Here is a 57,671-nt window from a genome sequence, read left to right as displayed (position 1 = left end):
GGAAGTTCGCCTGTGCCAGTCACAAATTTGGTGATTACGTCACGGTCGATAGCGTAAGACAAGGCTTTGCGCACTCGAACATCGTTGTATGGAGCCTTGGTTGTATTGTATTGATAATAATACGTACCCAGTTTTGGTGTCACCACAACCTCATCAGGAATGTCACGCATTAGCTGTTTGTAGTGGTCATTGGGTAGCTCATAGCTCAAATCCATTTGACCCGCTTGGAAGCGTTTTAGTTCGGCATTAGGGGATTCAATAGGCAAGTAGGTTACCTTGTTGATAATGGTTTTGGCGTCATTCCAATAATGGCTATTACGGGAAAAAACCATCTTTTCATTAACAATCCACTCGTCCATTTTGTACGCGCCGTTGGATACCATGTGTTCTGGTTTAGTCCAATCATCACCCCATTTCTCGACCACTTTTTTAGGCACAGGGAACATAGTTTGGTGAGAGGTCATTTTTACAAAGTAAGGGACAGGACGCTCAAGCGTGACTTGGAATGTGTGGGCATCTAGAGCTTTTACGCCCAAAGTAGAAGGATCTGCTTCGCCAGCAATGATTTTAGTCGCGTTTGTGATGGCTGGAATTTCCATGAACCATGCGTATGGAGAGGCCAATTTAGGGTCTACAGCACGTGTGAAAGCGTAAACAAAATCTTCAGCGGTAACTGGGTCGCCATTAGACCATTTAGCGTCTTTGCGTAGGTGAAAAGTATATTGTGTATTATCGTCATTAACATCATAGCTTGTCGCGACGCCTGGGACCTGGTTGCCGTCGCCGTCTTGATTGTACAGGCCTTCAAATAAATCTTTGGCCCGAATAGACGCAGGCGTTCCTTCCATTTTTTGAGGGTCCATGGTCGCAGGTTCTGAACCACCACCACGAACGAGTTCTTGTTTGGCTGCTAATTCTACGCCAGCCGGCACGTCTGCAGCCTGAGCTTGCAGAGCGAAGAAAGAAGTAGCCATGATGGCACTGGCGAGTAATGTCTTTTTCATTTTGATAATGTCCCTTGTTAGTTAGTTTTTATGTATGTGCTGTTTTTATAGTCAGACGCGATACCTGCACTGGCTCGTATTCGTCTTACACTTTCATAGTTCACCAATTTACAAAAGGTCACAATCGAAATTGCGTATCAGGTTATGCGTCTAATAAATGTCAGCTTTATTAAAGAGTGATGGAAATGTTAAAGGAGGCTTGAAGGCATTGAAGAATCTATTTAAGAATCATCAATTTGAAAGGCTTTGTGGAGCCATGAAAGTCCTCATGGTATTCTGTGTCTCTATTGGATACATTTAAAAAAGGTCTAACTTTAGGAGTGACTTGGCATCGTGATTACACACCCGTTTAAAGCTGCGGGGGCTTTTTTAAGAGCATTTCCCTTAGTTTTGTCGAAAGATTTAAGGTTGTTTATTTTAGCCCCTTTATTGGCCAATTTTTTCTTAATGGCGCTGATTTATATGGTGGCATTTGGTTATTTTCAAGACCTATTAAGTTACGCTATGGGATACGTGCCTGAGTGGGTGTCATTTTTAAATTGGCTGTTTTATATTATTTTTGGCGCCATTATTACCGTGCTGTTGTTTTACAGTTTTTCGGTAGGGGTCAATATTCTAGCGGCACCATTTATGGCGTTTTTGGCTGAAAAGGTTGAAGAAAAAGAAACCGGAAGAGTCTTTGACGAAACGTTGACAGCGGGCGTTATCATGGCAATTATTGGTCGCAGTTTGCAGCGAGAATGTCAGAAAATTCTGTATTTTCTGCCGCGCTTTATTTTGTTGCTATTATTATCTTTTATTCCTCTAGTTAATGTTATTTCCCCTGTATTGTTGTTGCTTTTTTCCGCTTGGATGTTATCGCTGCAGTATATGGATTACGCGTTTGATAATAATAAAGTGAAATTTCATGACATGAGAATGGCGTTACGTTCCAAACCTTTGTTATGTTGGACATTTGGCGGGATAGTGATGGTCAGTTTGACGATTCCTTTCTTTAATCTATTCGTTATGCCGATTGCTGTTGTTGCAGCTACACTATTGTGGATTTCGGTTTTTAGATCAGAGCATGGGGATTTTTCTGCCTTGTTAGATCGTACTAATGGAACTTTGTGATGTCGTTAAAAATTTTGGTAGTAGATGATGCTTCTTTTACACGTGACTTGATCCGACGAACCTTGCGTAAGCAGTTTCCGGCGGTGGAAATTGAAGAGGCGGTAAATGGTCGCAAGGCACAACAATTATTGTCTAAGGTTCAGTTCGATATGGTGTTGTGTGACTGGGAAATGCCCGAAATGACTGGAGTGGAGCTGCTTAAATGGTGTCGAGAGCAACCCAAGTACAAAAAAGAAGATGTGCCTTTTGTGATGATTACCAGCCGAGGCGATAAAAGCCATGTGGTGGAAGCCGTTCAATCTGGTGTGACGGATTATCTTGGCAAGCCGTTTTCCAGTGAGCAATTGATTAATAAGGTTATTTCGGCCGCGAAAAAACACGGAATTGAGCGCAAATTATCGTCACAAAAGCCTCGTGAATCTTCACCGGGCGGTGTCAGTTCTGCTTCGTTGGATGTATTAATGGGGGCTGGAAAAACCGCAGCTCCTGTTCAAGCGACTAAGTTTACTCATCCCGACGCGCCAGCGGTATCGGTTAAAGATGTTAAAATCCCAACCTTGGTCCGCTTTGAAGGCAAACAGTTTCGCTGCATGATTGTGCATTTTAGCAAAACAGAAGCCACTATGTTCATTAAGAGCGATGATGTTGTGCCGCAAGTGCTGGGACAAGCCGTTTTGGATTTGGAATTCAATGGCAAGGTAAATCGTCTAAACTACTATGTTCAATCGGTCGCCACGACGGAGAAGAAACATGATTCGACGTTTTTAACTGTGGTGTTGAGTTTGATCGATCAAGACAGCGACAAAGAGGCTTTTATTGCTCAGCTGTTTGATAGCTTATGATTTGTCGTTTGTTTGTATAAAATCACGACCTACAAATAACTAATCCCCTGTAGGTCGGCCTTTATGCTGACAACGTTTTTATTTTTCAATGCCCAATGTATTGGATGTATTTGTGCTTTCATCCGTAGGAAGAGGCAGCGCAGGAATCGTATCGTTTCGGGTACGATTCGCTGGGAAGTGACAAGAAAACGTGCTGCCGAAGCCTGGCTGACTGTGAATCTGCAGTTTGGCGTCGTGGTGTAATAACACGTGTTTTACGATGGCTAAGCCAAGACCTGTTCCACCAGTTTTTGACCCTCTCCCTTTGTCTACCCGGAAAAAGCGCTCCGTGAGTCTTGGAATGTATCTTGGTTCTATACCTAGGCCACTGTCTTTGACGGAAAAAACGCCGTTAAACTCACTGGATTCCCATTTTATGGCAATCTCACCACCGTCTGGCGAATACTTAATGGCGTTAACAATGAGGTTCGAAAAAGCACTGTAGAGTTCTTTATAAGAACCATATAAGCGGGCATCTTCTGGGATTGTCAGAGACACTGTGTGTTTATCGGTCAAAATAGGCGTAACCGTCTTTTGAATAGCCTTAACTAAATCACACACCTTATGCCACTGATTTTCCTCGCGTTTGTCGTTACTTTCTAAACGAGATAGCAATAGCAAATCTTCAATCAGTTGTTCCATGCGCTCAGATTGTTCAGACATGTTAACAATGCCTTTTTGCATACTTTTCGGCAGACTGTCTTTGAACATTTCTAACGTTTCTAAATACCCTTTTATCACGGTGAGCGGTGTTTTTAACTCATGGGAGGCGTTGGCGACAAAGTCTTTGCGCATTTGTTCTAGTAAGTGCAGTCGAGTGACATCGCGGACAAAAATGAGGTGATCGTTTTTGTCGTACAATGTAGTCTGGATTTCTAGGTACATGCCTTCTTTGGCGGGAGACTTTATGACTAGCGGTTCACCAAAGCGTTTTTGACTAAAGTAACGAAAAAAATCTGGATTACGTACAATATTGGTGATTGCTTGACCGCGATCTGTTGGGCGCTGTAAACCAAAAAAATGCGCCGCAGAGTTATTCCACCACTCTAAGTTACCTTGGTTATCTGCCATGATAACGCCTTCTTTTAAAGCGGTCGTGGAGCTTTCGATTCGTGTTAGGGCTTGGCGCATCCGGCGTTTGGATTTACGCTGTTTTTTTTGCAGACGATAGACAGCGTCAAAGACTTCGCCCCAGATACCACTGGCTTCGGGTGGTGCTGCTCGGCCAGAATGGCGCAACCAATCATGGAACTGATACAGCTGATACAGCTGCCAGTATAAAGAGCCTAATACATACAAAAGCAAAACACCCAACAAGTGCCCAAGAATTAGGCCAATGATAATGCTGGCGGTTAAACCAGCAAGCCACGCGATAATGGTGTTTCGCCAAATTGTTTTCATAAAGACCTTTTTGCTGAGAAGCGGTAGCCAGTTCCCCGGACTGTTTGTATCAAGAAATCATGAGTGCTACCAATGGCTTTGCGTAAGCGACGGATATGAACATCAACGGTACGTTCTTCAACGTAGACATTTCCACCCCATACCTGATCCAACAGCTGAGGCTCTTGAATACGCTCGTTCTTGATGAGTCATGAGAAATTTGAGTAGACGATATTCTGTTGGTCCCATATCCAAAGGACGAGTGCCTATGGTAACGCGTTGGCTAATAGGATCAAGCATTAAGCCTTCTATCTCGATTGGCTCATCAACGCCTTGAGGGGTAGCGCGGCGCAGTACGGCTTTTAGTCGTGCGACCAATTCTCTAGGAGAGAAGGGTTTGGTGATGTAGTCATCAGCCCCCACTTCTAAACCTTGAATTTTGTTATCTTCTTCGCTTTTGGCAGTCAGCATAATGACCGGTATTTCAGCCGTTGTGGTGTCTTTTTTTAGTCGGCGGGTTAGCTCTATACCACTTCCGCCAGGCATCATCCAATCGACCAAAATGAGGTCTGGACGGTGATCCACAATGATCTCATGCGCTTGTTGAATATTTTCGGCTTCCAGATACTCATAGCCTGCCATTTCAAGGGCAATGGCAATCATTTCACGTATGGAAGATTCGTCGTCAATTATTAATACTTTTTTACCGGTCACAGGATTTATCCTCATCTCAGGAACGGTTTCATTAAAGCGAGCAAATGTGACAATTCAATGACACTGTCACAACTTTGCCATATATTACAGAAAATAGCTTGTCACAAGACCGATAAAGAGGCAGTAACCAACACGGTTATTGTCTAAAAAGGAGCGAAAACACGCTTGGCGATCACGGTCTTTTGCTTGCCTCCATTGTTGATAAAATAGGCCGATACTGATGACGAGCGATACAAAGTATGGCCACTGTAATTTTGCTAATAAGCCAATCCATGTCAGTAAGGACAAAGTTAGTCCTTGCAGGCAAATAATGACAAATAAATCGTATTGACCAAATAAAATGGCCGTTGATTTTACGCCAATTTTTACGTCATCGGGACGATCCGTCATTGCATAATAGGTATCGTAAGCAATAGTCCAAAAGCAATTCGCCACAAACAGCATCCATAATTGCGGATCGGTGAGGTCGCCGCCCTGTGCACTGTAAGCCATAGGAATGGCCCAAGAAAAGGCCAGTCCTAAAAAAAGCTGAGGCAGATGAGTATATCGTTTCATAAAGGGATACAGTGCAGCAAGCCCCAGCCCCACAAATGACAGCAGAATCGTTCGCATGTCAGTAAACAGTACTAAAACAAAGCTTAAAACACAGAGAGCAGTAAATAAGGTAAGTGCCTCTTTTTCTGATACTCGACCCGATGGTAATGGGCGATGTTTGGTGCGCTCCACATGACCGTCAACTTTTCTATCTGCGTAGTCATTAATGACACATCCCGCAGAGCGCATGCTAAAAACGCCCAGCACGAAAATGAGGATTAAATGCCATTGTGGTAAGCCATCGGCCGCCAGCCATAACGCCCACAGTGTTGGCCAAAGCAGCAGCAAAGAGCCTATAGGGCGGTTAAATCGAGTTAAGTCTGCGTAGTCTTTAAGTTTGCTCATAACAATCCAAACGGTGGTGTTAGCTGGTTAATTTCATCAAAAAAAGCTTCATTGACTAATATTCCAGGGCCATATTGATGGAATACGGAACGTCTTGCCCACAAGGCATTCTGCTGATCGGGAAACATACGTTTTGGCAGCTGAGTGATTTCTATGTTACTGCGAATGAGCGATCTGTGTTGAAACAAATAACCACCTAAGGGTTTATTTTTTAACTGTTTTACCTGTCGCCAGTGGCCTTGTAAAGACCGAGCCGGAATAATAGAGCGAGCATAGATCACGGCTTTGTTATCTACTTTCAATAAAACCGTACGGATTCGAGCGGCTTCTCTGGGACGTAACTTTAAGCGCTTTTTTTCTCGAGCGGTAGGTGTGCCCCAAACTTCTTCAATAACCTCGACATCCAGCTTGCCAAGGCATTGTAGGGCCGCGGTTAACGACGCTTTAGTCATTAACCATGGCCAGATCGCTTTGGGAACCTTAGTTTTATTTACCCGATGAATCGGACACCAACGATAGTTAAATTGTTGGGCGGCTAATGGGTTCATGATAGTCATAACAAGCTAAGCGTTCATTTTATTGATCAGGGCGACCATTTTATGTAATTCGGTAGAAGATTGATAAATCTTGTCTCGACATGTCAGTGCCTCTTCCAGTGTTAGTCCCACCTCGACTAACACAGAAGGCTCGACGTCTTCTTCATTACGTAACTGATAGGCAATATAAAGTAATTTGGCCAACAATGCGTGCTCGCCATAATAATGTGGCTTTTTACTGTAACGAATCGCTGTCCAAATGTTGTCCGGTAGACTCCAGTAGCGTAGCAACCAAGATCCAAGTTGCTCTTTGGTAAAGTGCAGTATTTGCATTTCAATGAGTTCTGAAGGAAGGTGTGCATTCGCTTCTTGATAGCGTGATAAAATAGAGAAATGTGGTGGTAAAATCGTGCTGATGGCTAAATAACCAAAGTTATGGAGCAAACCAGCAAGGTAGGCATGGCCTAGTTTAGGGCGATTCTGCGCAGGCATGGCCTTTACCAACGATTCCATTAAAACCGCATTAGACACCGAGCCTAGCCAAAAATCTTCATAGTGACGCGGGCCATCCTCTGGTAGGTGGAAACCATTTCCCATAGACAGTCCCAGAGCTAGGTTCATTACCATATCAAAGCCTAAGACACGAATAACCGCGTCTTCGACCGATTCAATGTTACCAGGAGCGCCATAGTAGGGCGATGAGGCCCAACTAATCACTTGAGCTGCCAAACTTGGGTCTAATGCAATGACCTCACATAATTCATCGGTTCCAGCTGTTTTGTCCGTTGAAAGACGAATAATTCGGTGAGAGGACGCCGGTAATGGAGGAATTTCGAGGGTTTCTTCTAAACGTTGTTTGAGCCGAATAGATTGAAAACGTCCAAGTGCTTGAAGTATTTGTTCTTCGTCGTTTTCGTGATTTTCTACGGGTCGCTTGATGAGTTCATTGTGAATGGATATGTTCTCAAAACGATTCAATGGCCCAGAAAACATGTTTGTTAATTCTGATGTGTTGATGTCTCTATACTGCTCATCTGCTTTGGTTCGAATCGAAACGCTGGCTTCTTTTAATAGGCTGGCATCTAAAATGGTTGCTACTGTATTTGGCTTAATTAAAGGATCACCTGATTTATGGGCACTGGTGACTGGCTCAAAGCGGCGTTTCGTAAGTCGAGATATGGCAGAGATATCCAACATATGACTTTCAGGGAAAATGACTTGCAGACGGCCAGTATGATCCGCTAAATGTACAACACGTAGCTTTTGGCTTGTCTGACGATCTGGTGATGATTCCATACATTTTCTCTGTTAGATGACTGGCATAAAAAAGCCCCTTATGGGGCTTTTGTCAATATAACAGATTTTAACGCTTTCGTTCTGTCTAGTGGTTCAAAATTTGACTTAAGAACATTTGCGTACGATCGTGTTGAGGGTTATCAAAGAACTCTTGAGGCTTGTTCGCTTCGACAATTTCTCCGGCATCCATAAAGACCACTCGGTCAGCAACGGTTTTAGCAAAGCCCATTTCGTGTGTTACACACACCATGGTCATGCCTTCTTCGGCTAACTGAATCATAACGTCTAATACTTCCTTGATCATTTCAGGGTCAAGGGCAGACGTTGGCTCATCAAACAACATAATGCGAGGTTGCATACAAAGACCGCGAGCAATCGCGACACGCTGCTGTTGTCCACCAGATAGTTGGCCTGGATATTTCAATGCTTGGTTGGCGATTTTCACTCGCTCCAAGTAATGCATTGCCATTTCTTCCGCTTCCTTTTTGGGGGTTTTACGAACCCAAATCGGCGCTAGGGTCAGGTTTTCCAAAATGGATAAGTGTGGAAACAAGTTAAAGTGTTGGAAAACCATACCCACATCTTTGCGAATGGCTTCGATGTTTTTTAGGTTGTCGTTCATTTCAACGCCATCGACAGAGATAATCCCTTTTTGGTGTTCTTCTAGACGGTTGATGCAACGTGTCATGGTCGACTTGCCCGAACCAGAAGGACCACACACAACGATGCGTTCCCCTTTCTTAATACTAAAGTTGATGTTTTTTAGTACGTGGAAATCACCGTACCATTTATTCACATCGATAAACTCGATGATTGCTTCTTCGCCCGGCTCAAGTTGGGCGAGTGCCATGTTTCTATCTGTCATTGTAAAGGCCTCAAATTCTTAACTAATTCCGCTTGTGTCCGGTTTCTAACTTGCGTTCGATTGCCATACTGTAACGTGACATTCCAAAGCAGATAATCCAATAAACAAAACCAGCGAAGGCGTAGCCTTCAACCGTGGTTCCTAACCAGTTGGCATCATGGTTGGCGGCTTGGATACGTCCTAATAAATCAAACATACCGACGATATACACTAGGGTCGTATCTTTAAATAAACCGATAAAGGTATTGACGATACCTGGAATGACGAGTTTTAGTGCCTGTGGCAATATCACCAGAATCATTGATTGCCAATAGGTTAATCCCATCGCATCGGCTGCTTCGTATTGCCCTTTCGGAATAGCTTGTAAGCCACCACGAATAACTTCCGCCATGTAAGCGGCAGAAAATAGAGTAATACCGATTAAAACACGCATTAACTTATTGAAATTCATACCGTCTGGTAAGAACAGCGGAATCATGACCGAGGCCATGAAAAGAATCGTAATGAGCGGTACCGCACGAATGGTTTCAATAAAAACCACACAGACAGACTTTGCCACTGGCATGTCTGAACGACGACCAAGGGCAAGTAATACACCAAGAGGGAAGGAGGCAACAATGCCCACTACACCCAGTAATGTCGTTAAAAACAATCCACCCCAAAGAGACGTTTCTACCACGGTTAAACCGAATACACCGCCAGCGAACAGAAAGTAAGCCACGACAGGGTAAACCAGAATAATCGCCAGAGAAAGGTACAGCTTATTGATGGTTTTGATGGCAAAGGCCCCCACCAATAAAACAAGAAGGATCAAGGATAAATTGATGCGCCATGTTTCTTCTGATGGGTATAAACCATACATAAACTGTTCAAAATACACACCGATGAAAGCCCAGCAGGCTCCACCACCCGTACACGCGGCTTTAGAGTCACCTGAAAAAGTCGCATTAATCACGCCCCACTCGATAATTGGTGGCACGAGTAAATACAACACATAGAGACTGAATAACGTCAGCAAAACGTTAAGCGGCGACGACAATAGGTTCTGACGTAGCCATGCCAAGGCTCCCACCGAGTTAACTGGTGGTGGCAGGCTGGGTGATGGTTTAAATTCAATAGCCATGATCTGCCTCCTAGCGCTCAATTAATGACATTTTTTTGTTATACCAGTTCATGAACATTGAAATCGTTAAACTCAATGAACCGTAAACCAACATACACAAACCAATGGTTTCAATCGCCTGACCTGTTTGGTTTAGCGTTGTACCCATAACCACGGACACCAATTCAGGATAAGCGATAGCTGCCCCTAGGGAAGAGTTCTTCGCTAAGTTTAGATATTGGCTGGTGAGTGGTGGAATAATAACTCGTAGCGCTTGTGGTAATACAATCAAACGTTGAGTAAGGCTATCGCGAAGACCAAGTGAACGCGCGGCCTCTGTCTGTCCCCAGTTAACCGACAAGATACCTGCACGAACGATTTCAGCGATAAACGCACCTGTGTAGGTGGATAAAGCGATAAGCACTGCCACAAACTCAGGTGGAAGTACCATGCCGCCTGTGATGTTGAAACGGCTCTTTTCTGGAACATCGAACTCAATCGGGAAACCGGAAATGGCCAAAGCCAAGAAAGTAATACCGACAATCAAGCCTAATGATGACCAGTAGGCTGGAAACCACAAGCCTGTTTTGGTTTGGCGTTTTTTTGCCCAGATAACCAAAGCGATTGCCGCCACAATAGACAGGATAAAGCCAGCAATAACCACACCAAAACCGTCTTGGAAAATGGGGTTGGGTGAGTAAATACCACGCTTATTAAGTAGAAAGTCCGCGAACTCATAGCTGTTTGCTGGTGCGGGTAAAGCCGCTAAAACGGCAAAATACCAGAAGAACATTTGTAGTAGCAATGGCAGGTTACGTAATGTTTCTACATAAACAGTCGCCAATCTTGCCACTAACCAGTTATTGGAGAGACGAGCAAGGCCAATCACAACACCAATGACGGTTGCTAGTGCGATACCAAGTAAAGAAATAACAAACGTGTTGATTAATGCGACGGCAAAAGCTCGTCCGTAAGTACCAGAGTCTGTGTACTCAATTAGGTGAATGAGAATTGGAAAGCCAGCTGGTTCATTAAAAAAGGCGAAACCAGTGGAAATTCCTCGATTATCTAGGTTGTTTTGCAGGTTAGTAAAAAGAAAATAACCAACAAAAACCACAACGCTCAAAAGCAATAGTTGAAAAATGAGGGCACGAGTGCCGGCATCATTCAATAAGCTGTTATTAGGTTTTGTTTTATTGCTCATCTTAATTCAGGCAAATGAAATGCTCGTCAGATGTGTAAGAAAGGGGGAGAAACCCAGCGACAGCCTAGTCGCTGGGTAAATACCCGAAGCGGATTGCTTTTAGGTATTAACGTACTGGTGGCGCGTACATAACACCGCCTTCAGTCCATAGATTATTGATACCACGAGGAAGACCTACAGGTGTAGATGGACCTACGTTACGCTCAAAGACTTCACCATAGTTACCAACTTTAGCAATAATGTCATATGCCCAGCTAGCAGGTAGACCAAGTTGCGCACCCATGTCACCTTCTGCACCTAGCAAACGCTTGATTTCAGGGTCAATCGTCTCAGCTTTAATTTTTGCAACATTTTTAGATGTAATGCCCATCTCTTCAGCGTTTACCTGAACAAACATTGCCCAAGTGACAATGTCTTTCCACTGGTTGTCACCGTGACGAACCACAGGACCTAGAGGCTCTTTAGAAATCGTTTCTGGAAGAATAACGTGAGCGGATGGATCAGATAGTTTAGAGCGGTGAGCTGCTAGACCAGATTTGTCTGTTGTGAAAACATCACAACGGCCAGATGAGTAAGCAGATAGCGCTTCATCGGCTTTTTGCACAACAACAGGAACGTAAGACAATTTGTTTTTACGGAAGAAATCCGCCATGTTCAATTCTGTGGTAGTACCTTGCTCTGTACAAACCGTTGCACCATCAAGATCTTTTGCTGATTCAACACCAAGATCTTTACGTACCATGAAGCCTTGGCCGTCGTAGAAGTTAACCGCGGTGAAGTCTAGACCCAAAGAGGTATCGCGAGTGTAGGTCCAAGTTGTGTTACGAGCAAGGATGTCGATTTCACCAGATTGCAAAGCCGTGAAACGCTCTTTAGCAGACAGTGGGGTGAATTTTACTTTTTGCGCATCGCCAAAAATAGCGGCCGCTGTTGCACGACAAGCGTCTACGTCGATACCAGACCACTCACCGTTTGAATCCGCATTGGAAAAACCAGGAACACCTTGGCTAACACCACATTGAATAAAACCTTTCGCTTTGACATCGTCAAGCGTTGCTGCGGCTGCGCCAGTACTAATTGTAGCGGCGATTGCTGCTGTAGACAGTAGTTTACCAACATTCGATTTCATTATATTGAGCCTCCCAGGCGGTTGTTTTATATATGTTGTTATCTTGATCTTACTAAATTCTTAATTTCAGATTCCACGATCTGCGAATGACTATATTATTAGCGATTCCGTTTAAGTATTAAGCAAGCTTAGTGCCAACATTTGATTATTCTTGTTGTTAGGTATATGTAGACGATTCTTCTAAAAGGTCATCACATTCCCCTATAGAATTACTCTTTTAAGGAGTAGTCAAGGATAAAATGTCAGAAAAGAGGTGTGTGATACTTGTTTTTTGCACTTTTTGGGAGTTTAAGACGCTGTCTACTTACTTAATTAGTTGACTCACAGTCTTCATTAAAGTCAGTAAAAACAAGGCTCTGCAGACAAATGTAGGTTGTCTTTGCGCACAAATATAGGGCGATTTGTAGAAGCGGTGGATCTTTTTTGTGCTAGATGAATTTTTTGCATCATTTTGGTGCTGTTTTGAGATTTACTGTGCTTAATTTGAATACCCATACACAATATATTGAATAAAGCACTTTCCATAATCTGTAATCTGCGTGGTAGACTTAGAAAACATATTTTCTACCTTCCTTTGATATCAATTAAAGTCATGTAAAGGAGATCCACATCAGATGGATAACTCAGCAAAACCGCTTGACCGTTTAGATAAAAAAATTCTTCGAGAATTACAGATTAATGGTCGTTTATCTAATGTGGAGTTAGCGAGTCGAGTCGGGCTTCAGTGCGACGCCTTGTTTGGAGCGGGTGCGTCGTTTGGAACGTAATGGTTACATTACGGGCTACTGTGCTTTGGTGAACCCCAAAAAAGTGGATGCTGGATTGCTTGTCTTTGTGGAGATTCGTTTGAAAACAACCTCTCCAGAAGGATTTAATGAATTTAAAGCCGCTGTCACCGAGATTCCTGAAATTTTGGAATGTCATCTGATTGCCGGCGACTTTGAGTACCTTTTGAAAGCGCGTGTATCTAATATGGATACTTATCGTCTTTTGTTGGGAGAGACCCTGTTAACGCTACCCCATGTTCGAGAGTCGCGTACTTACGTTGCCATGGAAGAAGTTAAAAATACCACAGTGGTTAATATTCCCTAAACAGGGATGGCGGCAAGCACTTTTTTTAACATGCTTGGACCCATTCCTTTGACATTGAGAACGGCTTTTTCGGATTGAAACGGCCGTTCTTTCACTAATTTCTCCAGTACTTTCTTTGGCACTCCTTTCACGCTTAATAGCTTGTCTACTTTTGCTTTATTAATGGCGAGATAACCATCTGAATAGCCAGTGTTTTTTTTTATATTTTCGACTTTTTCTGGTGTTTTGGGTGTGGGTGCCTGGGCATCTTCTTGTTGGTTATTGGCAAGATGTATCGGATCGGAAGAGGGAATGACGCTTTTATAGTGGTTTTCAAAATAGACGGAATCGCACAAGGTATAATCGACGCCATTCCATTCGCTTAGTTGCAGGGCCAAGGACCAAGAGCCAGCGGGAGGTTGCTGAAAAATCAGATCGTAATAGCAATCACCAAGGAAGTGCTGGCCTTTTATTTCGCCAATTGTCGTCGAGGCAAGAATCGTCTTTGTTGTTCTATGATCGGAAGTTGTCGGGAATGCACATAACTGTAACTGTAGGGTGCCGCTGAGGTTTTCTTCCGCTCTATTGTTTTCAATACGATGAACAAAAATAAGAATACGGTCATTTTCGATTCGATAGCCACATCCCTGCAAATTTAAATGCGTATCCTGAAAAGCTTTATGTAAAGAGCCCATGTTCTTTCCTTATTGGCGAATCGATTAAGTGATAAAGCACTTAGAGCCCTTTTCTTAAGGGCTTTTTGCATTGCGTAATTTTTGATTAAATTTTACTCAGGTGCAAGCAAATACCGTTTGCTGGTCGATTTAAATTGAGGTTACGATGCTTCGAGTCAAGAATAGAAGACGCTCAAGTAGCATTTAGACGTTCAAGTACTGATCATGATTGGGTAGCCATCGTGATAGTAGGGGGAAATGGCGGCTGGGTAGCGGCTATGCAATATTACCGCGGCTTTTTGTACATCATCCAACAATCCTTTGTCTCTTTGTAAGTCTGCGACCTTAAACTCCCAGAGCCCCAGTTTGTCTGGTGCCGAGTAATTCACCAGGGCCGCGTAATTCCAGGTCTTTTTCAGCGATTTTAAAACCATCGCTGGTCTCACGCATGGTGGAAAGCCGCTCTTTGCCTTGTTGCCCTAATGGGGATTTATAAAGCAGCACACAATGGCTGGCGGTTTGCCCTCGACCCACACGACCACGTAATTGGTGCAGCTGAGCAAGGCCAAGTCTCTCTGGGTTTTCGATCACCATGAGACTGGAGTTTGGTACATCGACACCGACTTCGATCACCGTAGTCGCCACCAGTAGTTGAATCTCGCCCGCTTTAAATTTTGCCATAATGTCCGCTTTTTCTTGGGCTTTTAAACGCCCATGGACTAAGCCAATACGAAGCTTGCCAAGCTGTTCTTGTAGCAAAATGGCGGTGTCTTCAGCTGCTTGGCATTGTAAGGCTTCAGATTCTTCAATCAAGGTACAGACCCAATAGGCTTGTTTGCCTTCTTCGCAGGCGCTTTTCACACGATCAATGACTTCTTGTCGGCGTTGATCGGATACCACTATGGTGTTCACTGGTGTTCGGCCAGGTGGCAGCTCGTCAATGATGGAGCAGTCCAGATCCGCATAGGCTGACATGGCTAAGGTTCGTGGAATCGGCGTGGCTGTCATGATTAATTGATGAGGCTGGAAGCCATGTTTCATGCCTTTTTCGCGCAACGCCATGCGCTGATGTACGCCAAAGCGATGTTGTTCGTCGATAATCGCTAAGGCTAGGCGGTCGAACTCTACGGTATCCTGAAACAAAGCGTGTGTTCCAACAATAATTTGAGCCTGTCCAGATGCGATATCAGTGAGTTCTTTTTCTCTGGCTTTGCCTTTGAGCTTACCGATCATCCACGCCACCTTGAGTCCAAGCGGCTCAAACCATTGAGTGAAATTGATATAGTGTTGTTCGGCTAGAATTTCGGTGGGCGCCATAATGGCAACCTGGTAGCCAGCCTGTACAACAGACGCCGCCGCCAACGCCGCCACTAAGGTTTTCCCTGAGCCTACATCGCCCTGAACCAAACGCAGCATAGGATGACCTGAGCCGAGGTCGTTAAGGATCTCTTGAAAAACCCGTTGCTGCGCATTAGTTGGTGAAAAGGGAAGCTGTTGCAAGAGCCGTTGGCTTAATTCACCTGCGGCTTGTACTTTGATGGCAGCATCTTGTTTGGCTTTTATGCGTTTGCCAATTAGAGAAAGCTGGTGCGCCATGAGTTCTTCAAACGATAGTCGGTATTGTGCTGGATGACAGCCAGATTTGAGTAACTCTAGATTGGCCTCTCTTGATGGATGATGAAGAAACTGAATGGCATCAACCAGAGGAGGAAGGCTGAATTGAGTGCGTATCTCGTCAGGCAGCCACTCTTGTAAATTGTAGGGTGTTAAACGTTCTAAGGCTTGTGCGCAAAGTTGACGAATTTTCGTTTGTGTCAAACCATCCGTCAGTGGGTAAATCGGTGTCAGTTGTGCGGTTTCTTCTTGTGTTTCGTCTTCCCCAATGATCTTGTATTCAGGATGATAGATTTCAAATCCTGTGCTGCCACGGCGAATCTCACCAAAGCAGCGTACTCGTTTACCGGCTTCCAGTTGCTTTTTTTGCGCAGCGGAAAAGTGAAAGAAGCGCAGACACAAGGTGCCAGTGTGATCTTTGATACGACACAGTAAACTACGACGTTTGCCCATTTTGATTTCAGCGCCTGTGACTTGGCCCTCGATAACGGCTTCATCGCCAAAGCGCAGTTGCCCTATAGGAACCACACGTGTTCTGTCTTGATAGCGGATGGGCAGATGAAACAGCAGATCTTGTACTGTGTTCAAGTGCAGCTTTGCCAGTTTTTCCGCCATCGCATCGCCAACACCCTTTAGCTCACGAACGTCTTGAGTGTCTAATCCATCGGTCATGCCTACTCTCTACAAATCCAATTGTTCTACAGGTCTAGCTGCTTACAAGCATCACGGATAGACTGGCTAACGGCTTCAATCGCTTTAGGACGTGGGAAGCTCGCTCGCCAAGCTAATGCCACGGTACGTTTGGGGGCCGGTGCGGTAAAAGGTCTGACTTCTAGCATGTCATGATTAATGTTCATCACCGCCGATTTAGGCAACACAGTGACGCCTAAGCCTGATGCGACCATGTAGCGAATGGTTTCTAATGAGCTACCGTTAACGATAGTGCGGCCGTCGCCAAACTCGTTTTCGTTAACCAAAGGACAAGCTTCCAGTACCTGCTCACTAAAACAGTGGCCTTTACCGAGTAACAACAAGTTGTCAGTTGATAACTGATCTGTATCTATGCTGGCCAATTTGGTCCATGGATGCGATTTCGGCATCAGCACCATGAATTCTTCTTCGTAAATGGGTTGTGTTACCACATCCGGTTCACGAAAAGGCAGCGCCACGATGATGGCATCTAATTCTCCATTACGTAGTTTAGGGCGTAAGTTTTCCGTGAGGTCTTCTTCAATGATCAACGGCATGCCTGAGGTGATTTTATGCAAAGACGGAATCATAAAAGGAAACAAGTAAGGTGCAATGGTAAAAATAGCACCGACTTTGAGAGGGCCTTTTAATTGGTTCTTTCCCGACGAAGCGAGTTCTTTGATGGTATTGGCTTGATGCAGTACACGCTTTGCTTGGGTAATAATTTGTTCCCCCAGCGGTGTGACATAAACTGAACTTTTGCTGCGCTCAAAAATCGCCACGCCTAGCTCGTCTTCCAGTTTTTTGACGGCGACGCTAAGAGTCGGTTGTGACACATGGCAATCCAGTGCTGCTTGTCCAAAATGTTTTTTTTCTGCCAGCATTACAATGTATTTCAATTCCGTTAATGTCATAACACACCTTTTGCTTAAGCTTTTTCATTGTTAATAACTATGATAATACATATTTTGATAAAGTATACTCGTTCCTTTTTTATTGCTGAGTATTTCTTCCTTAGAATATCTGTCAGTATTCCACACAGTAGTGCGGCAAAAGTTTTATAGCGTTCGCGTTTAACGTAGTTTGGAGAAGGTTAATGGCAAAGGTTCTGATCGCAGGTTGCGGTGATTTAGGTTCTGGTGTAGCCGCTGAATTGGTGAAAAACGGTCATGAGGTGACGGGAATTCGTCGTACAAAAGCCCATTTCCCAGAAGGCGTGGTGGGGATCACTGGTGACCTACTGAGCATGACAGATGGCAACTTACCTGATGTGGATGTGGTTTTCTTGATTATGACCCCCAATGGTCGTGACGAAGACGCGTATCGAGCCGCATATTTTGACACCGCGCAAGTGTTGATTCGTCGATATAAAACCCTGGTGAAACCGCCCCAAGTGTTTTTTGTGTCCAGCACCAGTGTATACGGACAAAATCAAGGTGAGTGGGTTGATGAAACAACGCCCGCTATCCCTTCATCAGCAACGGCGACAGTATTGCTTGAAACCGAGCAGGCGCTTGCTGCCGTATTGCCCAGTGTGACGGTGCGTTGTTCCGGTATTTATGGTCCAGGGCGATTTCGATTATTAGAGACGGTACTAAGTGAAAAGGATTGGGAAGCCAACAGTTGGACCAATCGTATTCATCGGGACGATGTGGTATCAGCACTGGTAACCTTAGCCAACATAGCGTTTGAGGGGAAAGACTTACCCAAACAGGTGATTGTGACCGATCAAACACCGGTTTCTATGTGGGAAGTGAAACTTTGGTTAGCAACCTGTCTAGGTGCAAGGGTGGCCGTAAAAGAGAGTAATCAATTTGTTCCAGTATCCGGAAAGCGTATACAGGGCCAATACCTTTTATCACAAGGTTGGGTGCCGCGTTATCCGAGTTACGTGGTGGGCTATCATGAGTTGTTGCGTGAATTTAACAGGACGCGATAAATCAGCAGTGCGCTAGTGATTAGGTACAAGGTCGCCATAATAAAAAAAGAGGCCGCGGCCTCTTTTTTTACGTGACAAGCATGGGTTTGAAGAGATTAGTCTTCCAACACCATGATGCCTTCGATTTCTACCTGAACGCCTTTTGGCAAAGCGCGAACGCCCATTGCTGCGCGTGCTGGGTAAGGCTGCTTAACGAACTGCATCATTACCTCGTTTACGGTGGCGAAGTTGCTTAGATCGGTCATGAAAATATTAAATTTCACTACGTTCTCTAGAGAACCACCCGCTGCTTGGCAAACGGCTTGTAAGTTTTTGAAGACTTGTGTTGTTTGCTCAACGATATCTTCACTGATGACTTCCATGGTTTCAGGAACCAAAGGAATTTGACCAGACAAATACACAGTATTGCCAGCACGAACGGCTTGTGAGTATGGGCCGATAGCAGCCGGTGCGTTTTCAGTGTGAATGACTTGTTTTGACATAAATGAGCATCCTATTTTAGAAGGTCAGTAAACAGTAAATAAAGGCCAATTAACGCCCTACAATGGTTTCCCTTGTGACTTTCTCGACACAACGAACAGCTTTTATGCGACGCATTACATCGGCTAAGCCAACGCGACTGGAGATAGTAATGCTTAACCGTAAACGACTGACTCGGCCACGCTCAATAATATCGAGATTTGACACTTGGAAGTCTGTGTCGCTGATTGAGCTGGCGATTTTCGCCACCGCACCACGTTCGTTGATATAAGTGACGATGAGGCTAATGTGTAGCTCTTCTTCGATTTCTTTGCCCCATGCCATATGAATAAAACGTTCAGGTACTCGACAAATGGTCCTGAACATTCGGGCAATTAAGGTGGTGGATAATAATGCCTTTATCAACTTGGACATAGCCAACAATCGGATCACCGGGAATCGGGGAGCAACATTTCGCATAGGAAATCAGCATCCCTTCAGAACCGTTCACCTTAAAGGACTTCGGGGTCACCAAGGTATCTTCATCAATGTTGGGGAACAGCTCTCGGGCAACCAGATAGCCCACATGGCGGCCTTTACCGATGGATTCTAGTAAGTCATCCATGGTGGCGAGCTGGTGGTTGGTCAGCACCTGCGCGATTTGCTCAACGGTCAATTCATCGATATTGGTTTTAAAGGCATTAAGAGAGCGAGTGAGTAGCCTATGACCAATGGAAATGGCGTTTTCTCGCTGTTTGTCTTTCAAATAATGACGAATGTTGGTGCGTGCTTTACCCGTAATCGCAAAGCTTAACCAAGCCACATTTGGCTGGGCGTTTTTGGCTGTGATAATTTCGACGGTCTGCCCACTTTCAAGCTGTGTGCTTAATGGCGCGAGACGACGATTGATACGACAAGAGATACAAGTATTGCCGATTTCAGTATGGACGCCATAGGCAAAATCAACGGGTGTTGCCCCTGAAGGTAACTCGATGATTTGGCCATTTGGAGTAAAAACATACACCTCGTCAGGGAACAGATCGCTTTTCACGTTATCAACAAATTCGACGGGGTTACGTGCTTTTTGTTGAATTTCTAATAAACTTTTCACCCATTTTGTCGCGCGATCGTGATTGCTTGGCATATTTGAGGAGCCGCTGACTTTATAAGCCCAATGCGCAGCAATACCATTATTGGCGACCAAATCCATTTCTTCTGTACGAATTTGGATTTCCATAGGTATACCATTAGCACCCAACACCGTGGTGTGTAGAGACTGATAACCATTGGATTTGGGAACCGCTATGTAGTCTTTAAAGCGGCCTTCGATGGGTTTAAAGAGGGCGTGAATCACGCCTAAAATTCGATAACAGCTGTCATGGCGATCGGTCACGATGCGCACACCCATGACGTCCATGATTTCATCCAGAGAACGGCGCTTCTTGTCCATCTTCTGATAAATGCTGTAAATATGCTTTTCGCGAACACTGATGCTGGCTTCGATATAGTCTGCGGCCAATTCGGAGCGAATCGTATCTTCAAGTTTCTGAGTGTCTTTAATGCGCTGCTGGCCATACTTTTTATGGATGGCTCTTTGTAACATGCGCGCGCGCATTGGGTAATAGGCTTGAAAAGCGAGGGATTCTAGATCAACCCTAACATTGTACATACCCAAGCGATTGGCAATGGGCGCGTAAATATCCAAGGTTTCGCGAGCGATACGACGCTTTTTATTTGCTGGCATGGCATCCAATGTGCGCATGTTATGCAAACGGTCCGCTAATTTCACCAAGATAACGCGAATGTCATCGGCCATGGCCATGGCCATTTTTTGGAAGTTATGGGCTTGTTTTTCGACTTGGCTGTTGAATTCCAAATGGGTAAGTTTACTTACGCCATCCACCAGACCGGCGACACCTTCACCGAACTGCTCAGTGAGCGCTTCTCGGCTAATACCAGTATCTTCAATTACGTCGTGCAGTAAGGCCGCTGTCAAACCATCACAATCCATTCGAAGTTCAGAGAGAATTTCGGCGACGGCGAGAGGATGGGTGACATAAGGCTCGCCACTTTTGCGCCGCTGCCCATCATGGGCTTGCTCGGCATAATAGTAAGCTCGCTTTACCTTAGAGACTTGCTCGTAAGGTAAGTACTGACTCAATGTCAGTGCTAAATCTTCAATGGTATACATCGCTCACCTCACATTGGCAAAAAAGAAGCGCGACAATTTGCAATGAGCGACACCATAGAGATTAAAACTCGTGCAATGGGCGTTTTTGCTGATCAACATTTTTTGCGTTGATTAGGTTTTCCGCTATTTCACGTAGTGCAACTACAGTCACTTTGTCGCCTTCTAAAGGCACTTTTGCGTCTTCGCCGCCAGTCGCAAGTTGACGAGCGCGTTTTGATGCGACCATCACTAGTTCAAAGCGGTTATCAACGTTTTCTAAACAATCTTCTACGGTAACTCGAGCCATTTTGACCTCTGTGTTCGGTTATCTATTTTTCCAAGGGTAATTCTACTGAACGGCTTCTTATAATGACAAGAGATCATTTATAAGATTGCCATATTTTTGCTGCATAACAGGGGTTTTGGAGCGCATGGCCATAAAAATGGACGACATTTCTGCAAGCGCCGTATCAAAATCGTCATTCACAATCACAAAATCGTATTCATGGTAATGAGACATTTCATTGACGGCCTTTGCCATACGTCGGTGAATAACTTCATCGGAATCGGTCGCGCGTTTGCGAAGACGTTCTTCGAGAGAGGCCAAAGAGGGCGGTAAAATAAATACGCCGATGGCATCAGGGTAAAGTTGGCGGACTTGTCGAGCACCTTGCCAATCGATTTCTAAAATCACATCAAGGCCTTGCTCTAACATGCCAAAAATCGATTCTTTTGAGGTGCCATAGTAATTATCAAACACTTGAGCGTGTTCAAAAAAAGCGTCTTCCGCAATCATATCCAAAAAGGATTCATCATCGATAAAGTAATACTCTCGACCATGTTCTTCACCAGCTCGCGGTGCACGTGTGGTATGAGAAATGGAAATACGTACTTGTGAATCTTGGCTAAGAAGTGCTTTGTATAAGGTCGATTTACCAGCCCCAGAAGGAGCCGATAAGATGAATAAATTGCCTTTATGTTTGTCCATGAGGTTCTTTTAATCCGCCTTTTTTGACTTTGTTGCGTTTTACTATATCACAAACAAAATGCCTGCTAGTGAGTTGAGTATTATTGACGATATTGGCGCTTTTTGACAGGGATGTTGTCGAGTGTTCAAGCCGAGTTTTGATTTTAGCTGACAACATTCTATTAATTCAGTGGTCATTAATAATTCGTTACAAAGTTTTTTTGTTCCAGATGCATTTTTTATAAACATGACTAAGCTTGAATGATATGAATCCAACAGATAAATGCTAAAACAAGGAAGGGAAATACAATGGATTTACCCTACGAAAAGAATTCACTGAAAGCAACCTCTACACGAAGAAACTATTGCAAAGTCTTATCCGTTGAAGATGACCCTGATTACCAAGAAGCGCTGATGAATGGTCTTAGTGCGCTTAATTATGACGATAAACAGGTGGAGTTTCTGACCGCATCATCTGCGAGTGAAGCCGCGACAGTTATCGCTGCCAATCCTGATATATCGGTTATGTTTCTTGATGTTGTCATGGAAACTGATGTCGCTGGCTTACGCTTAATCCGGACGATTCGTGACGTTATTGGCAATGATTTGGTACGCATTGTTTTATTAACTGGTCAACCAGGTATGGCCCCAGTTAACGATCTTATTGGTCAATACGATATCGATGACTATTGGTGCAAATCTGACCTCACTCAGGCGCATTTACAAACTATCGTACTAAGTAACTTGCGTACTTGGGAGCACCTTTCTGATATGAAAGAGGCTCGTCATGGTATGCAATTGTTATTGGCTTCCAGTCAACGAATCGCATCAAAGAACGACATTACCGACTATACACGCTCTATTTTGGAAGAAATTGGCTTACTGTTAAAAATGAGCAGCGGCGGCATAGTGTGCTTTTTCCACCCAGAAGAAGAACATTTAGAGAAGGCCTTAATTGTTGCTGCTTGTGGGGAGTTTTCGTCTCATATTCATCAATATTTTCTATCAGTAATCCAAGAGAGCTTTTTAAGAGACGCTGTGGCGTTAGCCAATACACAAAAAAGTCATGTGTTTCAGGATGGCTTTTCTGTGCTGTATTTCTCTAATAAGGAGTTAGAAGATCGCGAATACATGGTGGTGGTAAAGCTAGATCGAAATATTGCCGTCAATGAAATTAATTTACTTCAGGTCTTTTGTGAGAATATCAGTGCAGGTTTCCGCAATGTTGCCTTGCATAATAAACTAACCAATCTGGCTTATGTTGAGCCTACTTTAGGGATCCATAATAAAAACTGGCTGGTTCGTGAAATACACAATATGTTTTCGTGGGAGCGTCAAAAAGCGACTTTATTGATGCTCTACGTGGAAGATTTAGCTTATACAGAGTCTGTTTTAGGGTCTAAATATTGTGATCAATTAACGCTTTCTCTGTACGATTATTTGAACCACTTCTTTGATAAAGCGGTCGATATTGCCTTGCTTGAGCGAGATACGTTGGTACTGATTGTGTATGACGATCAGGATTACAATGAAACGTCACTCGAGAATATTATCCATACCAGCATTGAAGTTGAAAACTCCTTACATTCTCTTGATTTGACCGTAAGCTCGGTGAAATTTTCAGACTTTCCTAATTATGAGCCAGAACAATTAGTCAGTGTCGGAAAAAGTACCTTAGAAAGAGCAAAATACGAGAGAGTGTCATACTTGGCTTTTTCTGAAACCCTTGCGTCGGAAATGTTTGGGCGTTATGAGTTATTAAAAGATCTACGAGAAGCCATTTCGGATAATCAGATCCACGCTTATTTTCAGCCTAAATTTAGCTTAAAAAATAACACGCTGATTGGATTTGAAGCCTTGGCGCGATGGGTGCATAAAAATGGGCAGTTTATTCCGCCAGATCAATTTATTGCGCTAGCTGAGAGCAGTGGTCTGATTGATAAATTGGATCAGCAGATGTTGCGGCAATCTTGTGAAGCGATTAATACACTTAAAAATTTAGGTATTAACGTACCTATTTCTGTGAACGTTGCAGGCAATGAAATCATTCGTCCTAATTACTTCGAAAACTTTAAACGACTGCTTGCAGAAGAAGGTGTGTCGAATGAAATGATCGAGTTAGAAATTACTGAGTCCCAAATCATTGAAGAAAAAACTAATATTAACAAGCATTTATCGAACCTCAAAGCATTAGGTATACGAGTCAATATCGACGATTTTGGGACGGGCTATTCTTCTTTAGCGTATTTATCTACTTTATCGGTTTCAACTATCAAAATTGATCACAGCTTTGTGTGGCGCATGGAAGAATCCGAGAAAGATTGGGAAATACTGAAGATGATCATCGAACTAGGAAACTTTTTGGGGTTAAGTGTTATTGCTGAAGGTATTGAGACTGAGCAACAAAAAACGCATTTGCTGGCTTTGGGCTGTGAGGATGGCCAAGGTTACTTATTTGCTAAACCTATGTCATTAGACGATACAATTAGTTGGATTAAAGCGGGCTTGTAACAATATGGCTTTTGGTAAACGGATGTCACAAAAATCATTACTTTGCATGTATCTGTCGGGTATTTTTGTTTTTATAGTTTTGCTTAGTTGGGGCAGTTATCGTTTTTTTTAGACAATAAAATTAGCCAGTTAGCATGGAATGAATCAGAAGTATTGTCTCGTAGTGCCAGTGTTTTTAGCCGTGAAATGGGGCATATTAAGCGAGTTACGTTGCTGTTACACAACAGCATTAATGCTCGCCTATCTTCTCAGAATGCCGCTTCTCAAAACTCAGCCCTTGTTCAAGGCTTGTCATTATCACAGAACGAAACAACAATCCCCGCTGATTGGGAGGCTCAGGTGGTGGATGAATTCAATCAATTTGCTCGAACATCTAGTCTTATTTCCCAAGTTCGCTGGATTATGCCAGATGGCCAAGAGCACATTCGAATCAACTCTCAAGCGGGTGTTATCTATCGTGTGCCAGAAGGCCAGCTACAAAACAAATCAGATCGGCATTATGTGCAACATGCGCCAGATAGCAGCAACGAGGTCTATATTTCTTCTTTGGATTTGAACATTGAAAATAAAGAAATCGTCCGTCCTTTTCAGCCAACGGTTCGTGGTGTCATCAGAGTGAATGGCGAAATACCAGGGATTCTGGTGGTGAATTATGATTTGAGCAAACTGTTTGAGCTTATTCGGACTTTTAGCCGTGACGGTGTGTATTTAGAAATACTAGATTCCAATGGCGATTGGGTTTTAGCAGCCGACAAAAACCTCGAATGGGGCGGCATACTTCATCCTGATAACTTGAGCTTTAATATCAAAACGCGTTTTCCGGTTATTTGGCAAGAAATGGATGTAGTGGATGGATTAGAGCGAGTTTTTGATGATGGCCGTTTGTGGAGTCTATTGAAGCTGCATATAGACGAAGAGGCAGATGTTCAGAACTCACAAACGCCATCTTTGTATTTTATTGCACGCTCTAACTATGAAGAGTTTTCTGCCTGGCGAGCGAGGTTAATCTTTAGCATTATTGGTATAGCAGGCGTTTTCTTTGTTTTGATAGCATGGTTGGTTTGGCGGCAAACTACAGCTCAATTTGAGACCTATCGATTACTTAAACTGGTTCAGCAAGAAAAAGCACAAGCGGAGCAGGTTAACCGTAAACTGAATCTAACGAATAAGCGCTTAGTGGATCTTCAGGACGAGCTAGTAGAAAGTAGCAAATTATCTTCTTTAGGACTGATGGTGGCGGGTTTAGCTCATGAAATGCATACACCGCTTGGAGGCGTCAGAATGGCGTTATCTTCATGTAAAGTCTGGTTAGATAAGGAAGCTAAACAGCATCCTTCTGATGGTCTTGAAAAAATGGATGGGTCATTGTTAATAGCGGAAAAAAACCTTGTTCGTGCTTTGGATGTGGTTTCTAGTTTTAAGCGCATTGTGTCCGACAGGACCGCTCAGGATGTGCAAGCCTTTTCCTTTCATAATGTCGTTGATGACATCTTGTTTACTTATAAACCGATTCTAAAAAAACGTCCTGATATGCGTATTGATGCTGACTGTCCAGAAGGCATCGAGATGCTAGGTTACCCTGGGGCCATGTCTCAAATTATTCAAAACCTTATCGATAATGCGTTAGACCATGCTTTCCAGCGATTGGATAAAGGCGTTATTACCCTTACGGCTAAAAAAGAACAAGATAGCCTCATTCTTGTTATTAGCGACAATGGCATAGGCATTTCGTCAGAAATCAAAGAGCATATTTTTGATCCTTTCACCACGACGGGTCGAACCAATCAACATACAGGACTAGGGTTACACCTAGTGAGTCAGTGGGTAAATGCACTGATGAAAGGGCGAGTCGATGTGGTATCTGAGTTAGGTGTTGGAACGACATTTACCCTAACAATTCCCCTAAAACAGCATGAAGATGAGGAGTCAGCGAGCTGACGAATTTTAGCAACTTCTGTCATGCCTCCTTTGTTGTAAACAGGTTATTCTGTCGTTACTCAATGAATTGACAGACGGAACGAGCGATCAATAAAGCATTATGAAAGCGCATACTGGCGGTATGTGATTACATATATAAGCATTTAGACGATGATCTTATCGTCGAAGCGTTATGTGATGTAGCCTGTTTCTCTAAATACCATTTTCACCGACAGTTTACGCATTTTATGGGTGTTTGTGCGTCTAGCAGCTACGCTTAAAAAGAGCATCCTATGAGCTAGTGTTTATGGAAAAAAAGTGCATCATTGATATTGTCATGAGCGCGAAATTCGATCACCCAGAATCCTTTTCTAGAGCTTTCAATGAGAACGGCGTCATTAACAGTACCTTAGCTGGTGGTCGCTACGCCGTCGTTCGCCATTTTGGGCCTTATGACAGTATCCGTCGTTGTTTGTACTTCCTTAGTGGTACGTTTGATTCGTTACTGTTTTGGAGTGTTTGCCACACGCTGTGTGATGCTATGGTGCTTTAGCCGTCCGACTCAAGCTTATACTTCGCCTTGGGCTATGAACGGTTTGGTTTTGGACTCGCCATCCAGCCCAATGCCATCCAGATTAAACCAATGCTTAACATGACATAGAGCGATGCTGTCCATGATTGCTGCCAATCGTACAGGGCACCAATCAATACAGGGCCAATGGCTGCGAGCGTGTAACCGATCAACTGCGCCATACCAGACAGCGCTGCCGCCTGTTTTGGGCTGTTGGTTCGTAAGCTGACAAAAGACAAGCCCAAGATAAACCCCATACTGACGCCAAACCCAAAAGACACAGACCAAACCCCAGACCAACTTGGAATGAACAAAAAGCCAGCCAAGCTTAATGTCGTTAATCCAGTGGCTATCAAGCAGAGGCGTCTATGACTGCCTAAGCGATTGATAAACGGCGCTAAAATCAGTGAAGGAACCGCTCCTGCCAATTGCAAATAACCTTGATACAACCCCGCCGTTGAATCGGTGTAACCGTTGCTCATTAAAATAGCGGGCACCCACGCCACCACTACATAATTCACCAGAGAATTGACCGCTAAAAAACCAGCCACTTGCCATGCAGTGACAGAGCGCCAAACGGACGTGGCCACTTCGACATTCCCGGTTTGCGGCGCTTGGTGTTGGGTAATTTTGCAGCTAAACCACACTACCAAAGGTAACAGAATCAACAAGCTTTGACAGGCCAGAGCAAACGACCAACCACTCATTGGCAGGTCAAAGCTTGGCTGTTCCGCATACAAACTCAACGGCACCGCAAGGCTCGACATCAAAAAGCCGCCGATGCTCATCATCAGTACATAAATCGCCGTGAGCTGAACCACGTATTGAGGAAATTCGCGTTTCAGCAAACTCGGTAACAACACATTACCGATGGCAATCCCCGCGCCAATAAATATCGCCCCGATATACAAGGTGCTGATTGAGCCAAACGTGCGAATGATCATGCCAAGGGCAATCAGACCCACACCCGAAGCGAGAATGCGCTCAATGGTAAAATGCCGAGTCAGCCAAGACGCTACCGGTGCAAAAAAAGCAAACGCTAACAAGGGTAGGCTAGTCAGTAGACCAGATTGCGAATTACTGAGGTTGAGATCCGTACTGATTCTGTCTAATAACGGCGGCAATCCCGTGACTGGGCCGCGCAAACTCAATGCCACCAAGAAAATAAATAAGAGTAAAAAAGCCGCATCGTGCTGTGCTAATCGTTGTAATCGTTTCATGCTGTCCATTCATATTAAAAGCGGTTGCTAGGAAATATTGCCGATTCGCTATTATATGCGTTACGCTGCTTACTGAATTAAGAGACTTGGACAATAAATTGCGAAATACAGACAAAAGCATTTTTGAATCGCTCACCGATCTTTGCTTTGCCGATCACTATCCCCATCGTGTTTTGGTATTGCGTTCTCAATCGGTACCGCACAGTGAAGAGACCCCATGGCATCATCATAAAAAAGCGCAACTTGTGCTGCCATTAACCGGCGTGGTGACCAGCTTCATTGATGACAAAATGTGGCTTGTGCCGCCTCGTTGTGCGGTGTGGATTCCGAGTGATGTCATGCATCGTAACCAAATTTCACCCAATGCGGATGTGTGCATGTTATTTGTCGACAGCACGGATTTATCTTTGCCAGATGTTGCCTGTACCTTGACGATCACGCCTTTTGTGCGTGAGTTAATTTTGCATCTGCATACACAACAGGAGTATGAAAAGACCGACCCCGTGACGGATCGGTTGGTAGATGTACTGATTGATCAATTGCTTCAATTGGAGCGAGAAGAGTTTGATTTTCCTATTCCCGATGAGCCTATCTTGAATCGCCTTGCGCTCGAACTCATTGCCAGACCGAATGAGAAGCGTACTTTAAGCGAGTGGGCCAGTGACTTCGCCATGAGTGAACGTACCTTAGCGCGTATGATCAAACGCCATGTGCAGCTCACCTTTGGGCAATGGCGCAGCCAATTGCATATCGTTCTAGCCTTGCAAAAGCTTGCCATTAATCTGCCTATCCAAACCATCTCCGAAGAGCTTGGATATGATTCCGTCAGCGCCTTTATCACGTTTTTTAAAAAAGCCTTAGGCAAATCCCCCAGGCAATATCGGATTGAGCGATGGGGGAAGGAATGACAGAGCGCTACGTCATGGTTCGTTTAAACCGTCGTGAGAATATACAGCGCCAAGAAAATTAACGCCAAGCCAGATAGGCGATCAATCCACATGGCTTTGCTGCGCAACTTCTCTAAGAAACGCGCATTCGATAACAGACACGCAATCAAGGTGTACCAAAGGCCATCCACCAGCCAAGGTGTCGCCACCATGAGCATTTTTCCACTGATCTGATGGACTTCGGCCACAAAAGGGCTGAATAACGCCGCAAAGAATAGGGCGATTTTGGGGCTTAAAATCGAGACCAGAAAACCTTCTTTAGCAGACTGAAACAGGCTAACGCGAGTGCCTGATTCTAACTTAGCTGCAATGCCGCCGTTGGAGCGCAGGGCATTAAAGCCAAGGTAGGCCAAATACGCTGCCCCCGCGTAACTGATGATCAGAAACAGTAAAGGCAGTTGATGGAAAATCACCGCCAAGCCAAGCATGGAGATCAGCGCGTATAAGCCAATGCCTGTCGCGTGGACTCAAGACGTGGCCAAACCGTTTGCTCGGCCGCCGGCTAGACTGTGCTTGATGACTATTGCGAGGCTCGGGCCTGGCGACATAGCACCAAGCAAACAAATGGTAAACAGGGAAAACCAAATAGACAGTGACATACGCGTGCTCCTTTATGATGGGAGCAGACTAGCAAGCTCTTGGTATTATATGAAATCATCTTTTCTCATGGTGCTTATGATTTTGAATCATAGCCAATAGAATAAGCGGCTTTCGACATCACCTGCAAAACGAGACTTCTCATCCACAGGTGAGAAGGGTCGTTATCATACTTTGCATGCCAAATCAGCCAGTACTTATGACGTGGTGTCGTGATGGGAAGCGGTTTATAGATCAGAGAAAAGTGGTTTTTTAAATTTCGAGCAATGTGTTCAGGAATCACCAAAAGATGCTGACTTTGACACAGTGATTGCGCTGCCGCATAGAAAAATGGCACTTTCAGCGCAAAGCGGCGAGGCTTTTCTAGCTTGGCTAATGCCTCATCTACGTAACTGTCCTTGTCGCCACCACCGATCACTTTAATATGAGCATAGGCGAGTAGATCGGTAATGCTCAGAGTGTCCTGCGTTGCCAAAGGGTGAGCCTCACTCATCACACAAACGGGAGCGTCTTCGCCTATTTGAACAGAAGACACGCCTTCTGGTTGTGTTGGCGACATGCTCGACGCCAACTGAATATCGGAGGTGGCAAGCAAAGGCAATAAATCTGGTTGCCATAAGCGATATTGCAGCGAGAGGTTAGGGGCTTGTATCGCCAATGCCTCGACAATATCAGGCAAAATATACTGCGCCACATAGTCGCTGGACGAGAGCACAAACTCGCCATGCCACTTTGCTGGCTCGAACGCCTCTTCCACTAGCAAATCATCCAACTCCAGAAACCAAAGGGCCAGCTTCGTTTGCAGCTGCAACGCCTTGGGTGTAGGAATCAGCGTATTGCCTTCGCGAATGAGCAAGGGATCAGCAAACAGGCTTCTGAGTTGGCTGAGTTGGCGGCTCACCGCCGATTGTGTCAGATTCAGTTTATCGGCCGCGTGGCTAACGTGGCGCTCTTCCAGTAGCACCTTTAACGAACGCAACAAATTTAGGTTAATACGATGAATCATGTCGTTATGCTCACAGGCTGGCAAAGTGTTTGGCGTATTTTTCGGCTTTACCCATCATAACGCAAGGCGCATCGTCCCGCTTAATGGGCAAACTTCAACACCACCACACCGAGAATAATCAACAATACTCCCATATAACGCAGTAAAGACGTGGCATCGCCATAAAACCAAATGCCCACCAAAAAAGTGCCTGATGCGCCGATTCCTGTCCACACGGCATAGGCGGTCCCCATGGGGATGTCTTTTTGCGCCAACCAAAGCAAAGTACCACTCACCGCCATAAAACCAATCGCCATGGCGATGCCCAATACTTTTGAGCCACCAGACTGCGCCATTTTTAGCCCGACGGGCCAGCCGATTTCCGTTAATCCAGCCAACAACAAATACACCCAACTCATGCCTTACTCCTTAATATGTTGAAGACAACGTTATTTGCAGGCTAGACTATCAATAATTATGATATTTAAAAGTTAATAACCATCGAAAAAATTCATATGTTGAGTCTAGAACAAATTAATATGTTGGTGTTATCTGCCGAGCTGGGTTCCTTTTCCGCCTGCGCGAGAAAACTCGGCAAAGTGCAGTCAGCGGTCAGTCATGGGATTAACAATTTAGAAATAGACTTGGGCGTTGAATTGTTTGATCGAACCTCCCGCAGCCCTAAACTCACGCCAGAAGGGGAGCGCTTACTGCGCAGTGCGAAAGCCTTGTTAGCTCAGTCCCATGAATTCGAAAAGATTGCCGAATCCATTACCCGCCATGAAGAAGGCGCCTTAACGATCGCCGTCGACGACGCTCTGTTAACACCGTATTTAAGCACCATCTTGGCCTTATTTGCACAAGCCTTCCCTCATGTCGAAATTGACCTGATGTCGTTGGCCTCTCCTGACATTATCGCAACGGTGGCGGATGGCAACGTTGACATCGGTGTGATGTTTTCAGAAGTAGAAGCCAACAAACAAGTGGATTTTTGCTACGTGGGCAGTGTGGACTTTGTCGCTGTGTGCCATGCTGATTTTCCCTTAGCGGCCCTGCGACGACTATCCGAATCAGACCTCATGCCCTATCGGCAAATTGCCGTCAGAGGGCAGCAAAAGCGAGAATCACAAGTGCTCATTAGCATGACACCAAACGCTTGGTGGTGCTCAAGCAACTACAGTGTCTTGGCCTTAGTGAAACAACAAATCGGCTGGGCTTACCTGCCTTTGTCCTTGGTGCAACCCTTTGTGCACACCGGCTTATTACAAAAAATAGACGTCGCCTTCGACCACAAACCCTGGTCTGTCCCCGTTGACCTAGTCTGCAAAAAAGGCGCCTTACGTGGCCCCGCCCATCAATGGCTGTTTGATGCCTTAAAAAACGCCTTTTCTGCTGAGCGTTAGACAAAGAAAAAGAATAAGAAATTATAAAATAGACATAATAATGTCCAAAAAACCTAAAATTAGACTAAAATAGACACTACTGTATCTATTTTTTTATGGATGGTTGTTTCTATGAGTCATTTCCTATTACTGGATGACAGCGACGTACAGCACGCTTTTGCGGCGCATCTTCGTAAGCGGCGAGAGCAAGAAAAACTGTCTCGTGATGCATTAGCCGCTCGCAGTGGCGTGCCCGCGCCTACTATTAAAAAGTTCGAACTGACAGGGCAGATTTCCTTTCGTCAGTTATTACTGCTTTGGCAAAGCCTAGATGAACTGTCGCGGCTCTTTGCGTTGACTCAAAATACAGAAAATAATCAATCCAGCATGCCGACGTCCATTGAAGAGGTGCTGAAAGATGGCTTTTAAACCCATTCAAAAACTGCTTGTTCAGCGCACTTTATCAACAGGAGAAAGGATAGATGTTGGTGTATTGGCGCAAAATCAACAAGGCGTTTTTTTCAGTACAAGGCTGACTATCTTCAGCAATTTGGAAACTTATCGCCGATTACTCTTAAGCCTAATACAGACTTACAGCGGGCACCAAAAGCGCCTCACCACGGCATTCATGGCGTGTTTGGCGATAGCTTACCCGATGGTTGGGGGTTGTTGTTACAAGACAGAGTGTTTCGTCAGCATGATATTTTACCTGCACAAATTACAGCCATGGACAGGCTGGCGTTTGTAGGGGATTCGGCCATGGGCGCGCTCTCATTCAGCCCTGAGTCAGACTTCAAACAATACGATGATTCCAATATCGATATTCATATGCTTGGCCTAGAAGCGCAAAGCTTATTCGATGGGCAAACAGAAGCGGTATTGTCCGCTTTAGTCGCTGCAGGTAGTTCAGGTGGCGCAAGACCAAAAGCGCAAGTGTATCTTGACCCAAACCAACCAACTCAGTGGCGGACCCAAGCCCAGAAAAATGACGAAGCTTGGTTAGTAAAGTTCACCTCAAAAAATTTAGCACTGGGCCATGAAGAAGGCTTATGTGAAGCTGCTTACCTTTCATTAGCAGCAAAAGCAGGGTTGCAACCACAGGAATGGAAACTCATCGAAGCGCCAGAGAAGTCCGGTGCCAGCCATTGGTTGGCTTTAAAACGCTTCGACAGAGTGCTAAACAAAAAAGGAACGTTGGGGCGTCTGCATATGCACAGTGCTTGTGGTTTATTAGACGCTGACTTTCGAGAGCCTAGTTTAGACTACGAAGACTTAATCAAGTTGAGCCGCCACCTTTGTAAGTCGCCTATGGTTGGGCAAATGCAATTTCGTCGTGCCATGTTTAACTTATTTGCCTGTAACCAAGACGACCACAGTAAAAATTGGGGCTTCTTACAAGACGACAAAGGCGCTTGGCTGCCAGCACCCTTTTACGATGTCACCTTTAGCCCACACCCATTTGGCGAACAAGCCACTTCGTTTATGGGCTATGGCAAGCAACCGCCCTTAAAAGTCATTCAAAAACTCGCCTCCAGCGCCAGTTTTGCGAGCTGGGCACAAGCTCAACAAGCGATAGAAGAAATCATAGAATCTCTCTCGGATTTTCGTAGAACCGCTTTATCACTGGGCGTGAAACCCGATACCGTGCGCTTGATTGAGAAACAACTGGATGCTTGTTGGCAAGATAATAAAGGCTTGTTGGGGGAATGAACCGATACGAAATCTTGACTGTACAGAAAGGCTTATCAAGATAGGACTGTATTACCATAATAGACTTAAATATGGGAATACAGTACCAGTTTTATGAAATTAGAGGTGTTTTCTTGTACATTGATTTTTGTTCTTTATAGGACTATATTCCCATAACAGTCAAAAATATAGGAATACAGTCCTACTTTTAAATAGGGATAAACAAAATGCCCAAGAGAGATATGCATCGAGTGTTATTTCCTAAACAACTCAAGGTCTTGCGTGTGTTCGGTGAAGATTTGTTGTTGGCGGCTAAACGGCGAGGCTTTACCAAGCAATTGATTTGTGACCGCACAGGGTTTGATAACAAAACAGTGAACAAAGTCTTTGCGGGTGATCCGGGTGTGGCGATTGGCACTTATATTAAAGTCATGGCCGTGCTTGGTATGGAGGACAATTTCTCGACACTGGCAGCCCATGACGAAGTAGGTGTTAAGCTGCAAAACATTAAGTTACTGGAGGGCAGGAAATGAGCCGTCGAGTGGTGGATGTTTATGCTCATTGGATGCCTATCGACCCGCCTTTGTTATTGGGGCAGCTGACGTTCGCAGAAAGCAGCCGAGGTGGTGTGTTTAGCTTTGCTTACGATAAAGCCTTTCTAACATCGGATTATCGCTTGCAGATAGATCCACTACTAACGCTTCATGATGGTGAACTGTATAACGATTCACCTGATAAAAACTTCCGCGCATTTTTGGATTCATCGCCGGATCGTTGGGGTCGCATTCTCATGCAGCGACGAGCCGCCATTGAATTTAATAAAGGCTTACGGACAACGAGTCGACTCACTGAATTAGACTATTTATTAGGTGTACATGACTCTTATCGAATGGGCGGGATTCGCTTTAAACTCGCTGGTTCGACAGACTTTTTAGATAACAACAGCGAGTTTGCTGCACCGCCTATGGCCTCTCTACGAGAGTTGGAATATGCCGCTCTCCAAATAGAAAAAGACGACAATATTGAGAGCGATGAATATTATCGCTGGCTAAAAATGTTGATTTCTCCTGGCTCATCTTTAGGCGGTGCTCGACCAAAAGCGTGCGTGACGGACGAGAATGATCACCTTTGGATTGCCAAATTTCCCAATCAAAGTGATGCTTTCGATGTGGGGGCTTGGGAAATGGTCTGCTACGAACTGGCTCAAGCCGCTGGCGTAGATATGTTTCCCAGTGAAATTCGTCGATATTCCTCTGAACATCATACTTTTATCACCAAACGGTTTGACCGAATCGGCACGCAGCGAGTGCATTTTTCCTCCGCCATGACACAGCTACAATACTACGATGGGGAGCATTCAGACGGAGCAAGCTATTTAGAAATTGCAGAATTCTTAACAACCAGCGGATCGCAAACCAAAACCGACCTAGCCCAACTATGGCGCAGAATTGTGTTTAACATCGCGGTGTCTAATACAGACGATCATTTAAGAAATCACGGATTCTTACTGACACATAAAGGCTGGAAACTATCACCCGCTTATGACCTGAACCCCATCGTTGGTAAGCAAGGGTTGCACCTAAACATCACTGATGTGTCTAATGAACTTGACTACCGTCTAGCATTCGACGTGATCGACTTCTTCCGCCTAGACCGCGACGAAGCGACCCGCATCTACGATGAAGTGCTAGGTGCCGTGAAACACTGGCAAAGCATCGCCAACCAGCTCGGCATCCGCCGCAGCGAACAGCTTGCTAAGCAAGAAGCGTTTAATGTTTGAGTTATAGAACTTGCTCTTTTTATGTCGAAAAAGTGAGAGAATTTCGACATGACTACCTCTCTATGGTGATGCGCTGCTAAGCGATAGACAGAATAGATCATATAGCGCGTTGTGAGAGTTACAAAAAGTTAGCAAAAGTACTCAAAACATTTATACTGTTTTTATATACAGTGTATTGGTGTTTTAAGGAGAGATAATGAGCCGATTTGAACTGGGTTTTAAGTCAAGCGAACTACCCGTGACGTTAAAAGATTGCAGCTATGAGAATGACACTTGTCCCTCGTTCTATTTTCGAGTGAAGGATCAATACTACACACTGTGGGTGGAACACAAAGACAAAGTCCAACGAGAAGACCCTGATAGCCCTCGTTACACGGTGTGCAAAGCGATTAACGAAGGGGATGAAGCTTATCCAGAAATCTATACGGATCATAAAGTTGCTGATCTTTTCAAATCCGAAGAGTCAAGCGCGATGATTGGATTTGTGAGAGAAATGCAGTGATTACCCCTAGAGTGGATTGTAGCGCCATCTTCTTCTTTGAGCGCTATGTGGACTTCGGCATTTAGTCAGTGTTCTTTCGCAAAATCTTACATTAGGCTTGCTCATTTATCATCAGTTGATAAGATTCTCGGTTTTTATAAAAATCCGGCTTTGGTTGGCGTATTATTGCGTCTGGCTCTGTTTTAGTACATTGCATGTAGGCAATGTTAGCCCTAGCTGACTTAATGTGCGATCAGGCGATCATGTTGGTCTGTCGCCGGTTTACCCATATGGCCGATGAGCAGGGGCTTGGTAGTCCTAAGTCATAAAAAACACAATTGGTTATACAGAGTTTTCAAAATGCTTTGTTTTAAAGCCATTCATCAAGAATTTTTAGTAGTAATAAATAATGAAAAGTGAGACCAGTGTACTTCAGCAAGTGGAAGAATTCATCAGGCCCTTAGTCTTAGAGCACACACCGGAGGGCACGGAAGTACAAGCGGTTGTAGACCAGTGGGTTCATGCGATTGCGACAGACAGCCAGTTTTATTGTGACAATACGCAGGTCGATCCTAATCAGCTCCGAATTGATATTGAGTTTTCTTTAAGTCTTAACGGATTGCTTAAAGATAGAAAAAGCTTTTTTAATGAGGTGTTTGGTCATTTAAAACTTAAACCACTAGAAAACGCATCATTTCGATTTATTGATTTGTTCGCTGGTATCGGTGGAGTAAGACTGGGCTTTCAACAAGCTGGTGGCACTTGTGTTTTTTCTTCAGAATTTGATAAACATGCACAGCTTACATATAAAAAGAATCATGGTGAATTCCCGTTTGGTGATATCACTCTCATTTCTCCTGAATCTATTCCAGACCATGATGTTTTACTTGCTGGGTTTCCTTGTCAGCCCTTTTCTCATGCGGGTTTAAAGCTTGGCATTGAAGATACTCGAGGGACTCTATTTCATGATATAGCCAGAATTATTGAAGAGAAGAACCCACGTTTTGCAGTTTTGGAGAATGTAAAAGGGCTAATAAGCCACGATAAAGGTCATACACTTAAAGTTATTTTAAAAACACTTACAAACATCGGTTACAGCTGTAATATCCCTAAGAGTATTATTGAAAACGGCAGTACCAAAGAGATTCAGAATCTAGCCAAATCAATGGTATTGAAATCAATAGACTTTGGCGTACCTCAGAATAGACAAAGAATTTATATTATACTTTGGAAAGATGGTGAGATTGACAATTTTGATTATCCAGAGTCGATGGAGTCTGATACAAGAGTTGGAGACATATTAGAAGCCAATCCTAACCCAAAGCTAACTATTTCTGATCGATTGTGGGAAGGGCATCAAAGACGAAAGATGCAGAATAAGATCAATGGTAAAGGTTTTGGATATGGGATTGTTAACGAAGATTCTCCTTACACAAATACTCTATCTGCTAGGTATTACAAAGATGGCAGTGAGGTTTTAATTGAACAGCATGGCAAAAACCCAAGAAAAGTCAGCCCTAGAGAAGCTGCAAGATTACAGGGTTTTCCTGATGAGTTTGAGTATAGTGATTCTACAGTCCAAGCTTATAAGCAATTTGGTAACAGTGTTACAGTTAATGTAGTAAGGGCGTTGGCAGAGTGCATCGTTTCACACATAGAATAAAGGAATAATATGTTAAGAAAACTTGATGAAATACAGTTAGAACATCCTTTAGTTAATAACGCTAAACTTTTTGACTATAAATTAACTTCTGGCCAAAAAAGGGAGCTATATAAGCAGCTTGGTTCTATTGGGTATGGCTTTGATACTTACACGTCATTTGCAATTACGGATAGAGAGTCGGACGATAAACCTGCCAATTATGCATTGATTCCTAATCAATATTTTGTTTTTGCTAGCGAAATGTATGAGTTTGCAAGTGAGTTGTTTAAGTATTTTGAGATATATGAAAATCTAAGACCCTATGCTAACAGTCTTCTAGGTAATTCAGAGCAAATAAAAAATAACATTCGAGCTAATAAAGAATTAAGTAATCATTTTGACTCAGAAAATGATTTGGACCTTTTCTCAAAGTTTTTGGATAAGGATGATTCAACATTCAGGCTAGGTTCCAAACGATTAATTAACGATCAAGGTAAACCAAGAGGATCAAGAGATTGCTTTGGTTCCGTAATATTAAAAGAAATTAACTTACCAGATGCATCATCTAGTATATTTGGAAGACTCGTATATGACCTTTGTCAAAACCCAATAACCTATAAGAATGTTTATGAGGCATATAGTGTTGCGAAAACAGAAAATTTAACAGTTAGAAGTGATGCTTCATTAAGTTTTGTTGGTTTATCCAAACCCTTTCTGCTCTTAGCTGGCATATCTGGTACAGGTAAAACTCGCTTTGTACGGGAGCAGGCCGCAGCATCGAAAAGAGGGAGAGGGGATAATTATTGTTTAGTCCCTGTTCGTCCTGATTGGCATGAACCCAGCGATTTATTGGGTTATGTTTCACGTCTTGGGAAGAAACCTGAGTATGTGGCTACCGATGTGCTGCGTTTCATAGTGCAAGCGTGGAAAGAAGTAATAGATGAAATTGAATTTGATAAGGATTTGCCTTCTGACTGGCGCGGCAAACCATTAAATGACATTCGTCCTTTTTGGTTGTGTCTTGATGAAATGAATCTTGCACCTGTTGAGCAGTACTTTTCTGACTATTTATCCATTCTTGAAACGCGCTGCTGGAACGATCCAAAAACGCTAGAAGGTAGTGATCGAGATTACATTTATGAATGTGATCCGCTGATCAAAGGTGAACTTTTCCGTGCATTGGATAAAGATATTGATGTAGGTGAAGACTCTAAACCTTCAGAATTGCTTGCTAAAGATTTAGGGTTGGATTTGTCTGAGTCACGTGAGAATGACATTTGGCAGTATTTCTTAACGCATGGGATTGCGATTCCGTTTAACCTGATTGTCGCAGGTACGGTGAACATGGACGAAACCACTCATGGCTTTTCCCGTAAAGTGATCGACCGAGCCTTAACCTTCGATTTTGGTGAATTCTTTCCAAACGATATTAATGCGTTTTTTGAGTCTGACGTAAAAGCCAAAACGCTGAGTTACCCTATTCATAGTCAAGCGACCATGGCCTTGTTTGAGTCGGTGGAAGCAGATAGTGACGCAAGCAAAACTAAAACCTTCTTTAATGCTGTTAATGGTGTATTAAAAAATACCCCGTTTGAATTGGCATTCCGCGCATTCAATGAATTATGTTTGTCTGTTATAAGCTTTGCGCCAAAAAATGATGTGGAATTAGCGGCTGTATTCGATGACTTCCTAATGTGTAAAGTGTTGCCACGCATAGAGGGTGATGAAGATAAACTGACCAGTAATTCAGGCAACAATGTACTGGTACAACTGTCTACTACACTAGAAGCACAATTAGCGACTATATGGAAAACAACACGACCGGATTTATTACGTGAGAAACAGGGAAGTCCTGAACACGTTCTTACAACACCTTGTCGTTCTCGACCAAAGATTGAACGGATGCAAAAGCAATTAACGAATGGCTTTACGTCTTTTTGGCCTTAATTAGACCGCAAAATGTGATTCGGATGGTAGTTAAGGAATGGCGAAAAACACACGTGAAACCCTTTATTTTAAACATGATGACTTCGAGTTGTATGTCTCTTGTGAAAGTTTGCGCTCACCGCGTTCTAAGCTAGAACGCACGTACTTGCAGCGAGGCGTTCCTCTACCAGATGGTGAAAGCATTGCGGTATTGATTGATGGAAACCTAGCTCAGGATAATTCAGGCGATGACGATAAGTTAACTGAACTGACTCAACCTTTCTTTTTTGAAAATCGTCAATATTGGTTTGATATTGAATTTTCCTCGCATGTGCTGAAGAACTCACCATCTGTTAGCCATAAGTATCGTTTAATTGAAGATAGCTTTAGTCCAAGCCCAAGACGAAACACCTTACAGGCCATGTTGAACTTTGGTAATGATGTAGGGAAGTGTGTTTTCCATATTAATTACGAAACGAATGACGGTAGAAAGTCAGTGCCTGTTCAGTTCACTATTTTTGCGACAAAGATGGTGATGAACGAAGATCTCGGGCTAATGAATCAGAAGATAGACGAGATTTATCCTTTTTGGCGCTATGCCATCAGCGGAAAAACGACACAGTCTCAGGGGAAATCACACAAGCAGCCAGAAAAGTTTGAGTTGTTTTGGTTAGCTCAATTTGAGCGTTTAGTCACAGAGCTGAATCAGGGGTTGAAGCGAATCATCAACGCACCTCATAACCGTTTGCAGTCGTTTGATAAAGACCAAAAATTAGACCGTATCAATAAAAAAGTAACCGCTAAGCAGCAAGAGCTGGCAAAAGAATTAATTGCAGAGAAGCGTTCAACTAGACGAATGCGTATCGGTTACAAACGTCTACATGTAGACACACCAGAAAACCGTTTTATAAAAATGGTGTTAAAGCGCATCAAGACGAACTTAGCGCAATTGATCCAGAATATTGACAATGAAAAAGAAACCAAAGTATCTGAGTCCTTCTTACTTGTCCTAAAACGGTGGCGACAGCAAATTGGTAAAGTGAGTCAGCACCAGCTTTGGCGTGAAATTGGAACATTTGAAGGTCTCAGTTCTGATTCCAAAGTCTTGCAACAAGGCGCTGGTTATTCAAAGGTGTATAAAGTCTGGCAGCAATTGAAACATTACCTCAATCAAGACAATGGCGAATCTCAGTTATCGATCAAGTCAGTGGCGGATATCTATGAGGTTTGGTGTTTTATTGAGGTAATGTCCATTGTTAAGAGTTTAGGGTTTATAGAGAAAGAGCGAACGCTTAATCATTTGAAACAAGTGCAATTCGAAAAACAGCTTCCAGATGATGAAATGGCAGCAGCCTTTGTGTTCTTTCGAGAAAGCGACAGTATGACAGTAGAGCTTGCTCATGAACCTTCTTTTACGCCAAGCGGCATAACTAATCGAACATGGCTCGCTAAGCAACGCCCAGATATTGTGCTTCGTATTACTTTGGCGAATAAAGAGTCATTTTTTATTTTATTCGATGCTAAATATCGCATTGATACACAACAATTCAAAGACAAAGATGGTGTCCCCGAGGATGCTCTTAATCAGATGCATCGATACCGAGACGCTATTATTCATCAGCATCGTTTTGAGTATGAGTCACCATTAAAAAGTCGCCCTGTTATGGGTGCTTTTGCCTTATACCCTGGTTTTTTTGATAACCAAAAAGACCAAGTAAATCCTTACGAAGAGGCTATTAAAGAGATTGGTATCGGGGCATTTGCCTTGTTGCCTAGTAAAGATTCTGAGGTTTCACATAATCATTGGTTGCGCGATTATTTAACGCAAAAACTTTGCGATAGAAAAGCCGAGTTTGCTTATCCAAAGATTCCATCAAACGATTACTATTTTGTGGAAGATGCTGCGCGTATCACGCCTTATGGAGTAAATACCGTGAGGCACAATGGGTTAACTATGATTGCCCCCATTAATGAAATAGAACGTGACGATGACTATCTAGAAAAAGCGAGAACAGGAAAGCTACAGGGATATCACACGCAACTTGTAGCGACTAATCGGCAAAACGTACATAGAAACATCGTTCGTGAAATCCGTTATGTCATTGTTACTGTTCGTGAAAAAAATACGGAGCATCAAGTTGGTAAATACTTATATCGTGTTGCAAATGTAAAACTTTTACCAAGGCATGATATTGATAGAAGCTTAACAGGCAAGGAAAGCACTGATAACCGTCATTATTGGCTATTTGAATTCGTTGGCTCGCCAATTGCTCTTAGTGCAGAGATAGAAAAACCATACGTTGAGAGCTTCCAATTCAAACTGACCAAAGCGGAGTATTTGTCGCAGTTTGCGCATTGGGACGATGTTAAGGATGACTTGCAACTCTATGCTGAATTTGATCTGAGTTGGTAAAGTTAAATCATGTTAAGGATGTGCCATGACCACCAAGTTAATCCGTAATAGTACGGCTGAGTTTTTGATTTTTACTGGTCAATCTGGTGAGCAGAGCATTGAGGCCCGTTATGAAGAAGACACTATTTGGCTTTCCCAAAAGCTGATTGCTGAGCTGTTCGATGTTGATGTGCGAACGGTCAGTGAGCATTTCAAAAATATATTTCAATCAGCCGAACTCAATGAAGAAGCAGTTATCCGGAAATTCCGGATAACTGCTTCTGACGGTAAAAATTATAATACGCAGCATTACAATCTAGACGCCATTATCTCTGTCGGTTATCGCGTGAATTCTGTGCGAGCGACTCAGTTCCGTCAGTGGGCGACTCAGGTATTGCGAGAGTTTTCTATCAAGGGTTATGTGATCGATAAAGAGCGCATGGAGAACGGAAGCTTTCTGGGTGAAGATTACTTTGAGCGCTTGCTGGAAGAAATTCGTGAAATTCGCCTTTCTGAACGACGTTTTTATCAGAAGATCACCGATATTTACGCAACCAGTGTTGATTACAATAAAAATGCGCCAACGACTCAATCCTTTTTTGCGACAGTGCAAAACAAACTGCATTTTGCGATTCATGGACAGACTGCCGCCGAGTTGATCAAAGCGAGAGCCGATAGCAGTAAGCCAAATATGGGGCTGACTCATTGGGCGAAAGGACCAGAAGGAAAGGTGTTAAAAACCGATGTGGGCGTAGCTAAAAACTATCTCAGTCAGGATGAGCTTCAGTCGTTAGGGCTGATCGTCAACGCGTATCTTGATTTAGCGGAAAGTCGTGCAAGACGCAATATTCCCATGACGATGGAAGATTGGTCGAAGCGGTTGGATATGTTCTTAGAGTTTGATGATAGAGATATTTTGACTAATGCCGGATCGATCCGTGCGAAAATCGCCAAAGACTTTGCGGAATCAGAATTTGAGAAGTATCGAGTCGTACAGGATCGTTTATTTGAAAGTGACTTCGATAAGATGATCAAAAAGGTTGAGAGTGAAGGATCGGGGGATAAGTAAAACATGACGCCTAAACTTCCCATAAATATTGACGATTTACTGCGCCGGCGTACTGTTGAAAGTGAGCGTATTGAGTACAAGGAAGGTTGGAATCCTGAAGTGGTTTTGCATACCTTATGCGCTTTCGCCAACGATTTTCATAACTTGGGTGGCGGCTATGTGGTCATTGGTGTTGCAGAAGAGAATGGACAACCTAAGCTGCCTCCTGTTGGTGTAGAGTCTGCGCAAATCGATGCCATTCAAAAAGAGTTATTGAACCTTGGTCACTCCGCTATAGCGCCACATTTTCATCCGTTAACGGCGACTTACGAGATCCAAGGAAAAACCATTTTGGTGTTATGGGCGCCGGGTGGAGAATCGCGGCCTTATAAAGCCAAAACCAGCTTAAGTGGCAAGAAAAGTGACTGGGCTTATTATCTGCGTAAGCATACCAGTACGGTGAAAGCCTCTGGGGAAAATGAACGAGAGTTATTGAGCTTAGCAGCAACGGTTCCCTTTGATGACCGTTATAGACAAACCGCCACACTGAATGATCTTTCTCCCTATCTGATTCGCGATTTTTTGCACGACATTAACAGTGAGTTAGCTAACGAGGCTCGTGAGCTGGACATCGAAGCCTTGGGTCGTCGTATGAATGTGGTTGGCGGGCCTGCGGAGATGGCTTTTCCGAAAAATGTGGGTTTATTATTTTTTAATGAGCAACCGGATCAGTTTTTCCCCGCTACTCAGATTGATGTGGTGTATTTCCCCGATGGCGCTGGTGGTGACCGCTTTGAAGAGAAAATATTCAAAGGCCCACTTGGTCGTATTACGAGCGATGCTTTGGATTATATTGGCCGGAATTACCTCAAAGAGGCGGTTATTAAGCACCCAGACCGACCAGAAGCCGAGCGTTTTTGGAATTATCCGTTAGCGGCTATCGAAGAAGCGGTGGTGAATGCGGTCTATCATCGTTCTTATGAAATACGAGAGCCAATTGAAATTCGTATCGATGCTAAAGAGCTGGTTGTTTTGAGTTTCCCTGGTCCTGATAGATCTATCCGATTGGCTGATTTACAGGCAGGTAAGGCGGTGAGCCGGCGTTATCGTAATCGTCGCATTGGTGAGTTTTTAAAAGAGCTGGATTTAACCGAGGGACGCTCTACTGGTGTTCCTAAAATATTGCGTGTAATGAATGCCAATGCCTCACCGACACCCGTTTTTGAAACCGATGAAGATCGCAGCTATTTCTTAATTCGTTTGCCTATTCATGAGGGATTTACTGAGGTTGAAAAAACGACCCCGCAAGTCACCCCCGAAGTCACCCCCGAAGTCACCCCCGAAGTCACCCCCGAAGTTACCCCCGAAGTTAGACGTCTATTAACGATGCTACATGGTGAAATGGGTCGGTCGGAATTGATGGTCGTATTGGGTTTGAAAGATGAAAAACACTTTAGGGAATATTACCAACAAGCGGCGATTCAACAGGGCTTAATTGAAATGACTGTCCCAGACAAACCCAAAAGCCGTTTGCAAAAATATCGCTTAACTGAGCTAGGTAAGAAGCTTGTTTCTAAATAGAGAAAACGCTTTACTGAAAGGCTTTGTATGTGAAAATGCCCGCTTCTGCCATGCGTAGAAGCGGGCATTTAAAATGCGGCTATTACTTAAAAGAACGGTTTATTCCGTTGCTTTATGAATCGTTTCTTTTGTGCTCTCGTAGGCTTTTGATGAGTCTTCTTTCACGCCTTCCCAAGTATTTGCGCAGCCAGCTAACGCCAGTGTTACGGCAATGACTAATAATGGAAACTTCATGTTCAAACCTCTTTTTGTTTGGAGTCTTTACACACTACCAAAAAGTTTTGTAAAGAACGACTCACTATTTTGATTTAACTTAGGATAAAGGGTTTTACCGATTTTTGCGCTTTCTTTCTGACTGAAAATCTTATGGAAAAATCCTTAAACAGCCCCATGTATTTACATCAAAAGAGATTGACCTATCCTAGCTCTGGCATAGAATGGCGTCAATTTAACCCACTCTTGGGATAATCTAGCATTGAGGTGGCGCATGCCCAGTACATCGGTGGTTCCAACGAATTCTCTTCGTCAGCGTCTCAAGACGTTTATTGAAAATTCGACGATACAGCGTAGTTTGTTGGCGTTAATTCTAATCAATGCGGTGATACTCGGATTAGAAACCTCGGCAGAGGTAATGGCAAACGTTGGCCCATTTTTAATGGCCTTAGACAAGGCGATTCTGGTGGTGTTTGTGATTGAGCTGGGGATTCGTTTGGTGGTGCATCGTTTCGCATTCTTTAAAGATGGTTGGAATGTGTTCGACTTCATTGTTGTGGGTATCGCCTTAGTCCCTGCCAGTGGGCCGTTTGCGGTATTGCGTGCACTTCGAGTCTTGCGTGTGTTGCGCGTATTAACGTTTGTTCCGTCGATGCGAAAAATTGTCGGAGCGTTAATCAAATCTCTAAATGGCATGTTGTCCATCGCCATGGTGTTGGGGCTGGTGTATTACGTGGCGGCGGTGATGGTCACCAAGTTGTTTGGTGAGGCCTTTCCTGACTGGTTTGGCAGCTTAGGCGCTTCCCTGTATACCTTGTTCCAAGTGATGACCTTAGAAAGCTGGTCCATGGGCATCGCGCGGCCAGTGATGGAAGAATTCCCCTATGCTTGGGCATTCTTTGTGCCTTTTATCCTGATCGCCACCTTCACCATGCTGAACCTCTTTATCGCCGTCATCGTCAACGCCGTGCAAACCATGCACGACGATGAAATCAAAGACGAGATAGACGCGGAAAAGGCTACCCAGCAACAGTTACTAGAGCAAATGCAGCAGCTTCAACAGGAATTACAAGCTCTGCGCCAAGACATGAACAAACCAAGGGAATAATGACGAAGTCTCGATAGTGAGCAATGGAATACAGGCGAGCATCCATTCTCATTTCACACTTTTATGCGCGTAAAAGTGTGAAATATCGCATTTTTACGCGCATAAAAGTGTTGCAACCTTCCTGCCGAGTATAAATCACTTCTTCAATAGGTCTCTTTCTTCTATGCGGGTACCAGTTTGTTGGTAGCCTAGGATAAGTGGGCAAGACGGTTACTGTTGATCTATATTGACATATCAAAACTTATTGTTTGATCTATCATTATGGATAATTGTCTTGTGCTCTGTGGCGTGAATTGATATGTTTTTATATATAAATTTTCTTCAGTGATGCATTAAGGCATATCAATGTGAGCTATGTAACAGAGCAAATACTGCAAAGCCTTCGAGACGCTCGGGAGCGTAAGGGCTTTAGCCAGAGAGAGCTGAGCGCGCGTTCGGGTGTACCGCAAAGCCATATTTCGAAAATCGAGTCTGGTGGCGTTGATCTAAGAATGTCGAGTCTGATTGCGCTTGCCCGTGTACTAGACTTAGAGCTATTTGTCGCGCCTAAAAAGTCTATTCCTGCGATCAAGTCGATCATTCGAAGTAGCCAAGATACTTATCATAACGGGCCAAACAATAACGGCATCAACGATGAAGCTGAGTCAATACCGCCTGCATATCAGCTAGAGGAAGACGACGATGACTAACAATGTCTCTACGCTTAACGTGTTGCTCTACGGTGAACCCATCGCGACGATCACCAACGTGGGCAATGACAGAACGCTTTTTGCTTTTATGGATTCGTACATTTATGAGGAATCGCGGCCAGTGTTAGGGCTTGGCTTTAAAGATTCGCTAGGCGGCTTGCTGACTCACTTTAAACCGACCCAAACCAAGTTAACTCCGTTTTTCTCTAACCTTTTGCCAGAAGAAACCATGCGTTATTACTTGGCAGAGCGTGCCGGTGTAAATCCAGCGCGGGAATTTTTTCTATTGTGGGTGTTAGGACAAGATTTAGCAGGTGCGATCACGATTGAACCTGCTGATGGCGAAGCGCTGCCGCCTAATGTACAGCAAGACATTGACGATGAAACGAAAATAGATGTTCCAATGCGTTTTTCATTAGCGGGTGTACAGTTGAAGTTTTCAGCCGTACAACAGGCAAACGGCGGTTTGACCATCCCAGCTACGGGTAAAGGTGGTTCTTGGATAGTGAAATTACCGTCGTCTCGATTTGACGCTGTGCCAGAAAATGAATATTCGATGATGGAATTGGCTAGAATGCTGGGCATGGATGTGCCAGAGACTCAGCTACTCCCCATTGAGCAGATAGCGAATATTCCGAATGGGATTGGCAAATATGGTGACAGTGCGTTTGTGATTAAGCGCTTTGATCGTGTTGATGGCCAAGCGATACATATTGAGGACTTTGCACAAGTGTTTGGTGTCTATCCTCAAGATAAATACAAAAAAGCCAGTATGCGGAATATTGCTCAGGTTATCGGCATCGAAGGTCAAGACGAAGACATTGCCGAATTTACGCGCAGATTGGTGTTCAATACCCTCATTGGCAATGCCGATATGCATTTGAAGAATTGGTCTGTGATTTATAAAGACAAGCGCACAGCATCCATTGCGCCTGCCTATGACTTTGTCTCGACCATTCCCTATATCCCTGACGATAGCGCCTCGTTGAAGGTGAGCCGTAGCAAAAAGTTCAGTGACTTCACGCTGGATGAATTATCACACTTAGCCGCTAAAGCCATGTTGCCAGAGAAATTGGTGTTGGATACCGCCAAGCAAACCGTGGCAGGTTTCCATGAAATATGGGCGAAAGAAAAAGCGCATTTACCGCTGACTAAATCGATGATCGAAGCCATTGAGCTGCACTTACGAAGTATACCACTGCGCTAAAATGGGAATCGACCCGTACAGAAATGTAGGGGCATCGGTCATATTGGGTTAAGACATTCTTGGACGGGTAATTTTTACCCAAGAGCTTATTCTATGTTTTGGATCTGTTCTCTCATTTGCTCAATCAAAACCTTCAATTCCACGGCGCTATTCGTTGTTTCTACCACAATGGATTTTGACGATAGGGTGTTGGCTTCGCGGTTGAGTTCTTGCATTAGGAAGTCGAGGCGGCGGCCGATGGGGCCTTTTTGTTGCAGCTGACGGCGCACTTCTTTGGTGTGAGTCGCGAGACGGTCAAGCTCTTCGGCCACGTCGGCTTTTTGTGCCAGTAGGACGATTTCCGCTTCGACACGCATGGGGTCGAGGTCGACTTTAGCCGCTTCCAGTTTGTCGAGTAGGTTTTGTTTCTGCGCGGCGATGATGGTGGGCAGTTTGGCTTGTACTTCGACAACGATGGCATCGATGGCGTCTAGGCGCTGTTCGATGATGTCTTTTAGCTGTGCCCCTTCGCGTAGTCGTACTTGAATCAGTTCGTCAACAGACTGATTAAAGAGTTCGACGACGGCTTTTTTCATCATCTCAAAATCATTGCCTTCGTCACTGAGAATACCAGGCCATTTTAAGATATCGAGTGGGTTCGCTGGGTCGAGGTCTTTGAACCAAGTGCCTAGGGTTTCGATGGCGTTTGCCAAGGCTTGGGCGTTACTTGGGTTAATCGTCAGGTTGGTGGCCGCTTTGTCGACGCCTTGGAAGCGCAGTTGGCATTCTAGTTTTCCGCGGTTGATTTTTTTACGCAGCACATCACGGAAAGAAAACTCAAGCTCACGAAAGTTTTCTGGTAGACGAAAGCTTGGCTCTAGGTAGCGCTGGTTAACGGAGCGCACTTCCCAGCTGATGGTCCCCCAATCGTATACGGCTTCTTGGCGTGAGAAAGCAGTCATGCTTGCTGTCATGTTGAGTCCTTTGATGGTGATGAATTATGAAAGGCAACATTGTAGCGCAATGGGCTGGGCTTCAACAGGCTTGCGAAATGTCATGTTTTGCCGACGCTGGGGGCGAAATTTTATCCGAGATCATTATAATTGCGCTTTTATCCTAGTTAATCGACAGAGAGAGAAGTATGCGTCCAAGTGGAAGACAAGCCGATCAGTTACGTCCCCTTAAAATTACTCGTAATTTTACGAAGCATGCGGAAGGTTCTGTGCTGATTGAGTGTGGTGACACGAAAGTGATTTGTACTGCCACGGTGGTTTCTGGTGTGCCGCGTTTTTTGAAAGGCAAGGGTCAAGGTTGGATTACGGCTGAATACGGTATGTTGCCTCGTTCTACTCATAGCCGCATGGATCGTGAAGCGGCACGTGGTAAACAAGGTGGTCGCACGGTAGAAATTCAGCGTCTTATTGGTCGCTCTTTGCGTGCGGCGGTGGATCTTAAAAAATTGGGCGAGAACACCATCACGATTGACTGTGATGTGATTCAGGCTGACGGCGGTACTCGTACGGCGTCTATTACTGGTGGTTTTGTGGCGTTGGCGGATGCGATGCGCTATTTAGTGGAAAATAAGAAGGTGAAACAAAACCCGATTGTGTCACAAATTGCTGCGATCTCTGTGGGGGTTTATCAAGGTGTGCCTGTATTGGATTTGGATTACCCAGAAGACTCCAATGCCGAAACCGATATGAATGTAATCATGAACGATAAAGGTGGGTTCATCGAGATCCAAGGTACGGCAGAAGGGGAAGCCTTTAGTGATGAGCACATGATGGGCATGTTGGCCGTGGCGCGAAAAGGCATCGCTGAAATCATGGAAATTCAGCGTGCTGCTTTGTTTGATAAATAAGTCGAGAGGCTAAGCCAAGCTTGGCTCTCTGTATTTCTAAAAATCTAGCTTCGGCTAGATTTTTTTTGCCTATAGATTTTCTATCTGTATTTCTGCCAGAGACTCTTAATACGCTCTTTGTGACTTTTTATGCATGTTGGTTTATTTTTTGCCAATAAACTGAGCATGAATTATGGATACTGCTTGAGTGATACAGCGTTATAGGTGATATTTGACCAAAGTTAGGACGATTTTTGACCGAAATTGCATGATAGGAGGGGGCTTGAGAAGAATTTCTCGGATTCTGATTTATAGCGCATCTATTGTTTTGGCGGCATTTTCGTTGCGTAGCTACGCAGAAGAGATTGTATTGCACACCGTCCACTTGCCGCCACGTATTATTGACGCTTCTATTTTACCGCCGTCCGCTAACTTTCCAGATGCTGGCGCTGTTTATGGTTCGGACGTTGATATATTGCGAGCCGCTTATGCGACGCAAGGTGTTTCTGTTCGTATTGAGTTGCGACCATGGAAACGGGTAATGCGCGATGTTGAGGAAGGCCTAGTATTAGGTGCTGTGTCTTGCCGTAAGGTGCCTGTGCGAGAGAAATTTGCCTATTTCTCTATGCCTTTGAGTGAATCTATGAGCGCATTTGTCACTCGTTTAGGGTATCTAGATGTTGAAAATACCAGTCTAGATATACTGACAAGGTTTGATGTGGCGGCGGTGAATGGTTGGTCACAAACTAATATATTGCAGGATGCGAACATTCCGTATTCTTCTGTTACTGGGTTAGAGCAAGGGATTAATCTGATCTTACGGCGTAATCAAGATATTTTCATGACGGAGCGTGACAGCGTCCTGTTTGAAGCTCAGCAAATGGGCGTTGCTGATAGGCTAAGTTTTTATGACGTGAAGGGGTTGGGATTGGATCACTATACAGTCTGTTTTAGTAAACGTTATCCTGATGCTCAAAAGTGGCGTGATACATTAAATGAAGGTTTGAAAGAACTCGATCGAAGCGGCAAAAGGGAAGAAATTTTTAAGCAATACGGGCTATTTTTTGCGCCTTAAGTTCGCGCTATAAACGGTGAGGGATTATGTTAGCTTTGCGTAAACGCCTTTCTTATCAGCAAGCCAAGTGGGCTCTGGTGCTTTTGTTATTGTTGAGTTTGTTGATGAGTTCCTTTCAAGTGTTTTTTGATTGGCAGGATGAAAAGTCCACCATTCAGAAGCAGGTGATGTCAACGCTGCAAATTGTTGAAAATGCGGCAACGGAAGCCGCGTATTCATTGGATGAAACCTTGGCGAAAAAAGTGCTGACTGGTCTAATGCGTTCGAATAGTTTTCATACGGCGCGCTTAGAAGACGATTTGGGCTATGAGTTGGCAAGTACTTATCGCCCCCTGGAGCCTTTATCATCTCGCTGGTTGTCGGAACACATTTTTAGCGATTTACCGAAATTTTTTCGTTTAAATTTAAGGCGTAATAATGATTTAGAGGTCGGAACCATTGTTGTCACCATAGACAGTGGCACTGTGACCAATGGCTTTATTCGCCGTAGTTTTCGCTTAATCGGCACATCGTTATTGTCGGCTATGTTGCTTGGTGCGGCGATGTTTATGCTGTTTTATGTACAGATCTCCCATCCTCTGTCACGATTAATTGGGCAGCTTAGCCTATTAGAAAAAGCAGAAAACGACCCTGCGCAATTGCAATTCAAACAAACGTCTCGGGAAGATGAGCTGGGGATATTGGCTCGTACCATCACCGCACTTTGGCACAAACGAAAAAAGTTGAAAGTGAATTAGCCAAACGAGAAGCGTATTTTAAAGCGGTTTTGCATCAATCCAGTGAGTGTATGTTGCTGACAAATTTGAAGGGCGAAATACTCGATTGTAACCATGAAACCTGTCGTTTGTTGATGTATGACGCGCCTAAATTACTTACGTTAAATATCCAAGACATAGATCCAGAACAAACGCCCAGTTTGTTGCAAGACTGGGCCAAAAGTGCTCAAGGCGACCCTAAGATATTTGAAGCAGAATATCATCGTAGCAATGGGGAGCATTTTCCCGTCGAAGTGTGTGCAAACATCATCTATTTGGATGAAGAAGCGCGCTTTTTAGCGTCTTTCCGTGACATTACGCAGCGTAAAAAGGATCAAGAACAGGTCAAGTTTTTAGCGTATTACGACGCTTTGACTAATTTGCCTAATAGACGCTTTTTGAATCAGCATTTGGATAAGGTGATTTCGGAGGCGCGTAGTACCGGCCAAGTTGGCGGTTTAGTGTTTATTGATTTAGATCGCTTTAAAAATGTGAATGATTCAATGGGACATCATGTTGGTGATGCCCTTCTGATCGAAGCTGCTAGGCGTATAGTGTCTTGTTTATCCGAGTCGGATATTGCTGTACGGATTGGTGGTGATGAGTTTGTACTCTTATTGCCTGTGCTCGCTAATGACCATGATGAGGCGCAGCACAGGGCAACGATTCTTGCAGAAGTCTTACTGTTACAGTTGTCTAAAGTGTTTCGCTTAGAACAGACCGATATATTTATCTCTGCGAGTATTGGCATCAGTTTGTTTCCCTTCGGGGATGCCTGTGATTCTCAGATTCTTCGACAAGCGGATACCGCTATGTACGAGGCGAAGAAAAAGGGCCGCAATGGTTTTCGTTTTTACCGCCAAGAAATGCTCCAGCAAATTACGGATCTTGCTATATTAGAAAAAGCCTTACATGGCGCCATTCATAACGAAGAGTTCTATTTAGTTTATCAGCCCCAAGTGAATAAACTTGGTGAGTTAATCGGTTATGAAGCCTTGTTACGTTGGTATCATCCTGAGCTTGGTTTTGTGTCACCGGCGCGTTTCATTCCTGTGGCAGAAGAAATTGGTTTGATCTATGAAATTGGGCGTTGGGTGCTTGAAAATGCTTGTCGCCAACTGAAAGTTTGGCAAGATATGGGGCTTCCTTCGTCATTTGAAGGTGTGGCGGTGAATATTAGTCCTTATCAGTTTGCGCAAGAAGACTTTGTAAGTACAGTGGTAGCGGTAATAGAAACGACGCAAGTGGATCCGAGCCTGCTCGATCTGGAAATCACAGAGGGGATGCTGGTGGAAAACATTGCCTCGGTGGCAGAAAAAATGTGGCGTTTGAAAGAATATGGCATTCGTTTTTCTGTTGATGACTTTGGCACGGGGTATTCTTCTTTACGATATTTACAGCATTTTCCGCTCAATCAACTGAAGATTGATCAGACGTTTATACGCGATTTATCGACTGACCCTAATAGCCATGTGATCGTTAACACCATAGTGTCTATGGCCGAGCATATGAATTTGTCTGTATTAGCAGAAGGGGTTGAAAGTCTTGTTGAGAAACAGATTTTAGAGCGCATAGATTGTACGCGTTACCAAGGGTATTATTTTTCGAAGCCTGTCAAAGTCGATCTGGCTACCTTATACCTAAAAGATAACGAGGTGTTTCCCCTTGAGTGCCAAGATGCTTAGTTGTGCTGATTTTTGGCGCTAAATGTTAGTTATTGTGAGCGTTTTTGCGCCTTACAAGTCTCTTACACTCTGCGATGATCTATTCACAATAAAAATAAGGAGAAGCAAGGTGAATAAATTGATCGGTGTTAGTGTATTGAGCATAGTAGTCAGTTCTGGTGTGCAAGCATTGAGTTTGGAGGGAACCTGGCGGTTGCAAGACGCAGATAATACGCAAGCGAAACTGGATGAAGCGGTGGAAAACGTAGCACAGGAAATGAATTTCTTCATTCGTGCCTTAGCGCGGCCTGTATTACAGAAACAGACGCAGGTGTGTCAGCAATGGGTATTAGGTTGGCAAACCGAGCGGTTTCAGTGGCAGTGTGATGCGCTTGATGCGGATACGATACCAGTGAATGCCAGTGGCGAAGTGATTAAGAAAGACGAAGAGGGTGTCGAGATATCAGGTACTTACCAGCAAACCACCGATGCGGTGATTCTAGTACTTGAGTCTGAGCGTGGTAAGCGAACGAACACATGGCAACAAGTCAGCGACAACGAGCTATTATTTACTGTCAAATTAGAGTCTGAAAAACTACCAACACCTTTAACTTGGTCTTTGTCTTATCAAAAGCAGTAGTGGAAATCCGGCAGTTGACTGAGAATGACCAATAAAAAAGCCCCAATAGACAGTAGCCTACTGTCTATTGGGGCTTTTTAGTCACCTAAGTGAGGTGACTAAATCATTGCAATTAACGTTTCACCGCGCCTGTTGGAGCAAATTTCGCGCCATCCAATGGTGAATTCTTTTGGATGTATTCTACTAACACATCGGCATCCACATAACCTGAGTTTACGTAGTTTGGATGATCAGAAATTTTAGGGTAACCATCACCACCTGAAGCTGTGTAGTTGTTTACAGCAACGCGATAAGTCTTATTCATATCCAGTGCTTTGCCTGCCACCATGATGTTGGTTGCTTTACCGTCTTTTAGTGTCAAAGAAACACCGTCAAATTGAGCAAATGCCCCAGTACCTGCTTCTTTTGCTGCGGCAGCAGAAAGGTAATCAGTTAGTTCAGTGGCGCTGAAATCAACATAAGACACCATGTTACCGAAAGGTTGTACTTTCAATACGCTCTTGTAGGTAACAATGCCTTTTTCTAGGTTGTCGCGAATACCACCAGAGTTCATGATACCAATGTCAGCGTTCACTTTTTGTTTCATTGCCAAGGCGATCAAGTTACCTAGGTTGGTTTCTTGACTACGCACTTTATCTCGATCACCGACGAAGTCTGCATTAGAGGAACCGACTTCCACGTTGAGTACCTTTCTCCCCTTTTTCTTGGAAAGGCGTTAGCATCGCCAGCATCGTTGGGTCTTGAGGGATTTCTTGTTCAATGAAAACACGCTCAGATTTGCCATCTGCTGTGGTGACTTTTTTCTTCAAGTTCACAGGGATCAGTTTGTATTCAGACCAAACGATGGCGCCATTTTTGTAGACAAAGTCTAGACGGCCTACGTATTTACCCCATTCGTGGGCTTGTAAAATAAGGGTGCCATTTTGTTCGTCTGGTTGGAACAAAGGATTTTGAGAGTGACCACCGACAATGACATCGATCCCCGGAACAGTGCGAGCTAGAGTGACATCACCTGGTGCGTTACCACCGTAGTTGCCGTCTTGGTAATGCCCCATGTGGGTCACTGCAACAACGAGATCTGCTTTCTTGCGCAGTTCAGGAATCAGGGTTTTGGCAACGCTAATTGGCGACTCAATTTTGATGCCTTCAAGGAACTCAGGGTTGCCCAGTTTCACGGTATCGTCCGTGGTGAAGCCCACAACCGCAATTTTTAAATCGTCAACTTGAAATATTTTATAGGCGTCAAACAGTGGTTTGCCTGTTTTTGCATCTAAAATATTGGCTGAAAGGAAAGGAAAGCCCGCCCATTCTTGTTGCTTTTTCAAGACAGAAAGTGGGTTATCGAATTCATGATTACCCAATGCCATGGCATCGTATTTCAACATATTCATGCCGCGGAAGTCAGGCTCAGCGTCTTGTAAGTCAGATTCAGGAACGCCAGTATTGATATCACCACCAGACAGCAGTAAGGAATTACCATTGTCTAATACGACTTCTTCACGAATATTATCGATCAAAGTTTTGCGAGCGGCCATGCCGTATTCGCCGTTACTGTTTTGCCAAAAACGACCATGATGGTCATTGGTGTGTAATATGGTGACTTTGTATTCTTTGTCTTCTTTCCAGTCGGGCTTTTGCGGTCCCATCATAGAGCAGGCCGTCAAAGATAGGGCGACGCCAGTTACCGCAATATGCGTGATAAAACGCTGGTTTAATTTCATGGTTTGATTCCTTTACATGATATAAGTCGATATTACTTTGATTCGAGATAATCAAATGCCACTTAGTATGTCGCTTTTTTGATTACAGTTTTTAAAATGTATCTCATATTTATGACAAGTTCGAGAGACTGTGCAGTAATTTTGACCATTTGTGCAATAACAGGGGGTTTTAGGCAAAAAAAAGCCTGTGGTTAGGAGATAGACTCCACCACAGGCTTGCTTAACGGCAAAATAGTTACATCAATCTGTTTTTAGGCATCAAGGCGTTTGCCCGATTCCTTATCAAATACCACGGCTTTTGACGTATCGAACATCATTTTGATAATGGACCCTGCAGCAGCTGGGTACATTGGGTTAGAACGGCAGTTGATTTCGGCATCATTAACACGAGTCAGAATCATGGTGTCGGCACCCATCGGCTCAGTCACTTCCACTTCTACATCCGTGGTTGTCACAAAAGGTTGGCCTTCTTTGTGTGGTTGAGGCTCGGTAATCATCTCAGGGCGTAGGCCAAGTAAGATGGTTTTACCAACATGACCTTTTAATGATTCTGGTTTAGGAAATGGTAGAGCAACGGTGGTACTGGTGGCCAGCTCCAACATTGGCGTGCCATTTTGTTCGATTACTTTTGCAGGAATGAAGTTCATCGCTGGTGAACCCATGAATCCCGCCACAAACAAATTGGCAGGGTTATCGTAGATTTCTTGTGGTGTACCAAGCTGCTGCACTTGTCCATCTTTCATGACGGCGATGCGATCGGCCAAGGTCATGGCTTCGATCTGATCGTGGGTTACATAAACGATGGTGGTTCCAAGCTTTTTATGCAGCTTTTTGATCTCTGTACGCATCTCTACACGCAATTTAGCGTCTAGGTTAGACAGTGGCTCATCAAACAAGTAAAGCTGAGGGCGACGCGCTAAGGCACGCCCCATGGCGACACGCTGACGTTGACCACCAGACAATTGCGCTGGTTTACGGTCAAGTAGGTGACTAATTTGCAACAGTTCTGCTACGCGTTGAACTTCAACGTCACGCTCCGCTTTTGGTACTTTGCGCATTTCCAAACCGAAAGAGATGTTTTGTTCTACGGTCATGTTGGGGTACAACGCATAGGACTGAAACACCATCGCAATATCACGATCTTTTGGGCTGGTATAAGTCACGTCTTTGTCGGCAATCAGGATGCGACCTTCAGTGACGTCTTCAAGGCCAGCAATCGAGTTCATCAGTGTGGATTTACCACAACCAGAAGGCCCAACTAGAATGAGGAATTCACCCGTTTTGATGGAAATATTGATGCCTTTCAAAATCTCTGTGTTGCCGTAGCGCTTTTTAACATTATCAATGACGAGGTTTGCCATGTTATTACTCCAAATTTTGTCTAATCACTGGTGCGGTGTTCGGTGGAAGGCACGAGTGCATTTTTATTTTCTGGTCCGTTTAAACCGCGATTAGCCTTTTACTGCTCCAGCGGTTAAGCCACGGACGAAGTATTTTCCGGCGAACACGTAAACCGCCAGTGTCGGTAGCGCCGCGATAATGGCAGCAGCCATATCCACGTTATACTCTTTACCGCCAAAGCTGGTGTTTACTAAGTTGTTCAAGGCAACGGTGACGGGTTGCGTATCAAAACCGGAGAAGGCAACGCCAAATAAGAAATCATTCCAAATTTGTGTAAACTGCCAAATGACCGTTACGACAATAATAGGCGTCGAAACTGGCAAAATGATGCGATAGAAAATGGTAAAGAAACCAGCGCCATCCAAACGTGCTGCTTTGACCAATTCCCCTGGAATGGACTGGTAGAAGTTACGGAAGAACAGTGTCGTAAACGCCACCCCGTATACTACGTGCACAAATACTAAGCCAGATGTTGTATTGGCGATGCCTAACCAGCCGAGAGTTTGCGCCATTGGCAACAAAATCACTTGGAAGGGAATAAAGCAACCCACCAACATAGCAGCAAAGAATAAGTCACTGCCACGGAATTTCCATAAAGAAATAACATAGCCGTTAATGGCGCCGACTAAAGTAGAAATCGCTACCGCAGGCAACACAATTTGAAACGAGTTCATAAAGTATGGCGAAATACCACCACAGCTACTGCCCGTACAAGCGCTTGACCACGCCTTTGTCCAAGAATCAAAGTTCAAGGATGCTGGTAGAGAAAGTAGGTTGCCAGTACGGATTTCCTCAACGTCTTTTAATGATGTGATTAACATCACAATAAAAGGAATGAGGTAAAACGCGGCCGCTGCGATTAATACTGTGTACAAGGCAACGCGTAATACTTTGTCTAGGCCAGATGTGTTACGGCCAACCGCTTTTTTACTTGTAGAATTAAGGCTATTCATGGCGTTTACC

51 protein-coding genes and 5 pseudogenes (2 of these 56 cut by a window edge) are annotated in these 57,671 nt (G+C 44.1%); 27 read left to right on the top strand and 29 right to left on the bottom strand.

All coding sequences use genetic code 11. The features are described from left to right. Positions 1-1,004, bottom strand: the 5' portion of a protein-coding gene (locus AC0L6V_RS17170) for a peptide ABC transporter substrate-binding protein (RefSeq protein ID WP_265219592.1). Its footprint begins 607 nt before the window's first position; 1,004 of the gene's 1,611 nt are visible here — the first part of the coding sequence; its start codon is at positions 1,002-1,004; the stop codon falls past the left edge of the window. A gap of 333 nt (positions 1,005-1,337) precedes the next feature. On the opposite strand from AC0L6V_RS17170, the gene cysZ reads away from it, so the two are divergent. Continuing rightward, complete coding sequence (gene cysZ, locus AC0L6V_RS17165) at positions 1,338-2,117, top strand: sulfate transporter CysZ (protein WP_265219591.1); 780 nt, start codon at positions 1,338-1,340, stop codon at positions 2,115-2,117. Beyond that, complete coding sequence (locus AC0L6V_RS17160; protein WP_265219590.1) at positions 2,117-2,959, top strand: response regulator; 843 nt, start codon at positions 2,117-2,119, stop codon at positions 2,957-2,959. Before cysZ ends, AC0L6V_RS17160 begins: the two co-directional genes overlap by 1 nt. 78 nt (positions 2,960-3,037) lie before the next feature. Here AC0L6V_RS17160 and phoR read toward each other — a convergent pair whose 3' ends face one another. The 9 genes and pseudogenes from phoR to AC0L6V_RS17115 all read right to left on the bottom strand — a co-directional run bounded on the left by phoR (position 3,038) and on the right by AC0L6V_RS17115 (position 12,163). Next, a complete protein-coding gene (phoR, locus tag AC0L6V_RS17155; protein ID WP_265219589.1) occupies positions 3,038-4,399 on the bottom strand; it encodes a phosphate regulon sensor histidine kinase PhoR in 1,362 nt (453 codons plus the stop codon). Further along, positions 4,396-5,092: pseudogene (phoB, locus tag AC0L6V_RS17150) on the bottom strand (phosphate regulon transcriptional regulator PhoB). Before phoB ends, phoR begins: the two are co-directional and overlap by 4 nt. A gap of 84 nt (positions 5,093-5,176) precedes the next feature. Continuing rightward, positions 5,177-6,031, bottom strand: a complete 855-nt coding sequence (ubiA, locus tag AC0L6V_RS17145; RefSeq protein ID WP_265219588.1) for a 4-hydroxybenzoate octaprenyltransferase — start codon at positions 6,029-6,031, stop codon at positions 5,177-5,179. Further along, entirely contained in the window at positions 6,028-6,588 is a 561-nt protein-coding gene (locus AC0L6V_RS17140; RefSeq protein ID WP_265219587.1) for a chorismate--pyruvate lyase family protein, read from the bottom strand. The genes ubiA and AC0L6V_RS17140 overlap by 4 nt, the downstream gene beginning before the upstream one ends. A gap of 6 nt (positions 6,589-6,594) precedes the next feature. Further along, positions 6,595-7,863 (bottom strand): HDOD domain-containing protein, encoded by a 1,269-nt coding sequence (locus tag AC0L6V_RS17135; protein ID WP_265219586.1) that lies wholly within the window; start codon positions 7,861-7,863, stop codon positions 6,595-6,597. Positions 7,864-7,948: 85 nt separating this feature from the next. Beyond that, entirely contained in the window at positions 7,949-8,728 is a 780-nt protein-coding gene (locus tag AC0L6V_RS17130) for an amino acid ABC transporter ATP-binding protein (protein ID WP_321160345.1), read from the bottom strand. Positions 8,729-8,750: 22 nt separating this feature from the next. Continuing rightward, the gene (locus tag AC0L6V_RS17125) at positions 8,751-9,851 is read right to left on the bottom strand and encodes an amino acid ABC transporter permease (RefSeq protein ID WP_265219585.1); all 1,101 of its coding nucleotides are present in this window, start codon (positions 9,849-9,851) and stop codon (positions 8,751-8,753) included. Between the two features lie 10 nt (positions 9,852-9,861). Next, positions 9,862-11,034 carry an amino acid ABC transporter permease gene (locus AC0L6V_RS17120; RefSeq protein WP_265219584.1) on the bottom strand — a complete coding sequence of 391 codons (1,173 nt, stop codon included), beginning with the start codon at positions 11,032-11,034 and terminating at the stop codon, positions 9,862-9,864. A gap of 106 nt (positions 11,035-11,140) precedes the next feature. After that, positions 11,141-12,163 carry an amino acid ABC transporter substrate-binding protein gene (locus tag AC0L6V_RS17115; RefSeq protein WP_418138453.1) on the bottom strand — a complete coding sequence of 341 codons (1,023 nt, stop codon included), beginning with the start codon at positions 12,161-12,163 and terminating at the stop codon, positions 11,141-11,143. A 614-nt stretch (positions 12,164-12,777) separates the two neighbouring features. Between AC0L6V_RS17115 and lrp the strand changes: the two are divergent. Next, positions 12,778-13,255, top strand: a pseudogene (gene lrp, locus AC0L6V_RS17110) (leucine-responsive transcriptional regulator Lrp). Here lrp and AC0L6V_RS17105 read toward each other — a convergent pair. The 3 genes and pseudogenes from AC0L6V_RS17105 to AC0L6V_RS17095 all read right to left on the bottom strand — a co-directional run bounded on the left by AC0L6V_RS17105 (position 13,252) and on the right by AC0L6V_RS17095 (position 17,126). Continuing rightward, positions 13,252-13,929 carry a ComEA family DNA-binding protein gene (locus AC0L6V_RS17105; protein WP_409418824.1) on the bottom strand — a complete coding sequence of 226 codons (678 nt, stop codon included), beginning with the start codon at positions 13,927-13,929 and terminating at the stop codon, positions 13,252-13,254. The pseudogene lrp and the gene AC0L6V_RS17105 sit on opposite strands and share 4 nt — an antisense overlap. A gap of 183 nt (positions 13,930-14,112) precedes the next feature. After that, a pseudogene (recG, locus tag AC0L6V_RS17100) lies at positions 14,113-16,194 on the bottom strand (ATP-dependent DNA helicase RecG). A gap of 26 nt (positions 16,195-16,220) precedes the next feature. Continuing rightward, positions 16,221-17,126 (bottom strand): hydrogen peroxide-inducible genes activator, encoded by a 906-nt coding sequence (locus tag AC0L6V_RS17095; RefSeq protein WP_265219581.1) that lies wholly within the window; start codon positions 17,124-17,126, stop codon positions 16,221-16,223. Between the two features lie 182 nt (positions 17,127-17,308). On the opposite strand from AC0L6V_RS17095, the gene AC0L6V_RS17090 reads away from it, so the two are divergent. Next, on the top strand, positions 17,309-18,151 hold the full coding sequence (locus tag AC0L6V_RS17090; RefSeq protein ID WP_265219580.1) for an NAD-dependent epimerase/dehydratase family protein: 843 nt from the start codon (positions 17,309-17,311) through the stop codon (positions 18,149-18,151). Between the two features lie 95 nt (positions 18,152-18,246). On the opposite strand, the gene AC0L6V_RS17085 is transcribed toward AC0L6V_RS17090, so the two are convergent. The 4 genes and pseudogenes from AC0L6V_RS17085 to gmk form a co-directional block, all read right to left on the bottom strand. Further along, entirely contained in the window at positions 18,247-18,633 is a 387-nt protein-coding gene (locus AC0L6V_RS17085; RefSeq protein ID WP_265219579.1) for a RidA family protein, read from the bottom strand. A 49-nt stretch (positions 18,634-18,682) separates the two neighbouring features. Beyond that, a pseudogene (locus AC0L6V_RS17080) lies at positions 18,683-20,801 on the bottom strand (RelA/SpoT family protein). Between the two features lie 61 nt (positions 20,802-20,862). Continuing rightward, positions 20,863-21,087: a DNA-directed RNA polymerase subunit omega gene (gene rpoZ, locus AC0L6V_RS17075; RefSeq protein WP_012072045.1), complete on the bottom strand. Its 225-nt coding sequence runs from the start codon at positions 21,085-21,087 to the stop codon at positions 20,863-20,865. A gap of 57 nt (positions 21,088-21,144) precedes the next feature. Beyond that, a complete protein-coding gene (gmk, locus tag AC0L6V_RS17070) occupies positions 21,145-21,768 on the bottom strand; it encodes a guanylate kinase (protein ID WP_265219578.1) in 624 nt (207 codons plus the stop codon). Between the two features lie 288 nt (positions 21,769-22,056). On the opposite strand from gmk, the gene AC0L6V_RS17065 reads away from it, so the two are divergent. The 3 genes from AC0L6V_RS17065 to AC0L6V_RS17055 all read left to right on the top strand — a co-directional run bounded on the left by AC0L6V_RS17065 (position 22,057) and on the right by AC0L6V_RS17055 (position 26,728). Further along, complete coding sequence (locus tag AC0L6V_RS17065) at positions 22,057-24,258, top strand: GGDEF/EAL domain-containing response regulator (RefSeq protein ID WP_265219577.1); 2,202 nt, start codon at positions 22,057-22,059, stop codon at positions 24,256-24,258. An 87-nt stretch (positions 24,259-24,345) separates the two neighbouring features. After that, positions 24,346-26,196 (top strand): sensor histidine kinase, encoded by a 1,851-nt coding sequence (locus AC0L6V_RS17060; RefSeq protein WP_418138452.1) that lies wholly within the window; start codon positions 24,346-24,348, stop codon positions 26,194-26,196. A gap of 286 nt (positions 26,197-26,482) precedes the next feature. Then, positions 26,483-26,728: a hypothetical protein gene (locus tag AC0L6V_RS17055; RefSeq protein ID WP_409418820.1), complete on the top strand. Its 246-nt coding sequence runs from the start codon at positions 26,483-26,485 to the stop codon at positions 26,726-26,728. Between the two features lie 32 nt (positions 26,729-26,760). On the opposite strand, the gene AC0L6V_RS17050 is transcribed toward AC0L6V_RS17055, so the two are convergent. Then, positions 26,761-27,966, bottom strand: a complete 1,206-nt coding sequence (locus AC0L6V_RS17050) for an MFS transporter (protein ID WP_409418819.1) — start codon at positions 27,964-27,966, stop codon at positions 26,761-26,763. A gap of 98 nt (positions 27,967-28,064) precedes the next feature. Here AC0L6V_RS17050 and AC0L6V_RS17045 point away from each other — a divergent pair, with 98 nt between their 5' ends. Continuing rightward, on the top strand, positions 28,065-28,874 hold the full coding sequence (locus AC0L6V_RS17045) for an AraC family transcriptional regulator (protein ID WP_229676470.1): 810 nt from the start codon (positions 28,065-28,067) through the stop codon (positions 28,872-28,874). 23 nt (positions 28,875-28,897) lie between these two features. On the opposite strand, the gene AC0L6V_RS17040 is transcribed toward AC0L6V_RS17045, so the two are convergent. The 4 genes from AC0L6V_RS17040 to AC0L6V_RS17025 form a co-directional block, all read right to left on the bottom strand. Further along, positions 28,898-29,365, bottom strand: coding sequence for a LysE family translocator (locus AC0L6V_RS17040; RefSeq protein WP_418139096.1), 468 nt, complete (start codon positions 29,363-29,365; stop codon positions 28,898-28,900). Between the two features lie 15 nt (positions 29,366-29,380). After that, complete coding sequence (locus AC0L6V_RS17035) at positions 29,381-29,512, bottom strand: hypothetical protein (RefSeq protein ID WP_418138451.1); 132 nt, start codon at positions 29,510-29,512, stop codon at positions 29,381-29,383. A 74-nt stretch (positions 29,513-29,586) separates the two neighbouring features. Then, a complete protein-coding gene (locus AC0L6V_RS17030; RefSeq protein ID WP_265219572.1) occupies positions 29,587-30,516 on the bottom strand; it encodes a LysR family transcriptional regulator in 930 nt (309 codons plus the stop codon). 80 nt (positions 30,517-30,596) lie between these two features. Then, complete coding sequence (locus tag AC0L6V_RS17025; protein WP_265219571.1) at positions 30,597-30,914, bottom strand: DMT family transporter; 318 nt, start codon at positions 30,912-30,914, stop codon at positions 30,597-30,599. Positions 30,915-31,010: 96 nt separating this feature from the next. Here AC0L6V_RS17025 and AC0L6V_RS17020 point away from each other — a divergent pair, with 96 nt between their 5' ends. The 11 genes from AC0L6V_RS17020 (at position 31,011) to AC0L6V_RS16970 (ending at position 44,416) form a co-directional block, all read left to right on the top strand. Next, positions 31,011-31,898, top strand: coding sequence for a LysR family transcriptional regulator (locus tag AC0L6V_RS17020; RefSeq protein ID WP_265219570.1), 888 nt, complete (start codon positions 31,011-31,013; stop codon positions 31,896-31,898). Positions 31,899-32,009: 111 nt separating this feature from the next. Then, entirely contained in the window at positions 32,010-32,306 is a 297-nt protein-coding gene (locus AC0L6V_RS17015; protein ID WP_265219569.1) for a helix-turn-helix domain-containing protein, read from the top strand. 33 nt (positions 32,307-32,339) lie between these two features. Beyond that, entirely contained in the window at positions 32,340-33,587 is a 1,248-nt protein-coding gene (locus tag AC0L6V_RS17010; RefSeq protein ID WP_473483162.1) for a type II toxin-antitoxin system HipA family toxin, read from the top strand. A 206-nt stretch (positions 33,588-33,793) separates the two neighbouring features. Continuing rightward, positions 33,794-34,099, top strand: a complete 306-nt coding sequence (locus AC0L6V_RS17005; RefSeq protein ID WP_265219567.1) for a transcriptional regulator — start codon at positions 33,794-33,796, stop codon at positions 34,097-34,099. Then, positions 34,096-35,346 carry a type II toxin-antitoxin system HipA family toxin gene (locus AC0L6V_RS17000; protein WP_265219566.1) on the top strand — a complete coding sequence of 417 codons (1,251 nt, stop codon included), beginning with the start codon at positions 34,096-34,098 and terminating at the stop codon, positions 35,344-35,346. The genes AC0L6V_RS17005 and AC0L6V_RS17000 overlap by 4 nt, the downstream gene beginning before the upstream one ends. Before the next feature lie 196 nt (positions 35,347-35,542). Then, positions 35,543-35,848, top strand: a complete 306-nt coding sequence (locus AC0L6V_RS16995; RefSeq protein WP_265219565.1) for a hypothetical protein — start codon at positions 35,543-35,545, stop codon at positions 35,846-35,848. A gap of 388 nt (positions 35,849-36,236) precedes the next feature. Then, positions 36,237-37,490: a DNA cytosine methyltransferase gene (locus AC0L6V_RS16990; protein WP_265219564.1), complete on the top strand. Its 1,254-nt coding sequence runs from the start codon at positions 36,237-36,239 to the stop codon at positions 37,488-37,490. Positions 37,491-37,499: 9 nt separating this feature from the next. Beyond that, positions 37,500-39,416, top strand: coding sequence for an McrB family protein (locus AC0L6V_RS16985; RefSeq protein ID WP_265219563.1), 1,917 nt, complete (start codon positions 37,500-37,502; stop codon positions 39,414-39,416). Between the two features lie 37 nt (positions 39,417-39,453). Continuing rightward, on the top strand, positions 39,454-41,808 hold the full coding sequence (locus AC0L6V_RS16980) for a restriction endonuclease-like protein (protein ID WP_265219562.1): 2,355 nt from the start codon (positions 39,454-39,456) through the stop codon (positions 41,806-41,808). Between the two features lie 25 nt (positions 41,809-41,833). Next, a complete protein-coding gene (locus AC0L6V_RS16975; protein ID WP_265219561.1) occupies positions 41,834-42,856 on the top strand; it encodes a virulence RhuM family protein in 1,023 nt (340 codons plus the stop codon). A gap of 3 nt (positions 42,857-42,859) precedes the next feature. Next, the gene (locus AC0L6V_RS16970; protein WP_265219559.1) at positions 42,860-44,416 is read left to right on the top strand and encodes a Fic family protein; all 1,557 of its coding nucleotides are present in this window, start codon (positions 42,860-42,862) and stop codon (positions 44,414-44,416) included. A 99-nt stretch (positions 44,417-44,515) separates the two neighbouring features. On the opposite strand, the gene AC0L6V_RS16965 is transcribed toward AC0L6V_RS16970, so the two are convergent. Then, positions 44,516-44,650 carry an entericidin EcnAB gene (locus AC0L6V_RS16965; protein WP_111605904.1) on the bottom strand — a complete coding sequence of 45 codons (135 nt, stop codon included), beginning with the start codon at positions 44,648-44,650 and terminating at the stop codon, positions 44,516-44,518. Positions 44,651-44,903: 253 nt separating this feature from the next. On the opposite strand from AC0L6V_RS16965, the gene AC0L6V_RS16960 reads away from it, so the two are divergent. The 3 genes from AC0L6V_RS16960 (at position 44,904) to AC0L6V_RS16950 (ending at position 47,633) form a co-directional block, all read left to right on the top strand. Next, positions 44,904-45,737, top strand: a complete 834-nt coding sequence (locus AC0L6V_RS16960) for an ion transporter (RefSeq protein WP_265219558.1) — start codon at positions 44,904-44,906, stop codon at positions 45,735-45,737. Positions 45,738-46,084: 347 nt separating this feature from the next. Continuing rightward, positions 46,085-46,426 carry a helix-turn-helix domain-containing protein gene (locus tag AC0L6V_RS16955; RefSeq protein WP_265219557.1) on the top strand — a complete coding sequence of 114 codons (342 nt, stop codon included), beginning with the start codon at positions 46,085-46,087 and terminating at the stop codon, positions 46,424-46,426. Beyond that, positions 46,419-47,633 carry a type II toxin-antitoxin system HipA family toxin gene (locus AC0L6V_RS16950; protein ID WP_265219556.1) on the top strand — a complete coding sequence of 405 codons (1,215 nt, stop codon included), beginning with the start codon at positions 46,419-46,421 and terminating at the stop codon, positions 47,631-47,633. The genes AC0L6V_RS16955 and AC0L6V_RS16950 overlap by 8 nt, the downstream gene beginning before the upstream one ends. Before the next feature lie 86 nt (positions 47,634-47,719). On the opposite strand, the gene AC0L6V_RS16945 is transcribed toward AC0L6V_RS16950, so the two are convergent. Beyond that, positions 47,720-48,586 (bottom strand): YicC/YloC family endoribonuclease, encoded by an 867-nt coding sequence (locus AC0L6V_RS16945; protein WP_265219555.1) that lies wholly within the window; start codon positions 48,584-48,586, stop codon positions 47,720-47,722. 167 nt (positions 48,587-48,753) lie between these two features. Here AC0L6V_RS16945 and rph point away from each other — a divergent pair, with 167 nt between their 5' ends. The 5 genes from rph to AC0L6V_RS16920 all read left to right on the top strand — a co-directional run bounded on the left by rph (position 48,754) and on the right by AC0L6V_RS16920 (position 53,586). Then, a complete protein-coding gene (gene rph, locus AC0L6V_RS16940; protein ID WP_265219553.1) occupies positions 48,754-49,473 on the top strand; it encodes a ribonuclease PH in 720 nt (239 codons plus the stop codon). Between the two features lie 262 nt (positions 49,474-49,735). Beyond that, positions 49,736-50,527 carry a substrate-binding periplasmic protein gene (locus tag AC0L6V_RS16935; protein WP_265219552.1) on the top strand — a complete coding sequence of 264 codons (792 nt, stop codon included), beginning with the start codon at positions 49,736-49,738 and terminating at the stop codon, positions 50,525-50,527. 26 nt (positions 50,528-50,553) lie between these two features. Then, complete coding sequence (locus tag AC0L6V_RS16930) at positions 50,554-51,264, top strand: hypothetical protein (RefSeq protein WP_418138450.1); 711 nt, start codon at positions 50,554-50,556, stop codon at positions 51,262-51,264. Beyond that, positions 51,231-52,967 carry a sensor domain-containing protein gene (locus AC0L6V_RS16925; protein ID WP_265219550.1) on the top strand — a complete coding sequence of 579 codons (1,737 nt, stop codon included), beginning with the start codon at positions 51,231-51,233 and terminating at the stop codon, positions 52,965-52,967. Before AC0L6V_RS16930 ends, AC0L6V_RS16925 begins: the two co-directional genes overlap by 34 nt. A 109-nt stretch (positions 52,968-53,076) precedes the next feature. After that, entirely contained in the window at positions 53,077-53,586 is a 510-nt protein-coding gene (locus AC0L6V_RS16920; protein WP_265219549.1) for a hypothetical protein, read from the top strand. Between the two features lie 112 nt (positions 53,587-53,698). Here the strand turns inward: AC0L6V_RS16920 and AC0L6V_RS16915 are convergent, their stop codons facing one another. The 5 genes and pseudogenes from AC0L6V_RS16915 to AC0L6V_RS16895 all read right to left on the bottom strand — a co-directional run. Beyond that, entirely contained in the window at positions 53,699-54,265 is a 567-nt protein-coding gene (locus AC0L6V_RS16915) for a 5'-nucleotidase C-terminal domain-containing protein (protein WP_418138449.1), read from the bottom strand. Then, positions 54,246-55,307 (bottom strand): metallophosphoesterase, encoded by a 1,062-nt coding sequence (locus tag AC0L6V_RS16910; protein WP_418138448.1) that lies wholly within the window; start codon positions 55,305-55,307, stop codon positions 54,246-54,248. The genes AC0L6V_RS16915 and AC0L6V_RS16910 overlap by 20 nt, the downstream gene beginning before the upstream one ends. A gap of 251 nt (positions 55,308-55,558) precedes the next feature. Beyond that, positions 55,559-56,668 carry an ABC transporter ATP-binding protein gene (locus tag AC0L6V_RS16905; RefSeq protein ID WP_265219546.1) on the bottom strand — a complete coding sequence of 370 codons (1,110 nt, stop codon included), beginning with the start codon at positions 56,666-56,668 and terminating at the stop codon, positions 55,559-55,561. Positions 56,669-56,758: 90 nt separating this feature from the next. After that, entirely contained in the window at positions 56,759-57,661 is a 903-nt protein-coding gene (locus AC0L6V_RS16900; RefSeq protein ID WP_265219545.1) for a carbohydrate ABC transporter permease, read from the bottom strand. After that, positions 57,654-57,671 (bottom strand): annotated as a pseudogene (locus AC0L6V_RS16895) (carbohydrate ABC transporter permease) (it continues 911 nt past the right edge of the window). Before AC0L6V_RS16895 ends, AC0L6V_RS16900 begins: the two are co-directional and overlap by 8 nt.

It is taken from the genome of Marinomonas sp. G8-14 (assembly GCF_055808935.1).
The sequence above is the reverse complement of the archived record's forward strand: the minus strand, read 5'-3'. Positions and strand labels throughout refer to the sequence as shown.

What these genes read in the sequence shown, in the direction of transcription:
- AC0L6V_RS17160 (WP_265219590.1), top strand. Translation starts at nt 2,117, where the DNA reads ATGTCGTTAAAAATTTTGGTAGTAGATGATGCTTCTTTTACACGTGAC.
- phoR (WP_265219589.1), bottom strand. Translation starts at nt 4,399, where the DNA reads ATGAAAACAATTTGGCGAAACACCATTATCGCGTGGCTTGCTGGTTTA.
- ubiA (WP_265219588.1), bottom strand. Translation starts at nt 6,031, where the DNA reads ATGAGCAAACTTAAAGACTACGCAGACTTAACTCGATTTAACCGCCCT.
- AC0L6V_RS17140 (WP_265219587.1), bottom strand. Translation starts at nt 6,588, where the DNA reads ATGACTATCATGAACCCATTAGCCGCCCAACAATTTAACTATCGTTGG.
- AC0L6V_RS17135 (WP_265219586.1), bottom strand. Translation starts at nt 7,863, where the DNA reads ATGGAATCATCACCAGATCGTCAGACAAGCCAAAAGCTACGTGTTGTA.
- AC0L6V_RS17130 (WP_321160345.1), bottom strand. Translation starts at nt 8,728, where the DNA reads ATGACAGATAGAAACATGGCACTCGCCCAACTTGAGCCGGGCGAAGAA.
- AC0L6V_RS17125 (WP_265219585.1), bottom strand. Translation starts at nt 9,851, where the DNA reads ATGGCTATTGAATTTAAACCATCACCCAGCCTGCCACCACCAGTTAAC.
- AC0L6V_RS17120 (WP_265219584.1), bottom strand. Translation starts at nt 11,034, where the DNA reads ATGAGCAATAAAACAAAACCTAATAACAGCTTATTGAATGATGCCGGC.
- AC0L6V_RS17115 (WP_418138453.1), bottom strand. Translation starts at nt 12,163, where the DNA reads ATGAAATCGAATGTTGGTAAACTACTGTCTACAGCAGCAATCGCCGCT.
- AC0L6V_RS17105 (WP_409418824.1), bottom strand. Translation starts at nt 13,929, where the DNA reads ATGGGCTCTTTACATAAAGCTTTTCAGGATACGCATTTAAATTTGCAG.
- AC0L6V_RS17095 (WP_265219581.1), bottom strand. Translation starts at nt 17,126, where the DNA reads ATGACATTAACGGAATTGAAATACATTGTAATGCTGGCAGAAAAAAAA.
- AC0L6V_RS17090 (WP_265219580.1), top strand. Translation starts at nt 17,309, where the DNA reads ATGGCAAAGGTTCTGATCGCAGGTTGCGGTGATTTAGGTTCTGGTGTA.
- AC0L6V_RS17085 (WP_265219579.1), bottom strand. Translation starts at nt 18,633, where the DNA reads ATGTCAAAACAAGTCATTCACACTGAAAACGCACCGGCTGCTATCGGC.
- rpoZ (WP_012072045.1), bottom strand. Translation starts at nt 21,087, where the DNA reads ATGGCTCGAGTTACCGTAGAAGATTGTTTAGAAAACGTTGATAACCGC.
- gmk (WP_265219578.1), bottom strand. Translation starts at nt 21,768, where the DNA reads ATGGACAAACATAAAGGCAATTTATTCATCTTATCGGCTCCTTCTGGG.
- AC0L6V_RS17065 (WP_265219577.1), top strand. Translation starts at nt 22,057, where the DNA reads ATGGATTTACCCTACGAAAAGAATTCACTGAAAGCAACCTCTACACGA.
- AC0L6V_RS17055 (WP_409418820.1), top strand. Translation starts at nt 26,483, where the DNA reads ATGGAAAAAAAGTGCATCATTGATATTGTCATGAGCGCGAAATTCGAT.
- AC0L6V_RS17050 (WP_409418819.1), bottom strand. Translation starts at nt 27,966, where the DNA reads ATGAAACGATTACAACGATTAGCACAGCACGATGCGGCTTTTTTACTC.
- AC0L6V_RS17035 (WP_418138451.1), bottom strand. Translation starts at nt 29,512, where the DNA reads ATGTCACTGTCTATTTGGTTTTCCCTGTTTACCATTTGTTTGCTTGGT.
- AC0L6V_RS17030 (WP_265219572.1), bottom strand. Translation starts at nt 30,516, where the DNA reads ATGATTCATCGTATTAACCTAAATTTGTTGCGTTCGTTAAAGGTGCTA.
- AC0L6V_RS17025 (WP_265219571.1), bottom strand. Translation starts at nt 30,914, where the DNA reads ATGAGTTGGGTGTATTTGTTGTTGGCTGGATTAACGGAAATCGGCTGG.
- AC0L6V_RS17020 (WP_265219570.1), top strand. Translation starts at nt 31,011, where the DNA reads ATGTTGAGTCTAGAACAAATTAATATGTTGGTGTTATCTGCCGAGCTG.
- AC0L6V_RS17015 (WP_265219569.1), top strand. Translation starts at nt 32,010, where the DNA reads ATGAGTCATTTCCTATTACTGGATGACAGCGACGTACAGCACGCTTTT.
- AC0L6V_RS17005 (WP_265219567.1), top strand. Translation starts at nt 33,794, where the DNA reads ATGCCCAAGAGAGATATGCATCGAGTGTTATTTCCTAAACAACTCAAG.
- AC0L6V_RS17000 (WP_265219566.1), top strand. Translation starts at nt 34,096, where the DNA reads ATGAGCCGTCGAGTGGTGGATGTTTATGCTCATTGGATGCCTATCGAC.
- AC0L6V_RS16995 (WP_265219565.1), top strand. Translation starts at nt 35,543, where the DNA reads ATGAGCCGATTTGAACTGGGTTTTAAGTCAAGCGAACTACCCGTGACG.
- AC0L6V_RS16990 (WP_265219564.1), top strand. Translation starts at nt 36,237, where the DNA reads ATGAAAAGTGAGACCAGTGTACTTCAGCAAGTGGAAGAATTCATCAGG.
- AC0L6V_RS16985 (WP_265219563.1), top strand. Translation starts at nt 37,500, where the DNA reads ATGTTAAGAAAACTTGATGAAATACAGTTAGAACATCCTTTAGTTAAT.
- AC0L6V_RS16980 (WP_265219562.1), top strand. Translation starts at nt 39,454, where the DNA reads ATGGCGAAAAACACACGTGAAACCCTTTATTTTAAACATGATGACTTC.
- AC0L6V_RS16975 (WP_265219561.1), top strand. Translation starts at nt 41,834, where the DNA reads ATGACCACCAAGTTAATCCGTAATAGTACGGCTGAGTTTTTGATTTTT.
- AC0L6V_RS16970 (WP_265219559.1), top strand. Translation starts at nt 42,860, where the DNA reads ATGACGCCTAAACTTCCCATAAATATTGACGATTTACTGCGCCGGCGT.
- AC0L6V_RS16965 (WP_111605904.1), bottom strand. Translation starts at nt 44,650, where the DNA reads ATGAAGTTTCCATTATTAGTCATTGCCGTAACACTGGCGTTAGCTGGC.
- AC0L6V_RS16960 (WP_265219558.1), top strand. Translation starts at nt 44,904, where the DNA reads ATGCCCAGTACATCGGTGGTTCCAACGAATTCTCTTCGTCAGCGTCTC.
- AC0L6V_RS16950 (WP_265219556.1), top strand. Translation starts at nt 46,419, where the DNA reads ATGACTAACAATGTCTCTACGCTTAACGTGTTGCTCTACGGTGAACCC.
- AC0L6V_RS16945 (WP_265219555.1), bottom strand. Translation starts at nt 48,586, where the DNA reads ATGACAGCAAGCATGACTGCTTTCTCACGCCAAGAAGCCGTATACGAT.
- rph (WP_265219553.1), top strand. Translation starts at nt 48,754, where the DNA reads ATGCGTCCAAGTGGAAGACAAGCCGATCAGTTACGTCCCCTTAAAATT.
- AC0L6V_RS16930 (WP_418138450.1), top strand. Translation starts at nt 50,554, where the DNA reads ATGTTAGCTTTGCGTAAACGCCTTTCTTATCAGCAAGCCAAGTGGGCT.
- AC0L6V_RS16910 (WP_418138448.1), bottom strand. Translation starts at nt 55,307, where the DNA reads ATGAAATTAAACCAGCGTTTTATCACGCATATTGCGGTAACTGGCGTC.
- AC0L6V_RS16905 (WP_265219546.1), bottom strand. Translation starts at nt 56,668, where the DNA reads ATGGCAAACCTCGTCATTGATAATGTTAAAAAGCGCTACGGCAACACA.
- AC0L6V_RS16900 (WP_265219545.1), bottom strand. Translation starts at nt 57,661, where the DNA reads ATGAATAGCCTTAATTCTACAAGTAAAAAAGCGGTTGGCCGTAACACA.